Raw genomic sequence first — 52,515 nt, 5'->3', positions numbered from 1 at the left:
AGCGGGTGGAGGTGGCCAAGGTGGCCGAGGCGAGGGGGGAGAACCTCGAGGCCCTGGCCCGGGAGATCCGCTACGCCTTTTTGCACCGGGTGGCCAAGGAGCGGGGGGCCAAGGCCATCCTCACCGCCCACACCCTGGACGACCAGGCGGAGACCGTTCTCCTCAAGCTCCTCCAGGGCACGGCCCGGGGCCTCGGCGTCCGGGAAAAGGAGGGGCTCGTGGTCCGCCCCCTCCTTCCCTTCCCCCGGGAGGCGCTGAGGGACTACCTCCTGACCCTGGGGGAGGCCTGGCGGGAGGACCCCACGAACCAGGACCTCTCCCTGGACCGGAACTACCTGCGCCTCATGGTTTTTCCCCTCCTCCTTAGGCGCTTTCCCCGGGCCCGGGAGGCCTTTTACCGCTTCGCCCGGGCGCGGGAGGCCGAGGAGGGCTTTCTGGAGCGGGAGGCCCAAGCCCGCCTCCTCCCCGACCCTCGCTTCTTCGTCCCCGCCTACCGGGTGGCCCCTCTCCTCCACGCTCCCGAGGCCCTGCGCCGGAGGGCCTTGCGCCGGGTGCTGGAGGCCTTGGACCTCCGCCCCGAGGAGCGGCTTGTCCTCCTTCTGGAGGAGGCCTTGCGGGGGAAGGCGGGCACCCTTCCCGGGGGGCACACCGCCCGCAGGCAGGGGGGGGCCCTTTTCCTCATCCCCCCCGCCCCCAAGGTGCCCCTGCCCCCAGGCTTCCGCCGGGCGAGGCCCGGGGACTACCTGGAGAGGCCCTTTGGCCGCAAGCGCCTGGTGGAGTTCCTGGCGGAGAAGGGGGTGCCCAAGGAGCTCAGGCCCCTCTGGCCCGTGCGGGGGGAGGGCCAAAGGGTAGAGGAGGTCTACGGCCTCTACCCCCCGCCTCCCGAAGAGCGCTGGATGGGCCTCGCCCTGGAGGAGGCGAGGAAGGCCTTCGGGGAGGGGGAGGTGCCCGTGGGGGCGGTCCTTGTGGTGGGGGAGCGGGTCTACACCGCCCACAACCGGGTGGAGGCCTCGGGGGACCCCACGGCCCACGCGGAGGCCCTCCTCCTGCGCCAGGCGGGCAAGGAGGCCCGGGGGGGGCGGGTCTACGTGACCCTCGAGCCCTGCCGCATGTGCCACCATGCCCTCCTCGAGGCCGGGGTGGAGGTGGTCTACGGGACGGAGAACCTCAAGGAAGGGGCCCTCACCCGCTTCGGCGACGGCCGGAGGATGAAGGGTGGCGTGCGGGAAGGGGAGTGTGCTAAGCTCTTAAGGGACTTCTTTGCCCGGCGCAGGGAGGGGTGCCGGAGCGGTTGAACGGGCCGGTCTCGAAAACCGGTAGGCCCCGCAAGGGGCCTCGCGGGTTCGAATCCCGCCCCCTCCGCCAGAAGGCGGCCCTTGGGCCGCCCCTTTTACACCACCTGGAACCCCCACCGCCCCCCCAGGACGCCGAGGTCTTCCAGGAGGGCCTCCACCGCCTCCCGCCCCTCGGGAAGCCCCCGCAGGAGGAGGTAGAGGAGGCCCGCAAGCTCCCCGAGGAGAAGAAAGCCGTAACGGGCTCGCTCCTCCTCCCATAGGGCCTCCATCCTGAGGCGGGCCATGCGCCAGGGCACGGGGAGGAAGTGGCCTTGGGGGGGCTTGGCCTCGGGGGCGCAAAAGGCGGGGTCCCCTTCCGTGAGAAGCCCCCGGCAGGCGAGGGGCCTATGGGGGTAGACCCCGCAAAGCCCCCCTTCCAGGAGGGGGCAGGGGGTGCGGCTTCGGAAGAAGCGGCTCGGGAAGTCCTTCTGGTCCTTGCCCCAGGCCAGGAGGGCGAGGCGCCTTGGGCCTTCCTCCAGGAGGCGGGCCTTCTGCGCCTCGGTGAGGTGGGGGAGGAGGGCCTCTCCCTCGAGGCGGCTTAGGGTAACCCAGCCGAAGCAGCAGGCGAAGCACCCCGCCTTGCAGGAGGGTCGCACGCCCTTCCCCTCCAGGTAGTCCGCGAGGTCTTGGTCCAAGGCCTGGTGGGCTTCCTCCACCCTCATCGCCGCTGGCGGTAAAGCCCCCGCCTGGGGTCAAAGGGGCAGGCGCGGAAGGCCACGTGGAGGCAGAAGCGCCGGTGGCGGAGGACCTCCAGGGCCAAGGCCCTGGGCAGGCCGCACCGGGGGCAACCCCGGGGGGCCCGCCCCCGCCAGAGGAGGTACGCCGCCCCCGCCAGGAGGATCAAGCCCAGCGCCTCCACGGGGGCCAGTCTACAGGGTGTAGCATGGGGGTATGCCTGCGCCCTTTCTGGAACCCCTGGTGCCGGGGGTCCCCCCGGCGGTCTCGGCCTGGGTCCGGGGCCTAGAGGAAGTGGCCCTCCACCTAAAGAGGTGGGCCTTTGACCTTCCCGAGGAAGGCTTCTGGTGGCGGCCCAAGGAGGGGGTGAACCCCATCGGGGGCCTGGTGCGCCACATCACGGGAAGCTCCTTGCGCCTCGCCCACTACGCCCTGGGCCTGGACCTCCCCGAGTGGGCAAGACGGGGCAGGGAGTGGGAGCTTCTGGGGGAACCTGAGCCCAAGGAGGCGGTGGTGGCCCGCTTCCGGGAGGCCTGGGAAGGGCTCCTTTCCGCCTTTTTGGGCGTGGGGGAGGAGGATTTAGGGAAGCCCGTCCCCGTGGGAGGCCAGGGGGTGGAAGCCCCCCGGGCCCACGTCCTCCATCACCTGGTGGAGCACGCCCAGCACCACGCCGGGCAGGTGATCTACGCCCGCAAGCTCCTGGGGAGCTTTGCCCCTCCCGGGGAGGGGTAAGATGGGGGCATGGAACGCGTGGGCATGCGCGCCGCGCCTAGGGCGAGCCTCGAGGCCCTGAAGGCGGCCTTGGGCGGCCAGAAGCTTTCCGAGGCCAAGGTCTACCTCATCACCGACTGGCAGGACCGAAGGGACCGGGCCCGCTACGCCCTCCTCCTCCACGGGGGCAAGAAGGACCTCCTCGTCCCCGACGCCTTCGGCCCCGCCTTCCCCGGGGGGGAGGAGGCCCTTTCCGAGCTGGTGGGCCTTCTCCTGGAGCGGGGCGCTAGGAGGTTCTACGAGGCCGTGGTCTCCCCGGGGGAGCTCACCGCCCTCCTCGGCTACCCCTCGGAGGAGATCGTCAAGCGGGTGAACGCCATCGCCAACCCCACGGACCCCGGGATCTACCTCAAGCAGGCGGCTTAGGAACCTTCTTCACAAAGGGGGGCTCAGCCCCCCTTTAAGGTTTTTTTCGGGAGGCTAGCCTATGCGCGCGGTGGTGCTCAAGGACTTCGGCGGGCTAGAGATGCTGGAGGAGCGGGACCTCCCCGTGCCCGAGCCTGGGCCCGGGGAGGTCTTGGTGAGGAACCTGGCCGTGGCCGTGAACCCCGTGGACGCCAAGATCCGGGCCGCTGGCCGTTGGGCGGGGGTGGAACCCCCCTTCGTTCTGGGGTACGACGCCGCTGGGGTGGTGGCCAAGGTGGGCCCTGGGGTGAGGGACCTCCGGGAGGGGGACGAGGTCTACTACACCCCGGAGATCTTCGGCAACCCCCACGGGACGTACGCGGAGTACACCCCGGTGCCCGCCAACCTCGTGGCCCGGAAGCCCAAGAACCTCTCCTTCGCTGAAGCGGCGGCCATTCCCCTGGCGGGGGGAACCGCCTGGGAAGCGGTGGTGCGCCGCTTGGCGGTGCGCCCTGGGGAAGTGGTCCTCGTCATGGGGGGCGTGGGCGGCGTGGGTTCCTTTGCCGTGCAGTTTGCCAAGGCGGCCGGGGCCTTCGTCGTCGCCACGGCCAGCCGGGAGAACCTTCCCGTGCTCACCGAACTGGGGGCGGACCTCGCCCTGGACTACCGGGGCCCTTGGCAGGAGGAGGTGCTCCGGGCCACGGAGGGCCAGGGGGTGGACGCCGCCTTTGAGACGGCGGGGGAGAACCTGGTGGAGCGGGTGATCCCCGTGGTGCGTCCCTTTGGCCGCATCGCCACCATCCTGCCTCCCCAGGGGAACCTTTCCGGGCTCTACACCAAGAACCAGACCCTCTACGGGGTTTTCCTCACCCGGGAGCGGAAGCGGCTGGAGGAGATGCGCCCCCTCTTTGAGCGGGGCCAGGCGAAGCCCCTCCTCGCCGAGGTCCTGCCCTTCGGCTTGGAAAACCTGCGCAAGGCCCACGCCCGCATGGATTCGGGCCACGGGCGGGGGAAGGTCGTCCTGACTTTTTAGGCGTACCGGAGCTTAAGCCGCGCCGCCTCCTCCGCCAAATGGGGGAGGCGGCTTAGGTCCACCCCCGTGGCGAGTCCCCTGGCCTCCAGGAAGGGGAGGACCCTTTCCGTGGGCAGGTTGCCCACCAGTTCGTCCCCGGCGAAGGGGCACCCCCCCACCCCCGCCAGGGCCCCTTCCAACCAGAAGACCCCGGCCTCCAAGACGGCCTCCGCCTTGGCCAAGGCCTCTTCGGGCCGGGCGTGGAGGTGGGCCCCGAGGCCCCCTGGGCCGAAGCGGGCCACCGCCTTCTCCAGCACCTCGCGGATGCGCTGGGCCTCCGCCACCCCGTAGGTGTCCGCCAGGGCGATCTCCCGCACCCCCAGCTCCCTTAGCCGCCCGATGGCCTCCAGCACCGCTTCCACGCCCCAGGGGTCCCCGTAGGGGTTGCCGAAGGCCATGGAGAGGTAGACCACGAGGCCAAGCCGCCCCCGCGTCCTCTCCACCATCTCCGCCACCAGGGGCCAGGAGGCCTCTATGGAGCGGTTCGTGTTCCTCCGCTGGAAGGTCTCGGAGAGGGAGAAGGGGTAGCCCACGTGGGTGAGGTTGGGGGTGGCGAGGGCCCTTTCCAGGCCCTTCTCGTTGGCCACGATGGCGAGGTAGGTGCGCCCCCCTGGGGGCGGGAGGGCGCTTAACACCGCTTCGGCGTCCGCCATCTGCGGCACCCACTTGGGGGAGACGAAGCTCGTGAGGTCCAGGTGGCGGAAGCCCGCCGCGAGAAGCCCCTTCAGGAAGGCCACCTTCTCCTCGGTGGGGATGAAGCGGGAAAACCCCTGCCAGGCGTCCCTGGGGCACTCCACCCACTTGGCCTCCATGCCTTCCCCCCCTACACCTGGAAGACCCCGATGCGGAAGGGCTCCCGCTCGGGGTTCAGGGCGCAGGCCTCGAGGGCCCGGATGAGCCACTTCCGGGTCTCGTGGGGGAAGATGACGGCGTCCACCCAAAGCCTCGCGGCGGCGTACCGGGGGTCCAGGGTCTCCTCGTAGCGGCCCTTGATGCGCTCGTAAAGCTCCTTGAGCTCCTCGTCCGAGGGCTCCTTCCCTTCCCGCCTGAGCTTCTCCACCTCAAGCTCCAGAAGGGTCTTCGCCGCCTGGGCCCCGCCCATCACGGCGTACTTGGCGCTGGGCCAGGCGAAGAGGAACCGGGGGGCGTAGGCCTTGCCCGCGAGGGCGTAGTTCCCCGCCCCGAAGGACCCCCCGAGGATCAGGGTGATCTTGGGCACCACGGAGTTGCTGACGGCGTTCACCAGCTTGGCCCCCCGCCTTATGATCCCCGCCTGCTCCGACTCCTTGCCCACCATGAAGCCCGTCACGTCCTGGAGGAAGAGGAGGGGGATGTTCATCTGGTTGACCTCGAGGATGAACCGGGCCGCCTTGTCCGCCGCCTCGGCGTAGATGACCCCCCCCACCTCAATCCGCCCCTTCTTCTTCAGGACGAGGCGCTGGTTCCCCACGATGCCCACCGGAAAGCCCCCGATCCGGGCGAAGCCCGTGACCAGGGTCTCCCCGTACCCCCCCTTGTACTCCAGAAACTCCGAGCCGTCCACGATCCGGGCGATCACCTCCTTGAGGTCGTAGGGCCGGGAGCCGTCGGGGGAGACGAGGCCGTAGAGGTCCTCTATGGGGTAGAGGGGCTCCCTTGGCGCCTTCCGCCCTTCCGCCCAGGGGGCGAGGCGGGGGGGCGGGTAGAGGGCGGCGAGCTCCCGTATGCGCGCCAAAGCCGCCTCGTCCGTGGGCTCGTAGAAGTCCACCGTCCCCGAGACCTCGAGGTGCATCCTCGCCCCCCCGAGCTCCTCGGAAGAGACCTCCTGGCCGATGGCCGCCTTCACCAGGGCGGGGCCCGCGAGGTAGAGGCCGCTCCCCTCCGTCATGATGAGGACGTCCGTCATCACCGGGAGGTAGGCCCCCCCGGCCACGCAGTTCCCCATGATGGCCGAGATCTGGGGGATCCCCAGGGCCGACATGCGGGCGTTCAGGTAGAAGATGCGGCCAAAGTCGTCCTGGTCGGGGAAGACCTCGTCCTGGAGGGGCAGGAAGACCCCGGCGGAGTCCACCAGGTAGACCGTGGGGATGCGGTTTTCCAGGGCGATGGTCTGGGCCCGGATCACCTTCTTCGCGGTGATGGGGAAGAAGGCCCCGGCCTTCACCGTGGCGTCGTTGGCGATGATCATCCAGTCCCGGCCCGCGATCTGCCCGATCCCCGTGATGACCCCCCCCGCCGGGGCCCCGCTCCACTCCTCGTACATGCCCAAGCCGGCGAAGGCCATGAGCTCGTAGAACTCCGTGCCGGGGTCAATGAGCTTTTGAATGCGCTCCCTGGCGGTGAGGCGGCCCTTTTTGTGCTGGCGCTCTATGGCCTTGGGGCCGCCGCCTTGGCGCACCCTTTCCAGGCTTTCCCTGAAGTCCCGCACCAGGGCCACCCAGGCGTCCTTGTTGGCCTTGAAGGCGGGGCTTTCCCGGTCCTCCGGGCGCAGGGCGGTTTCCAGCATGGCCCGATTATAACGCTTTTATGCCTCTTCGTGGAAAAGCGTGGGGACCTGGGGCGGGCAGGGCGTCTTGGCCTGGGCTTGGGCCTGGCGCCTCGCCTCCCGGTCCACCCGCTCGTTCTCCGGGTGGCCCGTGTGCCCCTTCACGAAGTGGAAGCGCACCCGGTGGGGGGCCAGGGCGAGGAGGAGGGCCTCCCAGAGGTCGCGGTTTTTCACGGGCTTGCCCTCCGCCGTCCTCCAGCCACTTTTTTGCCATCTTTCTAGCCAGCCTTCCGTGAAGGCCTTCTTGAGGTAGTGGCTGTCGGTGTGGAGGTCCACCTCGCAGGGCTCCTTCAAGGCCTTCAGGCCCTCTATGGCCGCCTTGAGCTCCATGCGGTTGTTGGTGGTGCAAGGCTCTCCCCCGGAGAGGAGCCTCTCGTGGGCGTTAAAGCGGAGGAGGGCCGCCCACCCCCCGGGGCCGGGGTTTCCCAGGCAGGCCCCGTCGGTGAAAAGCGCCACCCGCTTCATCCCCTACCGCGGGCTTCCCGGGAAAGGAGGGCCATGCTGAAGGCGATGAGGAGGAAGGCGATGAGGGCTTGCAGGGGGATGGGAAACTGGGGGATGTACTCCACGCTGCAGGGCACGGGGGGTTTGCAGGCCAGGGGGAAGAGCCCCGGGAACCACTCCTGGGTGAGGTGGAGGGCGCTCACGCTTCCGCCGAGGAGGGAGAGGGCCAGGCTGTAGGGCCAGATCCCGAAGTCCTGCCGCCAAAGGGCAAGGCCCAGGATCACCGCCTGGGGGTACATGAAGATCCGCTGGTACCAGCAGAGCTCGCAGGGCAGGAAGAGCCGCACCTCGGAGTAGTAGAGGCTTCCCAGGGTGGCCACCAGGGCCACCACCCAGGCGAAGGCGAGGAGAAGGGGAGCGCGCTTCACAGGGGGTAGCATACTCCCAAACTGGGGCCATGGAGGAGGCTTCCCTGGAGCTTAAGGAGGGGGAGGACTTCTATTGGGAAGAGGGGCGGAGGGTTTTCACATGCTGGCGCAAGCCAGCACGGGGGCCCCGGCAAAGGGTTCTCAAGGGGCCTTGGGAAGGCGGGCGCTTAGGCCTCGAGGAGGGCCTCCACGAAGGCCTCGGGGTCAAAGGGCTGGAGGTCGTCCGGGCCTTCCCCCACGCCGACGAAGCGGATGGGCACCTTGAGGGTGCGGACGATGGGGACCAGGACCCCGCCCTTCGCCGTCCCGTCCAGCTTGGTGACGATGACCCCGGTGAGGCCCAAGGCCTCGTGGAAGCGCTTGGCCTGCTCCAGGCCGTTTTGCCCGGTGACGGCGTCCAGCACGAGCCACACCTCCCCAGGCTCCCCGGGGTCGGCCTTGGCGATGGCCCGCTTCACCTTCTTGAGTTCCTCCATGAGGCCCTGCTTGGTGTGGAGGCGGCCCGCGGTGTCCACGAAGAGGAGGTCCAGGCCCCGGGCCTTCCTGGCCTGGGCGGCGTCAAAGGCGAGGGCGGCGGGGTCGGCGCCCTCCGCCCCTTGGATCACCGGGATCCCGAGGCGCTTCCCCCACTCAGCGAGCTGGGTGCCCCCCGCGGCGCGGAAGGTGTCCCCGGCGCAGAGGAGCACCTTTTTGCCCAGGCCTTGGTAGTAGCGGCCCAGCTTGGCGACGGTGGTGGTCTTGCCCACCCCGTTCACCCCCACCACCAGGACCACGCGCCCCTTGGGCTCCACGGCCTTGGGCTTTTGCGGGTTGAAGCCGAGCTTGCGCAGGGTGGCCCGCCGCTCGTCCGGCTCCAGCATCTGGACGAGCTTCTCCTTCACCGCCTCCTTCAGGTCCTTGCGCCCCGAGGCCCGAACCTCCTTCAGGAGTTCTTCCGTGGCCTCGAGGCCCACGTCGGCGGCGAGGAGGGCCATCTCCAGCTCCTCCAGGACCTCCTCGGGGTCGCCGCCCCAGGGGATGGCCTTGAGGAGCCTCTCTCGGGTCTTGGCGAGGCCCGCCTTTAGGCGCTCAAAGAAACCGGCCATCTAGCGGAAGTTCGCCCCCAGGGCCAGGCGCCAGACCTTGGGAAACTCCGCGAACCCGTAGACGTAGGTGCCCTCGGCGAAAAGGCCCGTGTAAGGGTCTAAAAGCCCTTCCAGCCCCAGGGTGAAGCTCACCCCCAGGGTGGGCGCGGGCCCCACGAGGCCGCTTAGGCCCCCGCCGAAGTAGGGGAGGAGGCCCTGGAGGCTGGGGTCGTACTGGCCCAGGTCCGGCTTGAAGAGGAGGCTCGCTTCCAGGGCAAGCCCCGGGGCCGCCGGGGCAAGCTCCGCGAGGAGCCGACCCGAAAGGTTTTGCCGCAGGCGGTTTTCCACCCCGGCCCCGAAGGTGAGGCCGAGGCCTTCCCCGTAGCCGAAGCGCATCCCGATGGCCCCCTGGGCGTGGGCGAGGCCCAGGAGGAGGCCGAGGGCGAGAAGAAGCCGCTTCATCCCCCTGAGTATACCCGGGTTTGCGGTTTTCTTCACGAGAGGACCCGCGCCAGGCGGGAAAGCGCCCGCCCCTTCCCAAGGAGGGCCAGGATCTCAAAGAGGCCCGGGGTCTCCAGGCTCCCCGTGAGGGCCGCCCGGAGGGGCTGGGCCACCTGGCCGAGCTTGACCCCCTTCTCCGCGGCGAAGCCCCGGAGGAGGGCCTCGAGGGCGGCCTCGCTCCACTCCTCCTGGGCCTCTAGGCGGGGGTAAAGCTCCCTGAGGAGGGGAAGCCCCTCCTCCAGCGCCCTCTTGGCCTTCTCCGAAACGGGGTAGTCCTCGGTGAAGAGGTAGCGGGCCTTCTCCGGGAACTCCTTCAGGGTGTCAAACCGGGGGCGCATGAGCTCCACCGCCCGCCTCAGGTAGGCCTCGCTCTCCCAGGAAAGCCCCGCCTCCCGGAGGAAGGGCTTGACCCTCTCGGCCACCTCCTCCAGGGAGAGCACCTCCCGGAGGTACTTCCCGTTCATCCAGCGGAGCTTCTCCAGGTCAAAGACGGGCCCCCCCAGGGAGACCCTTTCCCAGGTGAAGGCCTGGATGAACTCCTCGAGGGTGAAGATCTCCCGCCCGTCGGGCATGGAAAACCCCATGAGGCCGAGGTAGTTCCTCAGGGCCTCGGGCAGAAACCCCTCCGCCTTGTACCAGTCCAAGGAGGTGTGGCTCTTGCGCTTGGAGATCTTGGTCTTGTCGGGGTTGCGGAGGAGGGGCATGTGGTAAAACCTAGGCGCCTCCCAGCCGAAGGCCCGGTAGAGGAGGACGTGGATGGGGGTGGAGACGAGCCACTCCTCCGCCCGGATCACGTCCGTGACCCCCATGAGGTGGTCGTCCACCACGTTGGCCAGGTGGTAGGTGGGGTAGCCGTCGGACTTGAGGAGGACCACGTCGGGGATCTCCTGGTTGTCGTAGACCACCACCCCCCGTAGCTCGTCCTTGACCTCCGTGGTCCCGGGGCGGGGCACCTTGAGGCGGATCACGTGGGGCTCGCCCCGCCTCGCCCGCTCCTCGGCCTCCTCGGGGGGGATGTTCCGGGCCCTCCCGTCGTAGCCCCCCTTTTCCTTGCGGATTTGCTCTAGCTCCTCCGGGGTCTCAAAGGCCCGGTAGGCCCACCCCCGCTTGAGGAGCTCCTCGGCGTGCCCCTTGTAAAGGGGAAGCCGTTCCGACTGGCGGTAGGGCCCGTGGGGGCCGCCCACGTCGGGGCCCTCGTCGTAGGTGAGGCCAAGCCACCTCAAGGCGGCGAGGATCCTCTCCTCGGCCCCGGGGACGTAGCGGGTGCGGTCCGTGTCCTCAATGCGCACGATGAAGCGCCCCCCGTTCTTCCGGGCCCAGGCGTAGTTGAAGAGGGCGATGTAGGCCGTGCCCACGTGGGGGTCCCCCGTGGGGCTTGGGGCGATGCGGGTCACCACCATACCTCGCCCATTATCTCATCCGGGGTTAAAGGCCGAGCCTTACGCTGAGGGGCAATGGACGGCGAGCTCATGGCCCAAGGACTCAGGAAGCGCTACGGCCCGAAGGAGGTGGTGAAGGGGGTGGACCTCCACCTCAGGCGGGGCGAGATCGTGGCCCTCTTCGGCCCCAACGGGGCGGGGAAGACCACCACCTTCTACATGGTGGTGGGGTTCATCCGGCCCACCGCGGGGCGGATCTTCCTCAAGGGGCAGGAGATCGGCCGCCTGCCCATGTACCAAAGGGCCCGGCTCGGCCTCGGCTACCTCCCCCAGGAGCCCAGCGCCTTCCGGCGCATGACGGTCTTGGAGAACCTCCTGGCCATCCTGGAGTTCCAGCCGCTTTCCAAAAAGGAGCGGCTGGAGAAGGCCAAGGCCCTCCTGGAGGAGCTCGCCATCCACCACCTCAGGGACCGGATGGCCTACGCCCTCTCCGGTGGGGAAAGGCGCAGGCTGGAGATCGCCCGCGCCCTCGCCACCGACCCCGACTTCATCCTCCTGGACGAGCCCTTCACCGGGGTGGACCCCAAGAACGTCAAGGAGATCCAGAAGGTCATCGCCGAGCTCCGGGAGAGGCGCGGCGTGGGGGTCTTCATCACGGACCACGCCGTGCGGGAGACTTTGGCCATCACCGACCGGGTCTACGTGATGTACGACGGGGAGATCCTCTTCCACGGCGACCCCAAGACCTTCGCCCAGGACCAGGGGGTGAGGCGGCACTACCTGGGAGAGGACTACGAGCTTTAGATGACCTTCTGGGCGCTTCTTTTCCTCATCCTCTTCCTCTCGGCCTTCGTGGCCTACCTGGGGGACAAGGTGGCCAAGTGGGCCGGGAAGCGCCACTACCGCCTCTTCGGCCTGAGGCCCCGGCAGACGGCCACCCTGGTGGCGGTGTTCACCGGGGTGGGGATCGCCCTTTTCAGCTACCTGGGCTTTCTCCTGGTTTTCCGGGAGGCCCGGGTGACCATCCTCGAGGCGGAGGCTGTCCGCAAGGAGCGGGACGGGCTTAAGGCGGAGCGGGACGCCCTCCTTCGCGCCAAGGAGGCCCTGGAGGCCGAGGCCTCCCGGGCCCTGGCCGAGCTCAACGCCCTCCGCTCCGAGGCCAAGGAGCTCTCCCGGGCCCTAGAGGAGGCGGCCGCCTTAAGGAAGCGCCTTCAGGCCGAGGCCAGCGCCCTGGAGGCCCGGGTGAGGGCTTTGGAGGCGGAAAAGAAGCGGCTCACCGCCCTCCTGGAGGAGCGGGAAAGGGCCCTCCGGGAGAAGGAGGGCCTTCTCGCCCAGAGGGCGGAGGCCCTCAAGGCCCTGGAGGAGGCGGTGCGCCGGGCGGAGGCGGAAAGGAAACGCCTGGAAAGGGAAAAGGCCCGCCTCGAGGCCGACTTGACCCTCCTGGAGGCCAGGCTGGGGGAGGCCCAGAAGGAGCGCCAGGCCCTCAAGGCGGAGGCCGAGGCCTTAAGGGCCCGCCTGGAGGAGGCCCGGAAGGAGCTCCGCCGGGCCGAGGAGCGGGTGCGGGACCTGGTGCAACAGGCGGAGGTCTTGCAAGGGGAGCGGGGCCAGCTTTCCGCCCGCCTGGCCCGCCTCAGCCAGGGGCTTTCCCTGGGGGAGGTCCGCCTGGGGGCGGAGGAGGGGCGGGTGGTCCTGGAGCGGGTGGCGGAGCGCCGGGCCCTTTCCCAGGGCTTCCGGGGGGTGGAGCTCCTCCTGGAGGAGGAGGTGCGGGGCCCCGGGGTGGCGGTCCTCGAGGGGGCGGGCTACCAGGAGGGGCGGCTTCTGGTTCGGGTGCGGTTTTACCCCGAAAGGCGGGTGGCCGAGAAAGGAAAGGTCCTGGCCAGCGCCACCTTTCGGCTTTCCACCCCGGCCAAGAACCAAGAGGTCCTGGAGCGCCTGGGGAAGGAGGCCCGGGAGCGGCTCCTGGAGGCGGGCTTTCCCCCCGAGTACGCTACCTTCCCCTCCCCCGAGGAACTGGCCCGGGGCCTGGCCCTCCTGGAGGGAAAGAGGGGGGTGGTGCGGGTGGGGGTGGTGGCCGTGCAGGAGCTACGGACCAGCGAGCGGCCCCTCCTCGCCTTCGGGCTTCTCGGGGGGCCTCCGGGCCCGGAGGTACCGGTCCCGACCCGCGAGGTCCCTTAGCACCTCCACCCCCTCCCAGCCCCTTTCCCGAAGCTCCTGGGCGAGGAGGTGGACGTTTTCCGGGGCGAGCTCCAGGAGGAGGAAGCCCCCCGCCCGAAGGGCCTCCCAGGCCTCCTGGGCCAGGGGGCGGGCCACCGAGAGGCCTTCCGGCCCGGCGTAGAGGGCCAGGGGGTTTTCAAAGGCGAGCTCCTTGGGGGCGCTCTCCCGGTAGGCCTCGGGGAGGTAAGGGGGGTTGGCCACCACCAGGTCCAGGCCCCTGAGCCCCCCGGTCAAGGAGGCGGGGAGAAAGGCCACGGGAAGCCCCAGGCGCCTGGCGTTCTCCTCCGCCAGGGCCAGGGCCTTGGGGTCCACCTCGGTGGCGTAGACCTCCGCCTCGGGCAGGTGCCGCTTCAGGGCCAAGGCGATGGCCCCCGTGCCCGCGCCCACGTCCAGGATGCGCGGCCTTGGGGGGAGGGGAAGCCCCAGGGCCAGGGCCACCAGCCCCTCCGTCTCGGGCCTGGGGATGAGCACCCCTTCCTCCACCCGGAGGGGCAGGCCGAAGAACTCCACCTCCCCCAGGAGGTACTGGAGGGGGTAGCCCGAAAGCCGCTTTTCCAGCAAGGCCATGGCCCGGGCCTCGCTTCCCGGGGGCGGGGGCTCCCGAAGCTTTAGGAAAAGGGCCTTCCGGGGAAGGCCCGTGGCCAGGCCCAAAAGGTCCCAGGCTTCGCCCCTGGGGAGGCCCGCGGCCTCAAGCCTCCTTTCCAGTTCCCGGAGGAGCCTTATCACGGGGGTAGACCACCACGTGCCGTTCCTCCCCCTCCCCTTGGCTTTCCGTGGTCACCTTGGGGTGGTTTTTGAGGAGCATGTGCACGATGCGCCTTTCCGAGGGGCGCATGGGGGGGAGGGGCAGGGGCTCGCCCGTGAGCTCCACGGTGAGGGCGGCCTCCTCGGCCAGCTTGCGGATCCTCTCCTCCCGGCGCCTGCGGTAGCCCGCGGCGTCCAGGACCACGCGGTACTCCCCCCCGAAGTGCTTGGCCAGGACCACCCCCGCCAGGTACTCCACCGCCTTCAGGGTCCGGCCTTCCTTGCCGATGAAGCGGCCCAGGTCTCCCCCTTTGACCTCGGCCTTGAGGAGGTTCCCCTCCTGGCGCACCTCCACGTGGTACCCCGGGTCCAGGCGCAGGAGAAGCCCCACCAGAAAGCCCTCCAGCACCTCCTTGGGGCTTTTGGGCCTTTCCTCCTTTCCCGCCTCCTTGAGCCCCACCTCCACGGGGGCCTCCTCCAGCACCCCGAGGTCGGCGAGGAGGTCGTCAATGTTCTTTTTCTTCTCGTCCATAAGCCCAGTTTACGCCGTCACCGGCTTCAGGCTCTTGTTGATGAGCCACTGCTGGAGGAGGCCGATGAGGTTGGAAAGCACCCAGTAGAGGGTGACCCCCGAGGGGAACTGCAAGACGAGGAAGATGAAGATGAGGTTCATGAAGAGGCTCTGGCGGATGAGGTCCTTGTTCCCGTGGGCGGAAACCCAGGTGGAGAGGAAGGTGCTGGCCACGTAGAGGGCGGGGAGGATGTAGAAGGGGTCGGGGAGGGCCAGGTCGGGGATCCAGAGGAAGCCCTGCCCGAACTCGTAGTTGGCGATCACCTTCCAGAGGATGAAGAGGATGGGCATCTGGACCAAAAGGGGCAGGCAGCCCGCGGCGGGGTTCACCTTGTGCTCCTGGTAGAGCTTCATGGTGGCCTCCGCCCGCTTGTTGGGGTCGTCCTTGTACTTCTCGTTGATCTTCTGGATGAGGGGCTGGAGGCGTTGCATCTCCGCCATGCTCTTGAACTGCTGGTGCATGAGGGGCCAGAGGAGAAGCCGCACCACCAGGGTGAGGAAGAGGATGGCCAGGCCCCAGCTCCCCGTGTAGCGGAAGGCGGTCTCCATGAGCCAGAGAAGGCCTAGGGAGAGCTGGCCCCAAATGTTGGGGGCGAAGAGGCCGGGGAGAGGAAGGAGGCCTTCCACGTGGAAGCGGACGAGCTCGTTCTGGCCCCCGTAGACCTTCAGGGCCTCCCCGGGGCGGAGGTCCACTTCCCCCCCCTTTCCGAGAAGCTTGGCCGCAAAGGGCCTCTCGGCGAAGGCCACCAGGGCGTAGCCCGCCTTGGGCCGGGTCTGCCAGGCCAGGTAGCGGGCCTGGCCCTCCCCGCTGGGCAGGGGCTCCTTCTGGCCTTCCAGGAGGATTTTGGAGGCGCCCTGGGCGGAAAGCCGCAGGGTGAGGGGGAAGTCCGCCTCCACGCTCACCGTGTAGCGCCCCTTCTCTATGCGGTAGGTGAGGGTACCCTCCTGGCCTTGAAAGCGGGCGAGAAGGCGGCCATTCTCCACGGCGAACTCCGCCTTCTTTGGGGTGAAGCCCTCGGGGGCCACCACCGGGCCGTTTGGGCTCAGGTTGGGGGCGCGGGTGTAGTCGTTGAAGGCCGTTCCTTTGTAGGTCTTCACGTACCAGCCCACCACCTGGCCTGCCTCGTTGAAGGCCAGGTCCATGAGGTTGGTGACGGCCACCTTCTCCGGCACGCCGTCCCCGTTCACATCCACGTCCTTGAAGGTGGCCTCCAGGGCCAAGGCGGGGACCAGGAGGAGGGCCAAAGCCAGGCTTCTCATCGGGCCTCCTCCTTGGCCCGCCGGGGCGGGAAGACGAGGGGCACGGGGTCCAGCCCTCCGGGGTTTAGGGGGTGGCACCGGAGGAGGCGCCTTGCCGCCAGGTAGCTGCCCCAGAAGGCCCCGTGGCGCTCCAGGGCCTCGAGGGCGTAGGCGGAGCAGGTGGGGTGAAAGCGGCAGGTCTTGGGCTTGAGGGGGGAGAGGAAGCGCCGGTAGGCCTTCACCAGAAGGATCAGCAAGCCGCGCACGCCGCCTATTGTACCAGCCCGCTTTTCCTCAAGGCCCGCACCACGTCCTGGAAGAGGGCGGCGAAGTCCGCCTCCCGGGCCTCGGGGCTCGCCACCAGGAGGAGGTGGGCCTTGGGAAGGTGGAGGCGGCGGAGGACCTCCCTAAGCCGCCGCTTGATGCGGTTGCGCACCACCGCCTTGCCCACCTTCTTGGAGACCACGATGCCCACGCGAAGCTCGGAGGCGGGAAGCCACTTCACGCTCACGTAGCGGCCCCTTCCCGCCTTTCCCTTGCGGAGGCGCTGGAAGGCCCGGTCGCCCTTCAGCGAAAGGAGCTTGCCCCCCGGGGTGGGGGGCTTGGGGCTTAGGGCTTCCGCACCGCGGGCGTGAGGCGCCAGCGGCCCTTCTGCCGCCTGCGCTTCAGCACCTTCCTGCCGCCTGGGGTCCTCATGCGGGCCCGGAAGCCGTGGGTCTTGGCCCGCTTCCTCCGGTTGGGCTGCCAGGTCCTTTTCATCCATTTCCCTCCCTGGGGCCTTGGGCCCCCGACACCCTAACGAGTGTAGCATAAGGGAGGCGGAGTCTGGCCTAACGGATTTTTGCAGGCAAGCCCCCACGGCGTTGACAACCTCGCTGGCCTCCCCTATACTCCCCGGTAAACGGTCGTTAGGGAGGAGCCCGTGGCCCAGCTTTCCGTGGAGCGCATCACCTTAACCTTTGGCGGCGTGGCGGCCCTCGCCGGGGTCTCCCTGCGGGTGGAAAGGGGGGAGCTCGTCTCGGTGATCGGGCCCAACGGGGCGGGGAAGACGAGCCTTTTGAACTGCATCTCCGGCTTCTACCATCCCCAGCGAGGACGCATCCTCTTTGAGGGGCAGGAGATCACCCGGGCGAGCCCTCACGCCATCACCAAGCTGGGGGTCGCCCGCGCCTTTCAAAACATAGAGCTCTTCTCAGGCCTCACCGTGCTGGAAAACCTCATGCTGGCCCGGCACACCCACCTGAGCTACGGCCTCCTCGCCGCCGGGGTCTTCTACGGGAAGGCCCTGAAAAAGGAGGTGGAAAACCGCCGGGCCGTGGAGGAGGTCATTGACTTCATGGAGCTGGAGCCTTACCGCAAGGCCCTGGTGGGGAACCTCCCCTACGGGGTGAGGAAGCGGGTGGAGGTGGCCCGGGCCCTGGCCCTTTCCCCCAAGCTCCTCCTCCTGGACGAGCCCATGGCCGGGATGACCCTCGAGGAAAAGGAGGACATGGTGCGTTTCGTCCTGGAGATCCGGGCCCGGGGCACCACGGTGATCCTCATTGAGCACGACCTGGGGGTGGTCATGGACATCTCCGACCGGGTCTACGTCCTGGACTTCGGCCAGGTCATCGCCGAGGGGAGGCCCGAGGAGGTGGCGAAGAACCCCAGGGTGCAGGAGGCCTATCTGGGGGTGGAAGCGTGAAGGCCTTGAGGCCCTCCTACGAGATGAAGCGCTACACCCTGCCCCAGCTCCTGAGGCTAAGGGCGGAGCAGGAAGGGGACCGGGTGGCCCTCCGGGAGAAGGACTACGGCATCTGGAACGAGATCACCTACGCCCAGTACTACGAGAACGTCCTCCTCTTCGCCCACGGCCTCCTCTCCCTGGGGTTTGGGCCGGGGGAGCGGCTCGCCGTCATCGCCGACAACATCCCCGAATGGCTCTACGCCGAGCTCGGGGCCCAGGCGGTGCGGGGGATCAGCGTGGGGGTTTACCAGAGCAGCCTCCCCCCCGAGATCGCCTACATGCTCCAGTACACGGGGGCGAGCGTGGTCCTCGCCGAGGACCAGGAGCAGGTGGACAAGCTCTACGAGATCCGAAGCGAGATCCCCCACGTTCGCTACGTGATCTACGAGGACGAGAAGGGGATGCGGGGCTACAAGGACCCCTGGCTCCTCTCCTTCGCCGAGGTGCTGGAGCGGGGGCGGGAGCACCGGAGGAAGCACCCGGACGCGGTGGAGAAGCTCCTCCTGGAAGCGAACCCCGAGGAGGTCTGCCACCTCTCCTCCACCTCCGGCACCACGGGGCGCCCCAAGGCGGCCATGCTCCGCCACCGCAACCTCATCCACATGGGGGTGGCCCTGCAGGAGGTGGACCCCCTCCTCCCCACGGACGACTACCTCTCCTTCCTCCCCCTGGCCTGGATCGGGGAGCAGATGATGTCCGTGGCCATGGCCCTCACCGGGGGGTTCGCCGTGAACTTCCCCGAGGCCGTGGAGACCGCCATGCAGGACCTCAAGGAGATCGGCCCCCACGTGATGTTCAGCCCGCCCAGGGTCTGGGAGGGGATCCAGAGCCAGATCTGGGTGCGGATCTCGGAAAGCTACGCCTTCAACCGCTTTGTCTACGAGCGGCTTTTGCGCCTCGGCTACTGGGCGGCGGACTACCGCATGCGGGGGAAGCCCATGCCCCTAGGGCTTCGCCTCGCCTACTGGTTCGCCGACCAGGTCCTCTTCAAGCCCTTGCGGGACCAGCTGGGCTTCCTCCGCCTCCGCCGGGCCTACACCGGGGGGGCCGCTTTGGGCCCCGACGTCTTCCGTTTCTTCCACGCCATCGGGGTCAACCTCAAGCAGATCTACGGCCAGACGGAGATCATCGGCATCGCCTTCGTCCACCGGGATGGGGACGTGCGCCACGAGACCGTGGGCCTCCCCATCCCCGGGACGGAGGTGCGGATCAGCGAGGAGGGGGAGATCCTCTGCCGCTCCGACGCCGTTTGCGCCGGGTACTGGGAGAGGCCCGAGGCCACCCAGGAGACCTTCGGGGACGGGTGGCTCCACACCGGGGACGCGGGCTACCTCACGGAGGACGGCCACCTGGTGGTCATTGACCGCCTCTCCGACGTGATGCGCACGGAGAAGGGCACGGTCTTCAGCCCCCAGTTCGTGGAGAACAAGCTCAAGTTCTCCCCCTACATCAAGGAGGCGGTGGTCTTCGGGGACCGGAAGCCCTATCTGGCGGCCTTCCTCAACATAGACCCCCAGACCGTGGGCAAGTGGGCCGAGGACCGGGGCCTGGCCTACACCACCTACCTGGACCTCTCCTTGAAGCCCGAGGTGGCCGAGCTCATCCGCAAGGAGGTGGAGAAGGTGAACCAGGGGCTTCCGGAGGAGCTTAGGGTCCGCCGCTTTGTCCTCCTCTACAAGCTCCTTGACGCCGACGACGAGGAGCTTACCCGCACGGGCAAGGTGCGCCGGGGCCTCATCGCCAAGAAGTACGCCCCCCTGGTGGAGGCCCTCTACTCCGGCGCCCAGGAGGTGGAGGTGGAGGCGGAGTACCGCTACCAAGACGGGAGCGTCCAGCGGCTTCGGGCCCGGGTGCCCGTGTGGGACCTGAGGGAGGAGGTGCCCGCGTGAGCTTCTTCCTGCAGCTTCTCTTCTCGGGGGTGGTGCTGGGGCTCGTCTACGCCCTCGCCGCCTTGGGCTTCGTCCTCATCTACAAGGCGAGCCGGGTGGTGAACTTCGCCCAGGGGCAGTTCATCGCCATCGGGGCCTTCCTGGCCTACTGGGCCATGGCCTCCTTGGGCGCCCCCTTCTTGCTGGCGGCGGCCTTGGCCTTGGCCCTCACCGCCCTGTTGGGCTTCGGGGTGGAGCGGGTCTTCCTGAAGCGCATGGTGGGCCAGCCCATCATCTCGGTCATCATGGCCACCATCGGCCTCGCCTCCCTCCTTGACGGCTTGATCCACCTCACCCCCTTCGGGGCGGGCAACTTCAGCTACCCCGCCTTCCTGCCCCCTGGGGGGGTGAGCGTCCTTGGGGTGCAGGTTTCCTACGCCCAGCTTCTCGCCGTGGCCTTTACCCTGGGCTTCCTCGTCCTCTTCACCTGGTTCTTCCAGCGCTCCACCTTAGGGATCGCCATGCGGAGCGTGGCCGACGACCAGATGGCGGCCTTAAGCCTCGGGGTTTCCGTGGAGAAGGTCTTCGCCCTGGCCTGGGCGGCGGCAGGGCTCACCGCGGCGGCGGCGGGGATCGTGGTGGGCACCATCTCCGGCCTGAACCTGGACGGGCTGGTGCACATTGGCCTTAAGGTCTTCCCCGTGGTCATCCTGGGGGGGCTGGACTCCATCCCCGGGGCGGTGGTGGCGGGGATCATCATCGGCGTCTTGGAGAACCTGGCGGCGGGCTACCTGGACCCCTTTGTCCCCGGCGGGGGAACCCGGGACGTCTTCCCCTTCCTGGTCCTCCTTCTCGTCCTTTGGTTCAAGCCCCACGGGCTTTTCGGCACGGAGGAGATTGAGCGCGTATGAAGAACCCCTGGGCCCAGACCGGAAACTACCGCACCCGGTACGAGGAGGACGCGAGCCTCTTCGCCACTCACCGGGAGCTGGTCTCTCTGCTCCTCTTCCTGGCCTTTCTCCTGGTGCTCCCCCAGTTTCTTTCCCGCACTCAGGTCTTCATCCTGGACCTGATCCTGGTCTACAGCCTCGCCGTCTTGGGGCTCAACGTCACCACGGGGTATGCGGGGCTCATCAACATCGGCCAGGCGGCCTTCATGGGGGTGGGGGCGTACACCGCGGCCCTTCTCGCCCCCCAGGGCCTGCCCTTCTGGCTGGTTCTTCCCTTGGGGGGCCTGGTGGCGGCCTTCTTCGGTTTTCTTGTGGGCATCCCGAGCCTTAGGGTGAAGCACCTCTATTTGGCCATGGCCACCCTGGCCTTCCAGATGGTCTTTGAATGGACCGTGGGGCATATGCCCCTTTTACGGCAGGGGGGGGCCATGGACCTGCCCCGGGTGAGCTTTCTGGGGTACGAGGTGGGTTTCCGCAACCACTACCACTTCTGGTACTACGTGAGCCTCGCCGTGCTGGTCCTTCTGGCCCTTTTCTGGCGCAACCTTCTGCGCACCAGGTACGGGAGGGCCCTGGTGGCCGTGCGGGACAACGACCGGGCGGCGGACGCCATGGGCATGGACCCGGGGCGCACCAAGCTCTTCGCCTTCGCCCTGGGGGCCTTCTACGCCGGGGTGGCCGGGGTGCTTTACGCCTACCTCTCCCGGGCGGTGGTCATAGAGGACTACACCTTCGCCGTCTCCATCAAGCTCCTGGCCATGGCCATCGTGGGGGGGCTCGGGACCCTGGTGGGAAGCTTCCTGGGGCCCGCCTTTTTGGAGCTTCTGGACGTGAACATGGAGGCCCTTTCCAACCTCATCAAGGCCCTGGGCTTCAGCGTGGCTGGGGTGGACGTGGCGAGCGCCCTCCGTCCCTTCGCCTTCGGCCTCGTCATCGTCCTCTTCCTGGTGTTTGAGCCTAGGGGGCTTTACAACTGGTGGCGCCTGGTGCGAAGCTACTTCCGCACCTGGCCCTTTAGGTACTAGGCAACCCCCCTCATGGGGTTGGTGAAGGGAGGGAACGTATGCGGAGGACACTGGCAGGCATCGCGGCGGTTTTAGGGTTGGCCTTGGGCCAGCAGCAGGTGACCCTCTTCTGGTCGGGGGCCATCACCGGGCCCACCTCGGACGCTGGGGCCCCTTACGGGGCGGCGGTGGAGGACTACTGCAAGTGGGCCAACGAGCGGAAGCTCGTGCCCGGGGTGGTCTTCAACTGCGTGGTGCGGGACGACCAGTACAACAACGCCAACACCCAGCGCTTCTTTGAGGAGGCGGTGGACCGCTTCAAGATCCCCGTCTTCCTCTCCTACTCCACCGGGGCGAACCTGCAGCTCAAGGCCCTGATCCAGGAGCTCAAGATCCCCACCATCCCCGCCTCCATGCACGTGGAGCTTGTGGACCCCCCCAACAACGACTACTTCTTCATCCCCACCTCCACCTACTCGGAGCAGGTGGTGGCCCTCCTGGAGTACATCGCCAAGCAGAAGAAGGGGGCCAAGGTGGCCCTGGTGGTGAACCCCTCCCCCTTCGGCCGGGCCCCGGTGGAGGACGCGAGGAAGGCCGCCCGGGAGCTCGGGCTTCAGATCGTGGACGTCCAGGAGGTGGGGAGCGGCAACCTGGACAACACCGCCCTCCTCAAGCGCTTTGAGCAGGCGGGGGTGGAGTACGTGGTCCACCAGAACGTGGCCGGTCCCGTGGCCAACATCCTCAAGGACGCCAAGCGTCTGGGCCTGAAGATGCGCCACCTGGGGGCCCACTACACGGGAGGCCCCGACCTCATCAAGCTGGCGGGGGACGCGGCGGAGGGCTTCCTCTGGGCCACGAGCTTCTACATGTACCACGAGGACGCGCCGGGCATCCGCCTGCAGAAGGAGATCGCCCAGAAGTACGGCCGGCCCCAGGCCATCGCCGAGAGCACCAACTACACCAATGGGATGCTCGCCGCGGCCATTGCCGTGGAGGCCATCCGCAGGGCCCAGGAGCGGTTCAAGCGGGTCACCAACGAGACCGTGTACCAGGCCATCGTCGGCATGAACGGGCCCAACGCCTTTAAGCCGGGTTTCGCCGTTTCCACCAAGCAGGGTATTGAGATTGACTTCACCAAGAGCGAGCACACCGGGGCGGAGGGCCTCCGGATCCTCGAGGCCAAGGGGGGCCGCTTCGTCCCCGTCTCCGAGCCCTTCACCTCGGCCCTCTTCCGCAAGGTGCACTACGGCAAGTAAACCCCAGGGGCCCGGGGCGCCCCGGGCCCCTTCCCTGAAAGGCCATGGACACCCTTAACCCCACCCGCCCTGAGGACCTCGGCCCCATCCTCCTCCTCGTCAACAACATTGAGGTGGTCTACCACGACATCATCCAGGTGCTCCGCGGGGTCTCCCTGAAGGTGCCCGAGGGGAGGATCACCGCCCTCCTGGGCCCCAATGGCGCGGGGAAGACCACCACCCTTAGGGCCATCTCCGGCCTCCTCATCCCCGAGGACGGGGAGGTGGTGCGGGGGGAGATCCTCTACCGGGGAACGCCCATCCAGGGCCGCCCTCCCGAGGAGATCGTCAAGCTGGGCATCGTGCAGGTCCTGGAGGGGCGCCGCGTCTTCAAGCACCTCACGGTGGAGGAGAACCTCAAGGTGGGCACCCTCACCCGAAGGGGCGTGAACCTCAAGGAGGAGCTGGACCGGATCTACCACTACTTCCCCCGCCTGGCCGACCTCAGGCACCGGCTCGCGGGGTACTGCTCGGGAGGGGAGCAGCAGATGCTGGCCATCGGCCGGGCCCTCCTCGCCAGGCCCCGCCTTCTCCTTCTGGACGAGCCTTCCTTGGGCCTTGCCCCCCTCCTCGTGCGGGAGATCTTCGGGATCGTGGCCCGGGTGAACGCCGAGGAGGGGGTCACGGTCCTGGTGGTGGAGCAAAACGCCCGGATGGCCCTTTCCGTGGCCCACTACGGCTACATCATGGAGACGGGGCGCATCGTCCTGGAAGGGGACCAGAAGAGCCTCCTGGAGAACCCCGATGTGCAGGAGTTCTACCTGGGGGTGGCCAAGGGCGGGGGGCGGAAGAGCTTCAAGGAGGTCAAGGCCTACAAGCGCAGGAAGCGCTTCATGTAGGGGTTTTCTCCCCTTATCATGGGGAGCGTGGTGCGCTTCCGCAGGGAAGGCCTTCGCCTGGACCAGGCCGTGGCCGAGGCCCTGGGGGTGAGCCGGGCCCGGGCCCAGGCCTGGATCGCCCAGGGGCGGGTGCGGGTAGGGGAAAAGGTGGTCTCCAAGCCCGCCTACCGCCTAAAGGGGGAGGAGGTGGTGGTGGACCCCCCCGAGGAGAAGCCCTGGGTGGCGCCGGAGGACCTTTTCCTCCCCGTTCTCTACGAGGACGAGGACATGCTGGTCCTCAACAAGCCCCCGGGCCTCCTCACCCATCCCGCCCCCGGGGTCTACACGGGCACGGTGGTGAACGCCCTTCTCGGCCGCTACTTCCCCCTGGAGGAGGCTAAGCGGCCCGAGCTGGTGCGCCCGGGCATCGTCCACCGCCTGGACAAGGACACGAGCGGGGTCCTGGTGGTGGCCAAGCACGGGGGGGCCCTCGAGGCCCTCTCCCGGGCCTTCCGCGACCGCCTGGTGATGAAGCGCTACCTGGCCCTCACCGAGGGCCACCCCAAGGAGGGCACCCTCGTCGCCCCCATCGGCCGCCACCCGGTGGAGCGGCACCGGATGCACGTGGGGGGCGTCGCCCCCCGCTACGCGGAGACGGACTTCCGGGTTCTGGCCACCGCGGGCCCCTACGCCCTGGTGGAGGCGAGGCCCCACACGGGCCGCACCCACCAGATCCGGGTCCACCTGAAGCACCTGGGGGCGCCCATCTTGGGGGACGAGCTCTACGGGAGAAAGAGCCCCCATATCGGGCGCCAGGCCCTCCACGCCTACGAGCTCCGCCTTCCCCACCCCCGCACGGGCCGGATTCTGGAGTTTCTCGCCCCCGTGCCCCAGGACATGGCCCGAGCCTGGGAGGCCCTGGGGGGGAAGTGGCCGGAAGAGGTGGTGCGGGAAGGGTATACTGGGGCGCAATGAGCTCCCTCGCGAGGCCCGAAGAGCTGCTTTTAGAAGGGGAGGGCACCCCTTCCGGGGTTCACCGCCTCCACGTGGGGGACGCTCGGGAGGTGCTGGCCTCCCTCCCCGAGGCCTCGGTCCACCTGGTGGTGACCTCCCCGCCCTACTGGACCCTGAAGCGTTACGAGGACGTCCCGGGGCAACTCGGCCACGTGGAGGACTACGAGGCCTTCCTGGACGAGCTGGACCGGGTGTGGCGGGAGGTCCACCGGGTGCTCGTCCCCGGGGGGAGGCTCGTCGTCGTGGTGGGGGACGTGGCCGTGGCGAGGCGCCGCTATGGGCGGCACCTCGTCTTCCCCCTCCACGCCGACATCCAGGTGCGCTGCCGCAAGATGGGCTTTGACAACCTGAACCCCATCATCTGGCACAAGCACACCAACGCCAGCCTCGAGGTGGAGGGGCGGGGCGTTTTCCTGGGCAAGCCCTACGAGCCCGGGGCCATCATCAAGACGGAGATTGAGTACGTCCTCATGCAAAGGAAGCCCGGGGGGTACCGCAGGCCCACGCCGGAGCAGCGGGAGAAGAGCCGCCTTCCCAAGGAGGACTTTCACCGCTTCTTCCGGCAGATCTGGGACGACATCCCCGGGGAGAGCACCAAGGACCACCCCGCCCCCTTCCCTTTGGAGCTCGCCGAGCGTTTGGTGCGGATGTTCAGCTTCGTGGGGGACGTGGTGTTGGACCCCTTCGCGGGCACCGGGACCACCCTCATCGCCGCGGCGAGGTGGGGGAGGAGGGCTTTGGGCGTGGAGCTCGTGCCGCGGTACGCTCAGCTGGCCAAAGAGCGCTTTGCCAAGGAAGTCCCCGGGTTCTCCCTGGAGGTCTTGGATGGAGCCCCCCATCCTCGCCGTTAGATTGAAAAGGCTTTTAGAAAACATGATACGGACCTCCTCCCAGGATAGCGGGCGCCAGGGGGTTTTGGCGGGGTATTTGGAGGAGCGCTTGCGGGAGCGCTTACCCCCACATCTTTGGCCCTACTTGGAGCAGGAGGTTTCCGTACCCGGTTTGGCCCGGGAGAAAAAATGGGACCTGGGGTTGGTGTACCCAGCGGGTTCCTCCTTACCCAAGAAACCGCGGCTTCTCATTTCCCTGAAGTCCATCCTGAAAAATCCCTCGGGGTCCTGGCCTAACCGCCTGGACGATCTGGTGGGAGAGGTCTCCTCCGTCCAACTCCTTTTTCCCGAGGTGGTGGTAGGGTATGTTGTGGTTCTGGACTACGGGGCGCCTACCAAGCGAAAGGGAGGCGTTTACCAACCTCCCCGGGAAAATGAGCTTGCCCCTATCTACGCCCGCTTCAAGCAGGGACTCGCCGCCCTTGCGCAAAGACGCCCTCCCCTCTGGGCCCAAGGCCTCGTGGAGGGTTGCTGGGTTTTGGAGATAGACACCCGCCGAGGGCCTTTTTTGCTGAGGCCCGAGGAGGCGGTGGCGGGGGGAGAAGCCTTTTTAGACGCCCTGGTGGAGGAGCTGAGAAGAAGAGAGCCCCTCCTCTTCCTAGACCAACGCCAAGAGCCCCTTTAAGGCCCGCCCGAGCCGCCGCACGCCCTCCATGATCCTCTCCGGGTCCAGGGTGGCGTAGGAGAGCCTCAGGGTGTTCTCCCCGCCCCCGTTGGCGAAGAAGGGGCCTCCCGGCACGAAGGCCACGTTCTCCTCGAGGGCCTTTTGGAAGAGGCCCTCGGCGGAAAGGCCCTTGGGGAGCTCCATCCAGACGAACATCCCGCCCTTGGGCCTCGTGTAGCGCACCTCCTTGGGCACCTCCCGGTCCAGGGCCTCCAGCATGGCCTGGGCCTTTTCCCGGTAGACCCTGCGGACCCGCTCCAAGCGCTCGGAGAAGCCCTCCTTTAGGAGCTCGTGGACCAGCATCTGGTTGAGCATGGGGGTGTGGAGGTCGGCCCCCTGCTTGGCCTGGACGAGCTTCTGCAGGGCCTCCGGGTGGGCCACGGCGAAGGCCACGCGAAGCCCGGGGGAGAGGACCTTGGAGAAGCTTCCCAGGTAGATGACCCCGGGGTAGCCCGCTTCCCGGGCGAGCTCAAAGAGGCTTGGGAGGCGCGCCTCCCCGAAGTAGAGCTCCCGGTAGGCGTCGTCCTCCACCACCACGAGGCCCCGCTCCATGACCCTCTCCAAAAGCCGCTTCCGGGCGGGAAGGGGCATGAGGCCCCCCGTGGGGTTCTGGAAGGAGGGGATGAGGTAGAGGAAGCGGGGGCGCTCCCTCTTGAGGACCTCTTCCAGGGCGTCCAGGTCCGGGCCCTCCTCCCCGGTGGGCACCGTGAGGAAGCGGGGGCCATGGAGGCGGAAGGCCTGGATGGCCCCCAGGTAGCTTGGGGCCTCCAGCAGCACGGGGCTTCCCTCGTCCAGGAAGACCTTGCCCACGAGGTCCAGGGCCTGCTGGCTTCCCGTGGTGATGAGGACCTCCTCGGGGGCCACCCCAAGCCACGCCGCCACGAAGGCCCGCAAGGGGAAGTAGCCCTCCGTGGGCCCGTACTGAAGGGCCACCTCGCCCTTCTCCCTTAGGATCGCCGCCGTCTTTTGCGCCGCCTCCTCCTTGGGGAAGAGCTCCGGGGCGGGGAGCCCCCCGGCGAAGCTCAGGACGCCGGGGCGCTGGGTGAGCTTGAGCAGCTCCCGGATGGTGGAGGCCTGGATCCTTCCCGCGCCTTTACCGAACGCCTCGGACCAGCTTAGGGGTTTCACCCCCATAGTCTACCCCGCCTCCCTTCGTCCCGCCGGAACGTGCCGCCCTCAGGGGGAGAGCCTGCGGTAGGCCTCGAGGGCGTAGCGGTCCGTCATCCCGGCGATGTAGTCGCACACTATCCGCTCTAGCCCCTCCTCGGGGATTTTGGCCTGCACCTCCCGGGGAAGGAGCTCGGGGTAGCGGGTGTAGGCGGCGAAGAGGCCTTCCAGCACCGCCTCCGCCTTGCGCCTTTCCCTGAGGACCTCGGGGTGGCGGTAGAAACGCTCCATGAGGAAGGCCTTGAGCGCCTTGAGGGCCTTTTCCGCCTCCTCCCCCAAGGCGGCGAGGCGGCTTGGGTGGCGGCGCACGGCCTCGGCGCTTTGGACCCCGGCGGCCTCCACCTTTTCGTGGGTGGCCAGGGTGGCCTGGGTGATGAGGTAGCCCAGAAGCTGGCGCACCAAAACCCTCCGCCCGAGCTCCGTGAGCCTTTCCAGGTCCAGCCCCTCCTCCCGGGCCAGGGCCTGGAGAAAGGCCACCTCGGAAAGCTCCCCCGGGGCCAAAAGGCCGCTTCGTAGCCCGTCGTCCAGGTCGTGGGCGGCGTAGGCGATGGCGTCGGAGAGGTCCACCACCTGGGCCTCGAGGGTCCCCTGCCCCTCGTAGAGGGGCTTGAAGCCCGGGCTGTAGGCGGCCTCGTGGGTGGCGATCCCCTCCAGGACCTCGTAGGTGAGGTTGAGGCCGCGGAAGCCGGGGTAGCGCACTTCCAGGTGGGTGAGGATCCTTAGGGCCTGGGCGTTGTGCTCAAACCCCCCGTGGTCCTGCATGAGGGTGTTCAGGACGTGCTCCCCCGTGTGGCCGAAGGGAGGGTGGCCCAAGTCGTGGGAGAGGGCGATGGCCTCGGTGAGGTCCTCGTTGAGGCCGAGGGCGCGGGCGATGGACCGGGAGACCTGGGCCACCTCCAGGGTGTGGGTGAGGCGGGTGCGGTAGTAGTCCCCCGCCCAGTTGGGAAAGACCTGGGTCTTGTACTCCAAGCGGCGGAAGGCGGTGGTGTGGAGGATCCGGTCCCGGTCCTTCTGGTAGGGGGTGCGGTAGGGGGACTCGGGCTCGGGGTAGTGGCGCCCCCAGGTGTCCAGGCCCTTTTGCGCGTAGGGGGCGAGGCGCTCGGCCTCCAGCGCCAAAAGCCTTTCCCGGGGGAAAAGCATCTAGACCCTCTTGAAGAGGAGGACGGCGTTTTGCCCGCCGAAGGCGAAGGAGTTGGAGAGGGCGTAGTCCACCCTGGCCTCCCGGGGCTCGGGGACGAAGTCCAGGTCCAGCTCGGGGTCGGGGTCCTCGAGGTTGATGGTGGGGGGGATGACCCCGTGGTAGAGGGCCTGGACCGTGGCGATGGCCTCAATGCCCCCCGCCGCCCCCAGGAGGTGGCCGGTCATGCTCTTGGTGCTGGAGACCATGAGCCTTTTGGCGTGCTCCCCGAAAACCTGCTTGATGGCCAGGACCTCCGCCCGGTCCCCCACGGGGGTGGAGGTGCCGTGGGCGTTGATGTAGCCCACCTGCTCCGGGGCCACCTTGGCGTCCTCCAGGGCCCGGCGCATGGCCAAGGCGGCACCCTTCCCCTCGGGGTGGGGCTCGGTGATGTGGTGGGCATCGGCGCTCCGGCCAAAGCCCGCAAGTTCGGCGTAGATGCGGGCCCCCCGCTTCTTCGCGTGCTCGTACGCCTCCAGGACCAAGACCCCGGCCCCCTCCCCCATGACGAACCCGTCCCGGCTTAGGGTGAAGGGGCGGCTCGCCTTCTCGGGCTCCTCGTTCCTGGTGGAAAGGGCCCGCATCACCGCGAAGGCCCCGATGGCCATGGGGGTGATGGCGGCCTCCGTTCCCCCGGCGAGGACGACGTCCGCCTCGCCGAGCTGGATCATGCGCAGGGCCTGCCCCAGGGCGTCCGAGCCGGTGGCGCAGGCGGTGACGGCGGTGGAGGAAGGCCCCATGAAGCCGTAGCGCATGGCGATGTGGGCCGAGGCCATGTTGGCGATCATCATGGGGATGAAGAAGGGGCTGATGCGGTTTGGGCCCCTCTCCAAGAAGACCTTGCTCTGGGCCTCCCAGGTCTCCATGCCCCCGATCCCCGTGCCCACCAGGGTGCCCACCCGTTCCGGGTCCAGCTCCTCCGGGGAAAGCCCCGCGTCCTCCAGAGCCAGGTGGGCGGCGATGAGGGCGTACTGGACGAAGCGGTCCAGGCGCCTAAGCTCCCTTTTGTCAATGTAGGCCTCGGGGTCCACGTCCACCTCGGCGGCGATGCGCACGGGGAGGGCCGAGGCGTCAAAGCGGGTGATGGGCCTGACCCCGCTTTTGCCCGCAAGCTGGGCCTTGTGGAAGGCCTCCTGCCCCACGCCGATGGGGGTGAGGGCGCCCAGGCCGGTGACCACCACGCGTCGCATGGGGGTAGTATACCCGGGAAAAGGGAAAGGCGGGGCGCCCTTCGCGCCCCATCCGCGTCGCAAGCCCCTTGTACCCTTGCCGGGGCCCCCTAGCCCAGCTTGGCCTTGATGTACTCCACCGCGTCCTTGACGGTGCGGATCTTCTCGGCCTCCTCGTCGGAGATCTCCAGGCCGAACTCGTCCTCCAGGCCCATGATGAGCTCCACGGTGTCCAGGCTGTCGGCCCCGAGGTCCTCAACGAAGCGGGCCTCGAGGCTCACCTTCTCCGGCTCCACCTGGAGCTTGTCCGCGATCACCGCCTTCACCTTCTCAAAGATCTCCTGCTCCGTCATGGAAAACCTCCCGGGGGGATTTTAGCACGACCTCAGTGGGGGGTAAGCCCCCCGTCCACGCAGAGGGTCTGGCCGGTGATGTAGCCCGCCCTCTCCGAAACCAGGAAGGCCACGGCCTCGGCCACCTCCTCAGGGCGGCCGAAGCGCCCGGCGGGGATCTCCCTCAGGTAGGCCTCCTTCACCGCCTGGGGGAGCCTTTCCGTCATCTCCGTCTCAATGAAGCCCGGGGCCACGGCGTTCACCGTGATCCCCCGCTGGGCGTACTCCTTGGCCACCGCCCGGGTGAAGCCGATGAGCCCCGCCTTGGAGGCCACGTAGTTGGCCTGGCCGGGGTTGCCCAGGATCCCCACCACGCTGCTGATGTTCACGATGCGGCCGAAGCGGGCCTTCATCATGAGCTTCACCGCCTCCCGGGTGGTGCGGAAGGCGGCGGAGAGGTTGGCCTCGAGGACCGCCTCCCAGTCCTCGTCCTTCATGCGCACGAGGAGGGTGTCCCGGGTGATGCCGGCGTTGTTCACCAGGGTGTCCAAGCCCCCTAAGGCCTCCGCCGCCTGGTGGACGAGGGCCGTGGCCGCCTCGGCCTCCAGGAGGTTCGCCCCGAGGACCGCCACCAGGGGGCTTCCCCGGCGCCTCGCCTCTTCCGCCACCTCCTCCGCCTGCTCCCGGTTCTTCCCGTAGTGGATGGCCAGGGCGAAGCCGTCCTCCGCGAGCCTCAGGGCGATGGCCCGCCCGATGCCGCGGCTTGCTCCGGTGACGAGGGCCTTACGCATCTTCCACCTCCAGGGCTTTCCTCAGGCTTTCCGGGTCCTGGACGCTTAGGGCCTGGGCCTCCTTCAGGGTGCGGAGGACGAGGCCCTTAAGCACCTCCCCGCTTCCGAACTCCAAAAAGCGCTTGACGCCCCTCGCCTCCATGTCCCTTAGGACCTCCACCCAGCGCACCGGGGCGGTGATCTGCTCCAGGAGAAGCGCCCGGATCCGCTCCGGGTCCTCCTCGGGCCTCGCGGTGACGTTGGAGTAGACGGGGAAGCGGGGCCTTTTCAGGGGAACCTGGGCCAGGTCCTCGGCCAGCCGCTTTCGCGCGGGGGCCATGAGGGAGGAGTGGAAGGGGGCGGAGACGGGGAGGAAGACCACCCGGGCCCGCCTCTCCTTGAGCCTTTCCGCCGCCTCCTCCACCGCCTCCTTCCTCCCGGAGATCACCGTCTGCTCCGGGGCGTTGAGGTTGGCGACCTCCACCCCCTTAAGGCCCTCCAAAGCCTTTTGGACCTCCTCCAGGGGAAGCTTCAAGACGGCGGCCATGGCCCCCTCCCCCACGGGGACGGCCTCCTGCATGTACCTGCCCCTGAGGCGCACGAGCCTTAGGGCGTCTTCCAGCTCCAGGGTGCCCGCGGCCACGTGGGCCGTCCACTCCCCTAAGGAGTGCCCGGCGGCGAGGGCGGGGGGCTTTCCCCCCGCCTCCAAAAAGGCCCGGTAGGCGGCGTAGCCTGCGGCGAGGAGGGCGGGCTGCTGGTTCTCCGTGAGGGTCAGGGCCTCCTCGGGGCCCTCCCACATGAGCTTGAGGAGGCCGGGTAGGGCGGCCTCGGCCCGGTCCAGGACCTCCTTGGCGGCGGGGGAGGCCTCGTAGAGGGCCCTGCCCATCCCCACCCGGTGGGAGCCCTGCCCGGGGAAGAGGGCGGCGTACATCAGGCCCCCCCCCAGGTGAGGACGGCGGCGGCCCAGGTGAGCCCCGCCCCGAAGGAGACCAGAAGGACGTGGTCCCCCTCCCGGATCCGGCCCGCGTCCACCGCCTCCTTGAGGGCCAAGGGGATGGAGGCCGTGGAGGTGTTGCCGTAGCGGTCCACGTTCACCGCCACCCTTTCCCAGGGAAGGCCCAGGCGCTCCCGGGCGGCGTCAATGATCCTGAGGTTCGCCTGGTGGGGGACGAAGAGGCGGATCTTCTCGGGGGTGAGGCCCGCCTTCTCTATGGCCTCGAGGGTGGCGGTGTTCATCACCCGCACGGCGAACTTGAAGACCTCCCGCCCGTTCATGTAGAGGCGCCTTTCCATGGAGGTGCCGTCGGGCAAGCGAGGGGCCACGCAGGCGTGGTAGAGCTCCTTGCCCCCCGTGCCGTCCGCCCCTAGGACGAAGGACTTAAAGCCAAACCCCTCCCTGACCCTTCCCACCACGGCCGCCCCGCCCCCGTCCCCGAAGAGGACGGCGGTGGCCCGGTCGTTCCAGTCCAGGATCTTGGAAAGGGCCTCCGCCCCCACCACCAGCACCTTGCGGGCAAGCCCCGCCTCCACCAGGGCGTGGGCCTGGGCCAGGGCGTAGATCCACCCGGGGCAGCCCGCGAGGAGGTCGTAGGCGAAGGCCTGGAGGCCGAAGCGGGCCTGCACCAGGGCGGCGGTGTCGGGGAAGAGGGCGTCCGGGGTGTTGGTGGCCACGATGACCCCGTCCACCCCCTCGAGGGCCCCGGGGTGCCTCCTTAGGAGGTCCTCCACCGCTCTAAAGGCCAGGTCCGAGGTGTACTCGTCCTCCGCGGCGATGCGCCGTTCCCGGATCCCGGTGCGGGTGACGATCCACTCGTCGGAGGTGTCCAGGTAGGCCTCAAACTCCTCGTTTTTCATGACCCTTTGGGGCACGTAGGCCCCAAGGGCCAGGATGCCGCTCATGGCCGACCTCCCGTCATGGCCTTCACTATATCCTTCAGGAGTGAAAAAAGCTGAGGCCCCGGGGTGCGGGGCCCCGGAGTCTTGACCCGGTCTAGACTTCCAGCACCTTGCGCCCGTCGTAGTAGCCGCACTCCGGGCAGACGGTGTGGGGGGGGCGCATCGCCTTGCACTCGGGGCAGGGGACCAGGGTGGGGGGGGTGAGGGCGTGGTGGCTCCTGCGGGCGTCGCGCCGCGCCTTAGAGGTCTTTTTCTTCGGTACAGGGTGCTTGGCCATCTCCCATCCTCCGCGCGGGGGGCTTGCCCCGCTAAACCCCTGGTAGTATAGCAGAAGCCCTAGAGTTCCGGAAGGAGGTCCTTAAGGGCCTGGAAGGGGTGTGGGGTTTCCGCCTCGTGGCCGCAGTCCACCAGGTTGCGGTCCGCGCCGCACACCGGGCAAAGCCCCTTGCACCCCTCCTCGCAGAGCACGGTGTAGGGCATCTCCGTCACGAAGGCCTCGGTGAGGAAGGGGAGGAGGTCCAAGTCGGGCTCCCCGAAGGCGTAGTACTCGTCCTCGTCCTCCTCGTGGAAGACCACCCCCTCGAGGCCCTGCTCGTACCGGAGCATGTGCTGGAAGTGGGCGTGCACGGGGGTGGGGGTGGGCTTCAGGCAGCGGCGGCACTCCATGTACACCACCCCCTCCACCTCCCCGGAAAGCCAGTACTCGTTCCCCCCCACGGAGGAGACGGCCACCTTCCAGGAGGCCTCCCCTTCTAGGGGAAACCGCTCCTCCCCCACCCAGAAGGCCTCCTCCACCACCCCGGAGGCGCGGGCGGTTCCCCCCTCCTTTAGAAGCCGGGCCAGGTTGATCCTCGTCACCTTGGCGTAGTCCATCCTTATGAGTATAGCGCGGAAGGCCCGCCCTTCCTAGGGCATAAACTTCCCGAGCAACGCATAGGGCTTTCTGGTACCCTCTGGGCCATGGAGCGCGTGGCCGTCTTGGGCTTGCCCATGGACCTTGGGGCGGGAAGGCGGGGCGTGGACATGGGGCCCTCCGCCCTCCGCTACGCCCGGCTTCTGGAGGAGCTCGAGGCCTTGGGCCTGGCCGTGGAGGACCTGGGAGACGTGCGGGTGCCCCTGGCCGAGACCCTGAGGAAGCGGAAGGGCCCCTACCTGGAGGAGATCCGCCAGGCGGCCCTGGAACTCCGGGACCGGCTTAGGGGGCTTGAGGGGGTCTTCCCCATCGTCCTCGGGGGGGACCACTCCCTTTCCATGGGCTCGGTTTCCGGGGTGGCCCGGGGGCGGATCGGGGTCATCTGGGTGGACGCCCACGCGGACTTCAACACCCCCGAGACGAGCCCCTCCGGCAACATCCACGGCATGCCCCTGGCGGTGCTTTGCGGCCTGGGCCACCCGCGGCTCACCGAGGCCTTCCAGGCGGTGGACCCCAAGGACGTGGTCCTCATCGGGGTGCGGAGCCTGGACCCCGGGGAAAAGCGCCTCCTCAAGGAGATGGGGGTCCGGGTGTACACCATGCACGAGGTGGACCGCCTGGGGATGGCCCGCATCGCCGAGGAGACCCTGGCCTACCTGGAGGGGCTTCCCCTCCACGTCTCCCTGGACGCGGACGTCCTGGACCCCGCCCTGGCCCCCGGGGTGGGCACCCCGGTGCCCGGGGGGCTCACCTACCGGGAGGCCCACCTCCTCATGGAGGTTCTGGCCCATTCGGGGAGGGTGCAAAGCCTGGACCTGGTGGAGGTGAACCCCATCCTGGACGAGAAGAACCGCACGGCGGAGATGATGGTGGGCCTGGCCTTAAGCCTTCTTGGCAAGCGGATCCTCTAGGGGAGCCCCCCGCGGACCCGCCTTCCCAGGGCGAGGCCCCGCGCGAAGGCCCCGCGCAAGGAGGGGTAGGGGGGGAGGCGCTTGCGGTGGAGGAGGGGCTCCAGGGCCTCCCGGGCCCACTCGCTCACCAGGAGGGGAAAGTCCAGGCCCGTCTCCCAAAAGTAGGCCTCCGCCTCCTGCCAGGCGCCCTCCATGCGGCGGAAGAGGGCCTCCGGGTCCTTGGGGGGCGGGGCCTCGGGCCAAAGGAAGCCGCTCGCCACACCCAAGAGCCAGCTTCCCCGAAGCTCCCGGCGCCAAGCCTCGGCCCCGAGGCGCACGTAGGCCAGGGGGTCCTTGTGCAAAAGGGCCTTGGGGAGGCGGGCCAGAGGGTCTTCCATGGGTCCTGTCCCCACTTTAGGCCTCCCGGCCTCCGGAGGACAAGGGGGGCGGGGAACTCCCCCGCCCCCGAGCGGAAGCCTTTTGGGTTAGCCCCCCTGGGCCAAGGCGGGGAGGACGCTTCCCGGCAGGAGGCCGAGGAGGAGAAGGAGGAGGGCCGCCAGGAGGGCCACACCCCGGGCCAGGGGGCGGGGCCTGGCCTCGGCCTCTCCCCGCCCGAAGACGGCAAGCCCCAGGGCCAGGTAGTAGTAGGCGCTCACCGCGCTGGTGACCAGGGCCAGGACCAATAGCCCCCACTGCCCCGCCTTGGCGGCCTCGGCGAAGACCAGGTACTTCCCCCAAAACCCCGCCAAAGGCGGCAGGCCCAGGAGGGAAAGGGCGGCCACGAAGAGGGCGAGGCCCAGGAGGGGGTCCCGGTGGAAGAGGCCCTTGAGGCGCTCCAGGGGCACCCGGTCGGGGGAGATCTCCGAGAGGACGGCGAAGGCGAGCCCCGTGGCCAGGACGTAGGTGAGGAGGTAGAAGCCCAGGGCCTGGGCGTTCCCGGTGTAGAGGGCGAGGGCCATGTACCCGGCGTGGGCGATGGAGGAGTAGGCGAGAAGCCGCTTGGCCTCCTTCTGCGCCAGGGCCGCGAGGTTCCCCACCACCACGGAGAGGGCCACGAGAAGGGCGAGGGCCTCGGGGGGTGCGGCCACCCGGAGGAGGGCGGCGAAGGCCGCGGCCTTCACCCCCGTGGCCATGAAGAGGACCACGGGGGTGGGGCTTCCCTGGTAGACGTCGGGGGTCCAGAAGTGGAAGGGCGCCAGGGCCGCCTTGAAGCCCAGGCCCACCAGGAGGAGGCCCAGGGCCAGGGCGTAGAGGGGGCCTTGCCCGGGGGCGCCGAGGACGAGGCTCCCCGTGGCCCCGTAGTGGAGGGCGGTCCCGTAGAGGAAGAAGGCGGCGGCCAAAGCCCCCAGGAGGAAGTACTTGAGGGCGGCCTCCAGCCCCTCCCCCCGCCGCCAGGTGGCGAGGGCGTAGAGGGGGAGGGAGAGGGCCTCGAGGGCCACCAGCATCAGGACGAGGTTCTGGGTGGAGGCGAGGAGGTGCATCCCCAAGGCGGCGTAGAGCACCAGGAGGTGGAACTCAAACCGCCTGGAGCGCACCAGCCCCACCGTCCAAAGCGCCCCCAGGAGGGCGAAGAGGGTGAAGGCCTGGGAGACGCCGTCCACCCTGTAGGGCCCCAGGGCGAAGGGCTTGCCCCAGGTGAGGAGGAGGGAAAGCAGGGCGAGGCTCAGCCCCAGGATGGTGAGCCTCTTAAACACGGAAACGGATACGAAAAAGCCCAGGAGGGTCAGGGCCACGGAGAAGAGGGTGAGGACCAAGAGGGTCATGCGCCACCTCCGAGGAGCTTGGCGAAGGCCTCCGCCAGGGGCCTAAGCCCTTGGAGGAAGTACCCGGGGAAGACCCCCATGAGGACCAGGGCCGCCCCCGAGAGGAGGGCGAAGCCCCACTCGCTTCCCTTGAGGTCCTCCACGGCCCTCGCCCCCTCCTCCCAGAAGGTTTTCTGGAAGGCGGTGAGGGCGTAGGCCGCGGAGCCGATCACCGAGAGGAAGGCCAAGGCGGCAAGCCAGGGGCTCGCCTTGTAGGCCCCGAGGAGGGTCAGAAACTCCCCGGGGAAGCCGGAAAGCCCGGGGAGGCCCACCATGGCGAGGAAGAGGAAGAGGGCCAAGGCGGCCATGCCCGGGGCGCTCTGGGCCAGGCCCCGGTAGGGCCCGATCTCCAGGGTGCCCACCCGCTCGTAAAGCCTTCCCGCGAGGAGGAAAAGCCCCCCGGTGTAGACCCCGCTGGCCGCCAGGAGGTATAGCCCCCCCATGGCCCCTTCCGGGGTTCCCGAGAAGACCCCCAAGGCCGCCACCCCCATGTGGGAGACCCCGGCGTAGGCCAGAAGGGTCTTGAAGTCCTTGGCGGCGAAGGCCACCCAGGCCCCGTAGAGGGCGGAAAGGGCGGCGAGGAAGAGGAGGAGGCCCTGAGTTTGCGCGAAGCCCTCGGGGGCCAGGGGGATGGCGAAGCGGAAGAAGGCGAAGACCCCCACCTTGTAGAGGGTGCCCAGGGCGTCGGCGAGGCCCGAGGGGTGGTTCTCCTGGTGGAAGGGGGGAAGCCAGGCGTGGAGGGGGAAGAGGGGCGTTTTAATGGCGAAGGCCAGGGCGAAGCCCAGGAAGACCCAGAAGGCCGCGCTCCCTCCCACCGGGTGGGCCAGGAGGTCCTCCAGGAGGAAGGAGGGGCTTCCCCCCAGGGCCCGCGCCGCGAGGACGGCGGCGAGCATGGGCAAGGAGCCCGCCAGGGTGAAGAGGAGGAAGGTGTAGAGGGCCTTCACCCGGTTCTGGCCCCCGTAGAAGAGGAGCATGAGGAGGGCGGGGATGAGGGGGGCCTCAAAGAAGAGGTAGAAGACGAGGAGGTCCCGGGCGGCGAAGAGGCCGAGGAGAAGCCCCTCCATGAGGAGGGCGAGGCCCAAAAAGCGCCCCTCCACCCTCGCCACCAGGGCCCCCAGGAAGACGGTGAGGGCGATGGTGAGGAAGAAAAGCGCGGAAAGCCCGTCCAGAGCGAAGGCCCAGTACACCCCCGCCCCGGGGAGGAGGGGGGCTTGGAAGGCGTGGGCCACCCCGCCGGGGTGGGTGAGGAAGAGGTAAAGGTTCCAAAGGAGGCTCAGGCCCGCCCCCAGGACCCCCAGAGCCCGGGGGAGGCCCAAGAGGAGGAGGGCCCCGAAGAGAAGGGGCAGAAGGATCGCCAGGACTACCACCGCATCACCCCCAGAAGCAGAAGCGCCCCCAGCACGAAAAGCAGGGCGTAAAGCCTAAGGTAGCCGGTCTGCAGGCGGGCCAGGGCCTGGCCCAGGTTCCTTACCCCCCCGCCCAGGCCGAAGTAACCCCCCAGGAGGCCCCGGTCCCCGTAGAAGAGGGCCTCCGCCAGGGCCTTCAAGGGGTTCACCACGAGGGCGTTGTACATCTGGTCCACGTAGAAGGCCTCCCGGCTCGCCGCCTCAAAGGCCAGGTACCAAGCGGGGAGGGCCTTGCGCTGGAAGAAGACGTAGCCCCCCCAAAGCCCCAGAAGGGCCACCGCCCCGGAGAGGGCGATGAGGGCCCACTCCGCCCCTAAGGAGAGGTGGTGGGCCTCCACCTCCGCCAGGGCGGGCTTCAGGAAGGGTTCCAGGAGGTTAGGCAGGGGGTGGGGCAGGGCCAGGTACCCCGCGAGGACCGAACCCAGGGCCAGGAGGTGGTTGGGCCAGAGCATCACCGGCGGGGCCTCGTGGGGGTGGTGGTGGCCCCTTTCCTCCCCCAAAAAGACCAGGACGAACCAGCGCATGGCGTACATGGCGGTGAGGACCGCCACGAGGAGCGCCCCCACGTAGAAGCCCACCCCCCCGAAGGGGTAGGTGAGGGTGGCGGTGAGGATGGCGTCCTTGGACCAGAAGCCGGAAAGCAGGGGAAGGCCGCCCAGGGCCAAGGCCCCGATGAGGGCGTGCCAGCGGGTCTTGGGGAGGTGTTTCCAGAGGCCTCCCATCTTGCGCACGTCCTGCTCGCCCCCCAGGGCGTGGATCACGCTGCCCGAGGCCAAGAAGAGGAGGGCCTTGAAGAAGGCGTGGGTGAAGACGTGGAAGAGGGCCACCCAGTAGGCCCCCACCCCGGCCGCCAGGAACATGTACCCGAGCTGGCTGATGGTGGAGTAGGCGACGATTTTCTTGATGTCCGTCTGGCCGAAGGCGGAAAGCGCCCCATAAGCCGCGGTGAGGAGGCCGACCACGGCGATGGTGTAGGAGACGTCGGGGAGAACGCTATAGAGGAAGGAGCTCCGGGCGATGAGGTAGACCCCGGCCGTCACCATGGTGGCCGCGTGGATCAGGGCGGAGACGGGGGTGGGGCCGGCCATGGCGTCGGGAAGCCAGACCATGAGGGGAATCTGGGCGCTTTTGCCCACGGCCCCGAGGAAGAGGAGGAGGCCCGCCAGGGCGAGGAGGCTGGGGTTCCTCAGGGGGCCCTCCATGGCCTCCTTGAGCTCGCTGATGGAGAGGGTCCCGAAGAGGGCCCAGAGGATGGCCATCCCCAGCATGAAGCCCAGGTCGCCGATGCGGTTCACGATGAAGGCCTTGCGGGCGCTGTCGGCGTACTGGGGGGTTTTGTACCAGAAGCCGATGAGGAGGAAGCTCGCCAGGCCCACCCCTTCCCAGCCGATGAACATCACCGGGTAGCTGTCGGCGAGGACCAGGGTGAGCATCATGGCGATGAAGAGGTTGAAGTAGGCGAAGAAGCGGCTGTAGCCCGGGTCCCCCGCCATGTAGCCGATGGCGTAGACGTGGATGAGGAGGCCCACGCCGGTGACGATGAGGAGCATGAAGCCGGAGAGAGAGTCCAGAAGGAGGCTGAAGGGGATGCCGGGAAGCCACTCCGCCTGGAACCGGGCCCCGCCCGAGAGGAGAAGCCCCGCCCCCAGGAGGAAGGAGGCCAAAACGAGCCCCGAGGCCAGGACCCCGGGGAGGGGCTCGTTCATCCGTTTGCCCAATAGCCCTAGAAGGGCGAAGCCGAAGAGGGGCAGGAGAATCGTCCCGAGAAGCGCCATGCTTACCCCCGAAGCTCGGAAAGGTCGTCCACCGCGGTGCTTTCCCGGTGGCGGAAGATGGCCACGATGAGGCCGAGGCCCACGGCCACCTCGGCGGCGGCGATGGCGATGACCATGAGGGCCGCCACCTGGCCCTCGAGCCCGTAGGCCCGGGCGAAGCCCACCAGGGAGAGGTTGGCCGCGTTCAGCATGAGCTCAATGGAGAGGAAGACCAGGATGGCGGTCCTCCGGGTGAGGACCCCGTAGACCCCGAGGGCGAAGAGGAGGGCGGAGGCGAGGAGGTAGCTCACCGCACCACCTCCCTCTCCCGCTCTTCCCGGGGCAGGGCGTCCAGGGGACGGGCGGGCTGCACCAGGGCCACGGCCACCACCGTGGCGGCCATGAGGAGGAAGCCCACCGCGAGAAGGACGAGGAGCCAGTCCCCGTAGAGGAGGGGCCCCAGGGCCTGGGGAAGGCCGCCTTTAAGGTCCTGGGTGAAGGCGGGCCTCAGCCCCCAAAGCCCCGAGAGGAGGGCCCCCGCCACCCCTAAGGCCAAGAGGGCGGCGAGGGGCTTGGAGCGCACCAGGGGGTCAAAGCCCACCTCTCCCTGGGCGGCGAAGAGGAGCATGATGACGAAGAGGAAGAGGACCACGATGGCCCCGGCGTAGACGATGATCTGGATAAAGCCCAAAAAGCGGGCGTCCAGGGCCACGTAGACCCCGGCCAGCACAAGAAAGTTCAGAATCAGGGCCAAGGCGGCGTGGATGGCGTTTCTTAGGGTCACCACCAGGACCCCGCTCAGGAGGAGGAGGAAGAGGGCCAGGCCTTCCAAGGGGCTCACGGCTTCCTCCTTTCCGTGGGGGCCTTAAAGCCCTCCAGCTCGGGCCGCACGTAGGGCACCACGTAGCCCACCTTCACCGGCTTGCCCGTCATCTTGGCCTCCCGGCGCTGGGGCTTGGTGCCCACCACGTCCACCAGCATGTCCTCCTTGCCGTAGATGAGGTCGGAGTACTGGTAGTCGGCCATCTCAAAGTCGTAGCCCAAGACGATGGCCCCCGTGGGGCAGGCCTCCTCGCAGAGGCCGCAGAAGATGCACCGGAGCATGTTGATCTCGTAGACCTTGGCGTAGCGCTCCCCCGCGGAGACCGGGTTTTCCGGGTCGTTCTCCGCGGGCTCCACGTAGATGGCGTAGGCGGGGCAGGCGGCGGCGCAGAGGGAGCAGCCGATGCACTTCTCCAGGCCGTTCGGGTGGCGGGTGAGGACGTGCCGCCCGTGGAAGCGGGGCTTCAGGGCCACGGGGGCGTCGGGGTAGGGGACGGTCACGGGCTTGGAGAAGAGGTACTTGAGGGTGATGCCGAGGCTTTGGGCGAGGGCCTTCAGGGTCATGCGCCACCTCCTTTGCGCACGGGCTTGGGGGTGTAAAGGACCGCCCCCATGAGGGCGAGGAAGCTCAGGGCGGAGAGGTAGAGGAGGTAGGTCCTGGGGAGGTCCAGGGCCACCACAAAGGCGGTGACGAGGAACCAGAGGAGGGCCACCGGGAAGAGGAAGCCCCAGCCGAAGCGGAGGAGCTGGTCGTAGCGCAGGCGGAACCAGGTGGCCCGGATCCAGATGAAGAGGAAGAGGAAGAAGGCGATCTTGAGGAACATCCAGAGGTAGGGAACCTCGAGGACAGGCATGGTCCAGCCGCCCAGGAAGAGGGTGGGGATGAGGGCGCTGGCGGTGATGAAGTGGATGTACTCCGTCATCTGGAAGAGGGCCCACTTGATGGAGCTGTACTCCGTGTGGTACCCCCCCACCAGCTCCTGCTCCGCCTCGGGGAGGTCAAAGGGGGTGCGGGCGGCCTCGGCCAGGGCGGCGATGGCGTAGACCAAGAAGGCGGGGAAGGCGTAGAGGAGGAGCCAGCCGTTTTCCTTCTGCCAGTTCACGAGGTCGTTCAGGTTGAGGCTCCCCACGAGGAGGACGGGGGCAAGGAGGGCGAGGCCTAAGCCGAGCTCGTAGGAGATCAGGCTCGCCGAGGAGCGAAGGGAGCCAAGGAGGCTATACTTGCTCCCCGAGGCCCAGCCCGCCAGGAAGATGCCGTAGATGGCCATCTCGCTCACGGCGAAGAGGTAGAGGAGGCCCAGGTCCAGGTTCACCACCCAAGGGCTATAGCCGAAGAAGCTCCCCGGGGGGCCGAAGGGGATGGCCCCGAAGGCCAAAAGGGCGAAGACCACCCCCAGAAGGGGGGCGAGGACGAAGAGGACCTTGTCGGCCCGCTCCACCACCAGGTCTTCCTTGAAGATGCTCTTGATGGCGTCGGCGATGGGCTGGAAGAGGCCGAAAGGCCCCACCCGGTTGGGCCCCATGCGCACCTGGAAGCGGGCGAGGAGCCTCCTCTCAATGAGGGTCATGAAGGCGAAGGCGGTGAGGAGGCCCACCACCACCAAGAGGGCCTTCAGGGCCACCATCCAATAGGGGTCTACGGGGTAGGACCAGGTCACGCTTCACCTCCTGCGGGGACCAGCACCCGGCCTTCCACGAGGCGCCCGGCGGCCGCGCCCAGACCCGAGAGGTAGAGGAACCCCTTGGGGAGGTCCTCCCGGTGGACCACCCGGGCCTCCACCCGGCCCAAGGGGGTCTCCACCGCCACCCGCGCCCCTTCGGGGAGGACCTCGGCCCGGGCGGTCTCGGGGTGGGCCCAAAGCTCGGGCGCCGCCGCCTCCGCCGCCTTGCCCACGGCCTGGTGGGCCTTCCACATGCCGGGGCGGAGGTAGAGGGCGCCCCCTTGGGCCCTCGGCCTCAAGGCGCGGGTGCGGAAGGCCAGGAGGCCCATGGGCCCGGGCACCTTGCGGGCCTTGAGCTCCCGCTCGGCCTCGAGGTGGAGCCGGAAGGGGGGCCTCACCCCCAGGGCCTCGGCGAGGAGGGCGAGGACCTGGAGGGCGCCCTCCGCCTCCCCGTTCTCTATGGGGGCGGGGCTTAGGGGGAGGACCCGGCCCTCCAGGTTCACCAGGTGCCCCCGCTTCTCGTAGAAGGTGGGGGCGGGGAGGACCACGTGGGCGTAGCGCTCCGCCAGGGGGTGGAGGTGGCTTAGGTGCATCACCACGAAGCGCTTGCCCTTAAGGGCCTCTTCCGGGGGCACGAAGCCGTAGTAGGCGTAGAGGGCCCCGGGCTCGTCCCAGGAGGCCCCCTTCGCCCCGGGGAGGACCCCCATGGCCTCGAGGCCCCGGGCGTTCGCCGCCGGGGTCATGGCGAGGACCTTGGCCCCCTTGCGCTCGGCGAGAAGGCGGGCCCTTTCCGCGGCCACGGCGTCCTGGAGGACACCGGCCCCGAGGAGGAGCACCGGGGCCTTCGCCTTCTCCCAGGCCTCCTTCGCCTTCGCCACCATTTCGCTCCCCTCCTTCTCCCCGAGGAGGGCGAGGAGGATTTCCCGCTCCTCCCCGGGCCTGTGGACCTCGTGGAGGGCGGCCCACCGCATGAGGGGGGCGCGGTAGGGGGCGAAGAGGGCCATCTTGTCCGTGCGGCGGGGCATCCTTTCCTTGATCTGCAGGTCGGCGAAGGGGGTGCCGTGGGCGAAGCGGTAGGGGGGCTTGAGGCCCCGCACGAACTCGGAGAGGCGGAGGTGGAGGATGGGGGCTTCCTCCGTGGGGTCGCCGAGGACCAGGGCGAAGTCCGCCCGGAGGAGGTCCTCCAGGGTGGCCGCCGGGAAGAGGCTCGCCGGGGCGGCGGTGCGGCCCTGGAAGTCCAGGTGGGGGGTCTTCAGGGCCTTGGCGAGCTCGGCGGCGAGGAGGCCTTCCTCGAGGGTGGCGTCGTGGGCCAGGTAAAGCCCCACCTCCTCGCCCCTCGCCCCCTTCAGGCCCTCCTTGAGGGCGAGGAAAGCCTCCTCCCAGGTGGCCTCCACGAGCCTTCCCTCTTTCCGCACCAGGGGGGTCTTGAGGCGGTTTTGGTCCGCCCACTCGTGCCCGAAGCGGCCCGCGTCGCAGATCCAGATCTCGTTGACCTCGGGGACCTCCCGGGCCCGGATCCTGAGGAGCTCGCCGCTACGGGTGTCGGCGGTGATCCCGCACCCCACGGGGCAGAGGGCGCAGGTGGTGGGGGTCTCCTCCATCTCCCAGTTGCGGGCGCGGAAGCGGGCGGTGAGGTCCAGAAGGGCCCCCACGGGGCAGATGTCCGTGATGTTCCCGGAGAAGCCCGAGGGGAGGCCGAAGTCCATGCTGCCGATGAAGGTGTGCACCCCCCGCTCAATGAAGTCCAGGACCTCGTCCCCGGGCACCTCCTCAAAGTAGCGCACGCACCGCTTGCAGTGGATGCACCGCTCCCGGTCCAGGATGACGAAGGGGGAGAGGGGGTGGTGCTTGTCCACGTGGCGGCGGGTGAACTCAAAGCGGGTGTAGACGGGGAGGGAGAGGGGGTCCTTCTGGTAGTACTTCTCGTAAAGCCCGTACTCCACGGTGCGGTCCTGGAGCTCGCAGGCCCCGCCCTTGTCGCAGGTGGGGCAGTCTAAGGGGTGGTTTAAGAGGGTGAACTCCACCATCCCCGCCTGGGCCTCCCGCACCACGTCCGAGAGGGTGTCCACCACCATCCCGTCCGCCACCGCCGTCACGCAGCTCGCCGCAAGCTTGGGCTGCCACTGGATCTCGGGCTCGCCCTTCTCGTTGAGGAGGGGCTTTCCGTCGGGGCCCTTTTTGGGAAGGCCCACCCGCACCAGGCACATGCGGCAGGCCCCGATGGGGGAGAGGTGCTTCTCCGAGCAGAAGAGGGGCACGTCGTACCCCGCGTGGAAGACGGCGTCCATGACGCTCGTCCCCGGAGGCACCTCCACCACGCGGTCGTTCACCTTAACCCTTACCATGTCACCTCCAGAGGGAAGGCCTGGGCACCGGGCGCTTCGTTTGCGCCAGGGCCAGGTACTGGTCCTTGAAGTGCCTTAGCGAGCCCTTCACCGGCCACACCGCCGCGTCCGCCAGGGGGCAGAAGCTCCGCCCTTCAATGAGCGGCAGGAGGGCTTCCAGGTTCTCCACGTCCTTCTCCTCCCCCTCGCCCCGGCCGAGCTTGGCGAAGAGGTTCACCATGAACCCCGCCACCCCTTCCCGGCAGGGGGTGCACTTGCCGCAGGACTCGTGGGCGTAGAAGCGGGTGAGGTTCCACATGGCGTCCACTATGCTCACCCGCTCGGGGATGAGGATGACCCCCCCGGTCCCCAGCATGGAGCCCTTGGCCTGGAGGTGCTCGTAGCTCATGGGGGTGTCCAGGACCTCGTCCGTGAAGGGCAGAGGCGGGGTGGAGGACCCCCCGGGGATGAGGGCCTGGATGGGCTCCAGGGGCCCGCCCGCCCACTCGTAGATGAGCTCGCGGAAGGTGGTGCCCATGGGGAGCTCGTAGACCCCAGGCCGCCTGACGGGCCCCGAGACCTGGTAGAGCTTCATCCCCTTGGACTGCTCCGTGCCCATCTGGGCGAACCAGTCCGCCCCCCGCTCCAGGATGGGCACCACGGAGGCCAGGGTCTCCACGTTGTTGATGGTGGTGGGCTTGCCCCAAAGCCCCGCCTGGGCGGGGAAGGGGGGCTTCAAGCGGGGGTTTGCCCTGAGGCCCTCCAGGGAGTTCATGAGGGCCGTCTCCTCGCCGCAGATGTAGGCCCCGGCCCCCCGGTGGACGTGGAGGTCAAAGGAGAAGTCCGTGCCGAAGAGGTTCTTCCCCAGGTAGCCCCGGGCCCGGGCCTCCTTGATGGCTTGTTCTAGCCGGTCCGCCGCCCGGCGGTACTCCCCGCGGACGTAGATGTAGCCCACCGTGGCCCGGATGGCGTACCCGGCGAGGATCATCCCCTCAATGAGGAGGTGGGGGACGTCCTCGAGGATGTAGCGGTCCTTGAAGCTCCCGGGCTCGGACTCGTCGGCGTTGCAGATGAGGTAGTGCTGCTTCCCGTCGTCCTTGGGCATGAAGCTCCACTTGAGCCCCGTGGGGAAGCCCGCCCCGCCCCGGCCCCGTAGCCCCGAGCGCTTCACCTCCTCTATGACCTCGTCCGGGGTCTTCTCCTTAAGGACGCGCTTTGCCGTCTCGTACCCCCCGTGCCGGAGGTAGTAGTCCAGGGTCCAGGACCCCTCCTTCCCCACGTGGGCGTAGAGGGTCCGTTCAAACCTAGGGTCTAGTCCGGAAACGATGGGGCCCGTCATACCTCCACCTCGTGCACGTGGTGGCCGCACTTGCCGGGAAGCTCAATCTCCTCAAGCCGCTTCCCCGCCCTGAGGCCCGCGAGAAGGGCCTCAAGCCTCGCCCGGGTCACGCACTCCACGTAGGGCTCGTCGTTCACCTGGATTACGGGGGCGGTGTGGCAGCTTCCCAGGCACTCCACCTTCTGCACGCTGAAAAGCCCGTCCGGGGTCACCTCCCCCGGGCCGATGCCCAGGGTCTCGGTGAGGTAGTCCCAAAGCTCCTCGGCCCCGGCGAGCTTGCAGCTTAGGGTGGCGCAGACCTGGAGGTGGTACTTCCCCGTGGGCACGAACTGGTAGTAGGAGTAAAAGCTCGCCACCCCCATGACCTCCGTGGGGGTGGTGCCCACGAGGCGGGCGATCTCCTCTATGCGCTCGGGCCGGATCCAGCCTTCCTCCTGCTGCACCCGCCTGAGGAGGGGCATGATGGCGGCGCGGCGCCCTTCCGGCGGGTACTTGGCGAAGGTCTCCTCTAGGAAGTCCTGCTTGTCGTCAAAGAACCCCATCTTCCCTCCCTTAGCGGTCCACGTCCCCCATCACGGGGTCAAGGCTGGCGATGATGGCCACCATGTCGGGGACCTGCTCCCCCTTGCAGGCGTAGGGGAGGCTTTGCAGGTTGACGAAGCTCGGCGCCCGCACCTTGACCCGGTAGGGCATGGAGCCGCCGTCGGAGACGACGTAGTAGCCGAGTTCCCCCCGGGCCGACTCCGTGGGCACGTAGACCTCCCCCTTGGGGGGGTGGAAGCCCTCGGTGTAGTGCTTGAAGTGGTAGATCACCGCCTCCATGGAGGTCTCCAGGAGGGGGCGGGGGGGCGGGGTGATCTGGGGGTTGGGGTCGCGGACGGGGCCCGGTTCCAGCCGTTCCAGGGCCTGCCGGATGATCTTCACCGACTCCCGCATCTCCCGGATGCGGATGAGCATCCGGTCAAACACGTCCCCCCTCTCCCCCAGGGGCACGTCAAAGGTGTAGGTCTCGTAGCCCGAGTAGGGGTAGGCCTTGCGCACGTCGTAGTTCACCCCGCTCGCCCTTAGGGACCCCCCGGTAAGGCCGAGGTTAATGGCCACCTCAGGAGGGATCACCCCCACGCCCCGGGCCCTCTCGTAGAAGATGGGGCTTTCGGCGAAGAGGGCCTCGTACTCGTCAATGCGGTGGGGCATGACCTCCAGGAACTTCCTGAGCTCGGGGACGAACTCCTCGGGGAGGTCTTCCTTCACCCCGCCGATGCGGATGTAGTTGTGGTGGAAGCGCTGGCCCGTGACCCACTCAAAGAGGTCCAGGATGGTCTCGCGCTCGCGGAAGGCGTAGAAGAAGGGGGTGAGGGCCCCGAGGTCCAAAAGCCCCGTCCCCAGGAAGACCAGGTGGCTCGCCAGGCGGGAAAGCTCGTTCAGGATGACCCGTATGGTCTCCGCCCGGGGGGGCACCACCGCCCCCACCAGCTTCTCCACCGCCAGGGCGTAGGCCAGGTCGTGGGCGAAGGAGTGGAGGTAGTCCATCCGGGGCGTATACGTGATCACCTGCGTATACGTCCGGTTCTCCATGTTTTTCTCAAAGCCCGTGTGGAGGTAGCCGATGTGGGGGACGAGGTCCAAGACCTCCTCGCCGGAGAGGGTGACCACGAGGCGGAGCACCCCGTGGGTGGAGGGGTGCTGGGGCCCCACGTTCAGGGTCATCACCTCGGTGCGGAGCTCCTTGGGCTCCTCCACCCCCTGGGGATCCAGGTCCAGGTACTCCTTCATTTGGCCTCCTTGGCCTTGACGAGGTCGGCCCAAAGCGCCTTGTACCCCTTGCGGGCCCCGCCCCGGTAGTGGGTGAGGCCGGGGTCTTTGCCGGTGATGGCCGCCCGGAACTCGCTGGGGATGATGTACCGCCCCTCGCGGAAGAGGGTGGGGGTCTCCCCCAAGGGGAAGTCCTTGCGCAGGGGGTGGCCCTCGAGGTCCTCCGGGGTGAGGATCTTGCGGAGGTCGGGGTGGCCCTCAAAGACGATGCCGAAGAGGTCGTAGACCTCCCGTTCCAGGAAGTTGGCACTCCCCCAGAGGTCGGTGACCGTGGGGAGCCTGGGGTCCTTCTCGGGCACGTAGACCCGGGCGAAGAAGCGGCTCCCGTCCCCGTCCTTCCAGCCCGGGAGGGAGACGAGCTCGTAGACCACGGCGAAGCGCTCGGGACGGGGGTCGGGGTAGGTCAGGTAGTCCAGGCCCACGATGTCCGCCAGGTAGTTGAAGCCCATCTCCTTGTACCGGGCCATCTCCTCCCTGAAGCGCTCCCTCGGCAGGACCACCCAGAGGTTGCCGAGGCCGTTGTCCTCTATGGGGTAGCCCTGGGCCCGGGCCTCTTCCAGGACGCGTTCAAGCCGCATGCCTCACCCCCTCGCCCGCTTCCAGGCGGCCACGGGCGGAAGCTTCCTGCCGCTTTCGTCGTAGGCCTGGCCCCGCACCTTCTTCTGGAGTTGCATCACCGCGTAGATCAGGGCCTCGGGCCTGGGGGGGCAGCCGGGCACGTAGACGTCCACGGGCACCACGGAGTCCACGTTCTGCACGATGGCGTAGTTGTTAAACATCCCCCCCGAGCTCGCGCAGGCCCCCATGGAGATCACCCACTTGGGGTCGGGCATCTGCTCCCAGACCCGGCGCATCACCGGGGCCATCTTCTTGGAAAGCCTCCCGGCCACGATCATCACGTCCGCCTGGCGGGGGCTTGCCCGGAAGACCTCGCTCCCGAAGCGGGAGAGGTCGTTGCGGGCGTCCGTGGAGGCCATCATCTCAATGGCGCAGCAGGCGAGGCCGAAGGTGGCGGGCCACAAGGAGTTGCTCCGCCCCCAGGCCACGAGCTTCTCTAAGGTGGTGAAGAGGATCCCCTCCCTCTCCAGCTCCTGGACGTCCCGCTCAAAGAGGTCCTTCAGTGCCACCGCATCACCCCCTTCCACCACTCGTAGAGGAAGCCCACGAAGAGGAGCAGGGTGAAGCCCAAGACCCCGAGGAACCCGTAGAGGCCAAGCCCCCCTGCGCTCACGGCGTAGGGCCAGAGGAAGGCCACCTCCACGTCAAAGAGGATGAAGAGCATGGCCACCACGTAGAAGTGGACGGGAAAGCGCTTCACCTCCCCGGCGGGGTCGTTCCCCGACTCGTAGGGCATGAGCTTGGCCCGCCCCGGCTTCTTGGGGCCGAGGAGGGCCCCCACCAAAAGGGCCGCCACCCCGATGAAGAGGGCCACCCCCAGGTAGATTAGGACGTTCACGTACTCCGCGATGGGCGCCAAGGTTCCCCTCCTTTCGTGCCTCTCTTCACGAGCGGGGCTCCCAACACCCCAAAAGCCCCGCCCGAGTTCCTGCCCATCTTACTACCCCAGGCCCGGGACAAGAGGGTAAGGCTACACCGTGCCGGGGGCTATCGGTGTAGTCCCGCTCTTTATGGGATAGATGGCGCTACACTCCGGTGTAAAGCCTTTCCCGCAGGCGGCGGAAGGCCTCGAGGCCAAGCTCCTCGGCCCGCACCCCCAGGGGGAGGCCCAGGGCCTTCAGGGCCTCCTCCACCTTGCCCCTGGGGTAGCCCGCGGCGGCCAGGGCGTTGAGGAGGGTCTTGCGCCGCTTGGAGAAGGCGGCCTCCACCAGGGCGAAAAGCCCGGGGTCGTCGGGGGCCCCCGTGGGGGTGAGGCGCACCAGGCTGCTCCACACCTTGGGCGGAGGGAAGAAGGCCCCCGGGGGAAGGTCAAAGAGCCTCTCCGCCACGGCGTGGTGGGCCACCCGGAGGGAGAGGAGCCCGTAGGCCGGGGTCTTGGGCCTGGCGGTCATGCGCTCCGCCACCTCCTTCTGCACCAGGAAGACGAGGCGGGCGAAGCGGCCCGTCTTGAGAAGCCTCGTGACCAGGGGGGTGGCGATGTGGTAGGGGAGGTTGGCCACGAGGAGGCTCCCCTGGGGCACCTCCTCCCAGGGGTAGAGGAGGGCGTCCTGGAAGACGAGGCGCACCGGGAGGCCGGAAAGGGTCTCCTCCAGGAGGGGCTTTAGGCGCAGGTCCTTCTCTATGGCCGTGACCTCCGCCCCGGCCTCGAGGAGGGCCCGGGTCAGGACCCCAAGCCCCGGCCCCACCTCAAAGACGGGCCCGGTGAAGGGCCTGGCCGCCTCCACGATGCGCCGGAGGTGGGCTTCGGACACCAGGAAGTTCTGCCCGAAGCGCTTGTCGGCGAAGAGGCCGTGGCGGGCGAGGAGCTCCCGCACCGCCTTGGGGGAGGTTAGGGGGTTAGCCATGGGCCAAGCGCTTCACCCTCGGGCAGAGGGGGTCTTCCTCGGGGAAAAGCTCCAGGTACTCCCCGAGGTCCAGGGCATCTATTAGGGCGAACCGCTCCTTGAGGAGCACGCCCTCCTTCATGGGCACGTGCCCGTAGACCCCGAAGCGGTAGCCCATGCGCTCCACGTAGTCCGGGGTGCGGAACCACCAGGTCTTGGGCTCGCTTTGGGCGTAGAAGAGGGCGTCGTACTCCTGGAGCCAGGGCACGGGGCCCACGTGGGCGAAGTGGACGCCCTTTAGGACGAGCTCCCGGGGAAAGGAGGCCATCCAGGCCCTTAGGGCCTCAGGCAGGGGCTTTCCCCCGTGCTCGGGGTGGAACTCCAGGTGCTCGAGGTGGCGGTTGCCCAGGATGGGGTCGCCTTTGAGGGCGGCCTCGTCGTGGTTGCCTAGGAGGATGGTCACGTGGCCTTCCGCCTCTTCCTGGAACCTTTTCAGGCGGAAGAGCTCCCGGATCTGGGCCCCCGCGGCCAGGCGGAGGTGGGTGGGGTCCTTGGGGTCGTAGGGGGAAAGCCCCGTGAGCCCCTCGTAGTCCTTGGGGGTCTTGGGGTGGACCAGGTCCCCGAGGAGCACGAGGCGCGTCCGCCCCGAGCGCAGGGCCTCCGTGGGGCGGAAGCCCTCGTCGGCGAGCCCCTCCTGGCGTAGGATCCGCCAGAGCAGGGGGAACTTGCCGTGGAGGTCCCCGAGGGCGACGACCCTCATCCCTTGAGCAAGTTGCGGAGCTCCCCGTAGAGCCTGCGGGTCTCCTCGGGGGTCTTGCCGTAGCCCCCGTACTTGGTGATGATCCGGGCCGCCTCCTTGCCCAGGCCCTTCTCCTTCAGCCTTTCCAGGAGCTGGTCAATGAGGCGGTAGGCCTCGGGCTTCTCCTCTTCCTCGGGGGCTTCCCCCTCCCCTTCGGGGAGGCTTGGGGGGGTGAAGCGGCCCTTCTCGGGGTCGTAGTCCACCCACTGCTTCTCCAGGCGGTAGAGGTAGCGCCCCACCCCGAACTTCACCGCCGCCCGCTTGAGGGCGTCGGAGAAGGCGGCCTTCAGGGAGTCCCCCTCGCCCACATCTTCCTTGGTCACCCCGAGGACGGTGAGGCGGCACTTCACCTCCACCACCCGCTCCTGGCGCTCCCCGCGCTCGTCCTTCACCGCCCTTTCCGCATCGGCCAGCACCTCGTAAGCGTCGTGCCAGCCCTCAGGGCCCACCACCTTGTCCAGGCGGTCCAAGACGGTGCGGGCGTCCACGTAGGGGACCACGAGGGCCCGCTTCTTGTCCCGGGAGAGGGCCTCTATGCGCCACTGCACCTCCCCTTTGGGGAAGGGCTCGGCCAGCTTGCGCCAGACTTCGTCCATAACCCCAAGTGTACTTTAGCGTTCTCTCATCCTAAAGACCCCCTTAGGGCGGGAGACTGGGGGCATGAAGCGCTGGCCCATCCTTCTGCCCTTTTTGGCCCTGGCGTGGGCCCTGGAGGTGCGCCTCACCGCCACCTTGGCCTTTGACCTTTTCCCCCAGGCGGTGGTGGTGGAGCGGGTGGCCGAGCCCCAGGGCATTGTGGTGGTCTACGGCTACTCCCGGCCCGAGGCCATCTTCCGCTACCACGACGAGGACCTCCGCCGCCGGGGCTGGGTGCGGGTGAAGTACGAGGTCAAGAAGGACGAGTGGAAGGCGGAGTACCGCAAGGGCAAGGCCAAGGCCAAGCTCTCCGTGAAGGACAAGAAGGGCCGGGTGGAGGTGCGGCTCAAGGAGGGGGACTAGACAAGGCCCAAGCCCCTCGGTACCATATAGGGCGCGCGGGGCCGTGGCGCAGTCGGGAGCGCGCCTGAATCGCACTCAGGAGGTCAGGGGTTCGAATCCCCTCGGCTCCACCAGAAAACCTCCCGCCTCGAGGCGGGAGGTTTTGTTTTTGCGCTCAGTAGCCCGTGGAGGATCGGGGGTTCAGGAGGGGAGCGAGGCCCTGGGGGGCCACCTGGACCTGCTGGGGCGCCACGTGGTTGAGGGGTAAGGGCGTGGGGTCAATGGTGGCCACCGCCGAGAGGACCTTGGAGTTGGTGGAGTCGTAGTAGAGGGGGTAGTCGTTCGGCCCAGGCACCAGCACCGAGGAGCAGGCCATGGTTACGTTGGTCATGCCCTGAGTGATCTGGTGAGGACGCAAGGAGGCCTGGGGCAAGGTGTTGTAACCGCAGTCCACCGCCTGGCCGGTGTTGGTCATCACCGCCCCCATCTTGCCCAGGAAGTCGTTCTCCAGGGTGATGGCGTCGTAATATCCCTGCCACTCGCCGATGAAGACCACGCGCCCCCCTTCGTCGGCAAACTGTTTGAGCACGTTGATCTCCCCGTTGGTGAAGGTCTCGCGGGGGTTCCAGAGGAAGATGACCTTGACCTCGAGGGGCAAGGCGGTGATGGATCCCTGGGTGGAGTTGAGCTCCTCAATGGTAAAGCCCTCGCCTTGGATCACGCTCCGGAACGTGGCCAGGCCCGCATCGCTGCACTCCCCCATGCCCCCGCACACGGAGTTGCGGCCCCGGTCAAAGAGCACCTTGGTGCCTGCGCCCCGGGGGCCTGCGGTGGTGTAGTTCACCAGGTTGCGGGCCATGAGCTGGTTGTTGGGGTTGGCCATGGCGGTGTTGTCAAAGGGGTTGATGTCGTTAAACACCACGATGTCCTTGCCGGGCGGGGGTGGGGTGTTCTGGCAGGCCTGTACCGTGTACTCCAAATGGCCCTGGCCCTCGGCGAAGCTGTAGCTTGGGCTCAGGAGAAAGGCGTAGCCGGCCACGTGGAGGCTGTCCCCGGGGTTGGCGCCCAGGTCCGCCAGGGGGAAGGCGTAGGTGAAGGTGTCCACGTAGGGGTCGTGCACCGCTTGGGCGGGGTAGCTCCACCAGTTTCCCGGGGCCGCGGTGCCCGCGTAGGCGTGGCTTTCCGTGAGTTGGTAAGGGGAGACCCCGGAAAGCTGCACGAAGAGGGTGTCCGCGGTGTTCCAGACCAGGATGCCCCCCTTCGGGCCCATGGCGGCCTTGGCCACCTCGCCGCAGGCCTGGGCGGGGTCGCCCCCGGCATCGTCCCGGGGGCCCGGGACCACCATGTTGGGAACCACGCCTTGAGGGCCGGAACAAGCCCCCAGGGCTGCCAGCAATGCCAAAGCACCCAGACGCCAATACACGGGAATGCCCATTTGATACCCTTTTATGCTAATTCCTTCGTCCTAGGCCACCAGTGGAACAGGGTGTGCCGCCTGAGGGTCTCGGGGTCCTGGGCAAGGACCCGGC

The 52,515-nt window shown here is 68.4% G+C and carries 60 protein-coding genes and 2 tRNA genes (1 of these 62 only partly in view); 18 read left to right on the top strand and 44 right to left on the bottom strand.

Going from position 1 to position 52,515, the window contains the following annotated elements:
- Together tilS and BLP62_RS03720 are read left to right on the top strand one after the other, a co-directional pair.
- On the top strand, positions 1-1,295 hold the 3' portion of the coding sequence (gene tilS, locus BLP62_RS03725; protein WP_093005990.1) for a tRNA lysidine(34) synthetase TilS. Its footprint begins 235 nt before the window's first position; only the last 1,295 of its 1,530 coding nucleotides appear in the window; its start codon lies beyond the left edge, outside the window; its stop codon occupies positions 1,293-1,295.
- Positions 1,274-1,365: transfer RNA gene (locus BLP62_RS03720), tRNA-Ser, on the top strand. Before tilS ends, BLP62_RS03720 begins: the two co-directional genes overlap by 22 nt.
- 25 nt (positions 1,366-1,390) lie before the next feature.
- Here BLP62_RS03720 and BLP62_RS03715 read toward each other — a convergent pair.
- Positions 1,391-1,996 carry a YkgJ family cysteine cluster protein gene (locus BLP62_RS03715; protein ID WP_093005988.1) on the bottom strand — a complete coding sequence of 202 codons (606 nt, stop codon included), beginning with the start codon at positions 1,994-1,996 and terminating at the stop codon, positions 1,391-1,393.
- Positions 1,993-2,184 (bottom strand): hypothetical protein, encoded by a 192-nt coding sequence (locus BLP62_RS03710; RefSeq protein WP_420918349.1) that lies wholly within the window; start codon positions 2,182-2,184, stop codon positions 1,993-1,995. Before BLP62_RS03710 ends, BLP62_RS03715 begins: the two co-directional genes overlap by 4 nt.
- Before the next feature lie 41 nt (positions 2,185-2,225).
- On the opposite strand from BLP62_RS03710, the gene BLP62_RS03705 reads away from it, so the two are divergent.
- The 3 genes from BLP62_RS03705 to BLP62_RS03695 all read left to right on the top strand — a co-directional run bounded on the left by BLP62_RS03705 (position 2,226) and on the right by BLP62_RS03695 (position 4,158).
- Positions 2,226-2,741, top strand: a complete 516-nt coding sequence (locus BLP62_RS03705; RefSeq protein ID WP_093005984.1) for a DinB family protein — start codon at positions 2,226-2,228, stop codon at positions 2,739-2,741.
- Between the two features lie 9 nt (positions 2,742-2,750).
- The gene (locus tag BLP62_RS03700) at positions 2,751-3,146 is read left to right on the top strand and encodes a DUF3197 domain-containing protein (RefSeq protein WP_093005982.1); all 396 of its coding nucleotides are present in this window, start codon (positions 2,751-2,753) and stop codon (positions 3,144-3,146) included.
- A gap of 61 nt (positions 3,147-3,207) precedes the next feature.
- Positions 3,208-4,158 (top strand): zinc-binding dehydrogenase, encoded by a 951-nt coding sequence (locus BLP62_RS03695; RefSeq protein WP_093005980.1) that lies wholly within the window; start codon positions 3,208-3,210, stop codon positions 4,156-4,158.
- Here the strand turns inward: BLP62_RS03695 and BLP62_RS03690 are convergent.
- The 7 genes from BLP62_RS03690 to gltX form a co-directional block, all read right to left on the bottom strand.
- Positions 4,155-5,009 (bottom strand): hydroxymethylglutaryl-CoA lyase, encoded by an 855-nt coding sequence (locus tag BLP62_RS03690; RefSeq protein ID WP_093005978.1) that lies wholly within the window; start codon positions 5,007-5,009, stop codon positions 4,155-4,157. The two genes, BLP62_RS03695 and BLP62_RS03690, sit on opposite strands and share 4 nt — an antisense overlap.
- An 11-nt stretch (positions 5,010-5,020) precedes the next feature.
- Positions 5,021-6,682, bottom strand: a complete 1,662-nt coding sequence (locus BLP62_RS03685; RefSeq protein ID WP_093005976.1) for an acyl-CoA carboxylase subunit beta — start codon at positions 6,680-6,682, stop codon at positions 5,021-5,023.
- Between the two features lie 18 nt (positions 6,683-6,700).
- Positions 6,701-7,186, bottom strand: a complete 486-nt coding sequence (gene rnhA / locus BLP62_RS03680) for a ribonuclease HI (RefSeq protein WP_093005974.1) — start codon at positions 7,184-7,186, stop codon at positions 6,701-6,703.
- Positions 7,183-7,605 carry a disulfide bond formation protein B gene (locus BLP62_RS03675; RefSeq protein WP_093005972.1) on the bottom strand — a complete coding sequence of 141 codons (423 nt, stop codon included), beginning with the start codon at positions 7,603-7,605 and terminating at the stop codon, positions 7,183-7,185. Before BLP62_RS03675 ends, rnhA begins: the two co-directional genes overlap by 4 nt.
- Before the next feature lie 155 nt (positions 7,606-7,760).
- Entirely contained in the window at positions 7,761-8,678 is a 918-nt protein-coding gene (gene ftsY, locus BLP62_RS03670; RefSeq protein WP_093005970.1) for a signal recognition particle-docking protein FtsY, read from the bottom strand.
- Positions 8,679-9,119 carry a hypothetical protein gene (locus BLP62_RS03665; RefSeq protein WP_093005968.1) on the bottom strand — a complete coding sequence of 147 codons (441 nt, stop codon included), beginning with the start codon at positions 9,117-9,119 and terminating at the stop codon, positions 8,679-8,681.
- A 32-nt stretch (positions 9,120-9,151) separates the two neighbouring features.
- Positions 9,152-10,558: a glutamate--tRNA ligase gene (gltX, locus tag BLP62_RS03660; protein ID WP_093005966.1), complete on the bottom strand. Its 1,407-nt coding sequence runs from the start codon at positions 10,556-10,558 to the stop codon at positions 9,152-9,154.
- A gap of 54 nt (positions 10,559-10,612) precedes the next feature.
- Here gltX and lptB point away from each other — a divergent pair, with 54 nt between their 5' ends.
- Together lptB and BLP62_RS03650 are read left to right on the top strand one after the other, a co-directional pair.
- Entirely contained in the window at positions 10,613-11,341 is a 729-nt protein-coding gene (lptB, locus tag BLP62_RS03655) for an LPS export ABC transporter ATP-binding protein (protein WP_093005964.1), read from the top strand.
- Positions 11,342-12,712, top strand: coding sequence for a DUF3084 domain-containing protein (locus BLP62_RS03650; protein WP_093005962.1), 1,371 nt, complete (start codon positions 11,342-11,344; stop codon positions 12,710-12,712).
- Here the strand turns inward: BLP62_RS03650 and prmC are convergent.
- From prmC to rpmH, 6 genes are read right to left on the bottom strand one after another with little or no spacing between them, the layout of a single operon-like run.
- Entirely contained in the window at positions 12,620-13,477 is an 858-nt protein-coding gene (prmC, locus tag BLP62_RS03645; protein ID WP_093005960.1) for a peptide chain release factor N(5)-glutamine methyltransferase, read from the bottom strand. The two genes, BLP62_RS03650 and prmC, sit on opposite strands and share 93 nt — an antisense overlap.
- Positions 13,440-14,027, bottom strand: a complete 588-nt coding sequence (locus tag BLP62_RS03640; protein ID WP_093005958.1) for a Jag family protein — start codon at positions 14,025-14,027, stop codon at positions 13,440-13,442. Before BLP62_RS03640 ends, prmC begins: the two co-directional genes overlap by 38 nt.
- A gap of 9 nt (positions 14,028-14,036) precedes the next feature.
- Positions 14,037-15,326, bottom strand: coding sequence for a membrane protein insertase YidC (locus BLP62_RS03635; RefSeq protein ID WP_093005956.1), 1,290 nt, complete (start codon positions 15,324-15,326; stop codon positions 14,037-14,039).
- Positions 15,323-15,571, bottom strand: coding sequence for a membrane protein insertion efficiency factor YidD (gene yidD, locus BLP62_RS03630; protein WP_093005954.1), 249 nt, complete (start codon positions 15,569-15,571; stop codon positions 15,323-15,325). Before yidD ends, BLP62_RS03635 begins: the two co-directional genes overlap by 4 nt.
- 5 nt (positions 15,572-15,576) lie before the next feature.
- On the bottom strand, positions 15,577-15,876 hold the full coding sequence (gene rnpA / locus BLP62_RS03625) for a ribonuclease P protein component (RefSeq protein WP_093006068.1): 300 nt from the start codon (positions 15,874-15,876) through the stop codon (positions 15,577-15,579).
- A 38-nt stretch (positions 15,877-15,914) separates the two neighbouring features.
- A complete protein-coding gene (gene rpmH / locus BLP62_RS03620) occupies positions 15,915-16,064 on the bottom strand; it encodes a 50S ribosomal protein L34 (protein ID WP_093006066.1) in 150 nt (49 codons plus the stop codon).
- Between the two features lie 163 nt (positions 16,065-16,227).
- Between rpmH and BLP62_RS03615 the strand changes: the two genes are divergently transcribed.
- From BLP62_RS03615 to BLP62_RS03580, 8 genes are read left to right on the top strand one after another with little or no spacing between them, the layout of a single operon-like run.
- Entirely contained in the window at positions 16,228-16,989 is a 762-nt protein-coding gene (locus BLP62_RS03615; RefSeq protein ID WP_093005952.1) for an ABC transporter ATP-binding protein, read from the top strand.
- Entirely contained in the window at positions 16,986-18,920 is a 1,935-nt protein-coding gene (locus BLP62_RS03610) for a long-chain fatty acid--CoA ligase (protein WP_093005950.1), read from the top strand. Before BLP62_RS03615 ends, BLP62_RS03610 begins: the two co-directional genes overlap by 4 nt.
- Positions 18,917-19,810 carry a branched-chain amino acid ABC transporter permease gene (locus tag BLP62_RS03605; protein ID WP_093005949.1) on the top strand — a complete coding sequence of 298 codons (894 nt, stop codon included), beginning with the start codon at positions 18,917-18,919 and terminating at the stop codon, positions 19,808-19,810. Before BLP62_RS03610 ends, BLP62_RS03605 begins: the two co-directional genes overlap by 4 nt.
- Positions 19,807-20,874: a branched-chain amino acid ABC transporter permease gene (locus tag BLP62_RS03600; protein WP_093005947.1), complete on the top strand. Its 1,068-nt coding sequence runs from the start codon at positions 19,807-19,809 to the stop codon at positions 20,872-20,874. Before BLP62_RS03605 ends, BLP62_RS03600 begins: the two co-directional genes overlap by 4 nt.
- 38 nt (positions 20,875-20,912) lie before the next feature.
- Positions 20,913-22,109: an ABC transporter substrate-binding protein gene (locus tag BLP62_RS03595; protein ID WP_093005946.1), complete on the top strand. Its 1,197-nt coding sequence runs from the start codon at positions 20,913-20,915 to the stop codon at positions 22,107-22,109.
- A 44-nt stretch (positions 22,110-22,153) separates the two neighbouring features.
- Complete coding sequence (locus tag BLP62_RS03590; RefSeq protein WP_093005944.1) at positions 22,154-22,987, top strand: ABC transporter ATP-binding protein; 834 nt, start codon at positions 22,154-22,156, stop codon at positions 22,985-22,987.
- A gap of 27 nt (positions 22,988-23,014) precedes the next feature.
- Positions 23,015-23,941: an RluA family pseudouridine synthase gene (locus BLP62_RS03585; protein WP_093006062.1), complete on the top strand. Its 927-nt coding sequence runs from the start codon at positions 23,015-23,017 to the stop codon at positions 23,939-23,941.
- A complete protein-coding gene (locus BLP62_RS03580; RefSeq protein ID WP_093005942.1) occupies positions 23,938-24,831 on the top strand; it encodes a DNA-methyltransferase in 894 nt (297 codons plus the stop codon). The genes BLP62_RS03585 and BLP62_RS03580 overlap by 4 nt, the downstream gene beginning before the upstream one ends.
- A 205-nt stretch (positions 24,832-25,036) precedes the next feature.
- Here BLP62_RS03580 and BLP62_RS13695 read toward each other — a convergent pair whose 3' ends face one another.
- The 10 genes from BLP62_RS13695 to BLP62_RS03530 form a co-directional block, all read right to left on the bottom strand.
- Complete coding sequence (locus tag BLP62_RS13695) at positions 25,037-25,300, bottom strand: hypothetical protein (protein ID WP_176758130.1); 264 nt, start codon at positions 25,298-25,300, stop codon at positions 25,037-25,039.
- 168 nt (positions 25,301-25,468) lie between these two features.
- Entirely contained in the window at positions 25,469-26,662 is a 1,194-nt protein-coding gene (lysN, locus tag BLP62_RS03570) for a 2-aminoadipate transaminase (protein ID WP_093006060.1), read from the bottom strand.
- 48 nt (positions 26,663-26,710) lie between these two features.
- A complete protein-coding gene (locus BLP62_RS03565) occupies positions 26,711-27,841 on the bottom strand; it encodes a deoxyguanosinetriphosphate triphosphohydrolase (RefSeq protein WP_093005940.1) in 1,131 nt (376 codons plus the stop codon).
- Positions 27,842-29,068: a beta-ketoacyl-ACP synthase II gene (fabF, locus tag BLP62_RS03560; RefSeq protein WP_093005938.1), complete on the bottom strand. Its 1,227-nt coding sequence runs from the start codon at positions 29,066-29,068 to the stop codon at positions 27,842-27,844.
- Positions 29,069-29,157: 89 nt separating this feature from the next.
- On the bottom strand, positions 29,158-29,400 hold the full coding sequence (gene acpP / locus BLP62_RS03555) for an acyl carrier protein (RefSeq protein ID WP_093005936.1): 243 nt from the start codon (positions 29,398-29,400) through the stop codon (positions 29,158-29,160).
- 32 nt (positions 29,401-29,432) lie between these two features.
- Entirely contained in the window at positions 29,433-30,170 is a 738-nt protein-coding gene (gene fabG / locus BLP62_RS03550; RefSeq protein WP_093005934.1) for a 3-oxoacyl-[acyl-carrier-protein] reductase, read from the bottom strand.
- Positions 30,163-31,080, bottom strand: coding sequence for an ACP S-malonyltransferase (gene fabD, locus BLP62_RS03545; RefSeq protein ID WP_093005932.1), 918 nt, complete (start codon positions 31,078-31,080; stop codon positions 30,163-30,165). The genes fabG and fabD overlap by 8 nt, the downstream gene beginning before the upstream one ends.
- Positions 31,080-32,048 (bottom strand): beta-ketoacyl-ACP synthase III, encoded by a 969-nt coding sequence (locus BLP62_RS03540; RefSeq protein WP_093005930.1) that lies wholly within the window; start codon positions 32,046-32,048, stop codon positions 31,080-31,082. The genes fabD and BLP62_RS03540 overlap by 1 nt, the downstream gene beginning before the upstream one ends.
- Positions 32,049-32,139: 91 nt before the next feature.
- Positions 32,140-32,322, bottom strand: coding sequence for a 50S ribosomal protein L32 (gene rpmF / locus BLP62_RS03535; protein WP_014515146.1), 183 nt, complete (start codon positions 32,320-32,322; stop codon positions 32,140-32,142).
- Positions 32,323-32,381: 59 nt separating this feature from the next.
- On the bottom strand, positions 32,382-32,918 hold the full coding sequence (locus BLP62_RS03530; protein ID WP_093005928.1) for a YceD family protein: 537 nt from the start codon (positions 32,916-32,918) through the stop codon (positions 32,382-32,384).
- Positions 32,919-33,005: 87 nt separating this feature from the next.
- Between BLP62_RS03530 and rocF the strand changes: the two genes are divergently transcribed.
- The gene (rocF, locus tag BLP62_RS03525; RefSeq protein WP_093005926.1) at positions 33,006-33,869 is read left to right on the top strand and encodes an arginase; all 864 of its coding nucleotides are present in this window, start codon (positions 33,006-33,008) and stop codon (positions 33,867-33,869) included.
- On the opposite strand, the gene BLP62_RS03520 is transcribed toward rocF, so the two are convergent.
- The 18 genes from BLP62_RS03520 to BLP62_RS03435 form a co-directional block, all read right to left on the bottom strand.
- Positions 33,866-34,246 carry a hypothetical protein gene (locus tag BLP62_RS03520; protein WP_093005924.1) on the bottom strand — a complete coding sequence of 127 codons (381 nt, stop codon included), beginning with the start codon at positions 34,244-34,246 and terminating at the stop codon, positions 33,866-33,868. The two genes, rocF and BLP62_RS03520, sit on opposite strands and share 4 nt — an antisense overlap.
- An 87-nt stretch (positions 34,247-34,333) precedes the next feature.
- Positions 34,334-35,611, bottom strand: a complete 1,278-nt coding sequence (locus BLP62_RS03515) for an NADH-quinone oxidoreductase subunit N (protein ID WP_093005922.1) — start codon at positions 35,609-35,611, stop codon at positions 34,334-34,336.
- Positions 35,608-37,017: a complex I subunit 4 family protein gene (locus BLP62_RS03510; RefSeq protein WP_093005920.1), complete on the bottom strand. Its 1,410-nt coding sequence runs from the start codon at positions 37,015-37,017 to the stop codon at positions 35,608-35,610. Before BLP62_RS03510 ends, BLP62_RS03515 begins: the two co-directional genes overlap by 4 nt.
- Complete coding sequence (gene nuoL / locus BLP62_RS03505) at positions 37,011-38,831, bottom strand: NADH-quinone oxidoreductase subunit L (protein ID WP_093005918.1); 1,821 nt, start codon at positions 38,829-38,831, stop codon at positions 37,011-37,013. Before nuoL ends, BLP62_RS03510 begins: the two co-directional genes overlap by 7 nt.
- A 2-nt stretch (positions 38,832-38,833) precedes the next feature.
- On the bottom strand, positions 38,834-39,121 hold the full coding sequence (gene nuoK / locus BLP62_RS03500; RefSeq protein WP_018111772.1) for an NADH-quinone oxidoreductase subunit NuoK: 288 nt from the start codon (positions 39,119-39,121) through the stop codon (positions 38,834-38,836).
- Positions 39,118-39,651, bottom strand: coding sequence for an NADH-quinone oxidoreductase subunit J family protein (locus tag BLP62_RS03495; protein ID WP_093005916.1), 534 nt, complete (start codon positions 39,649-39,651; stop codon positions 39,118-39,120). Before BLP62_RS03495 ends, nuoK begins: the two co-directional genes overlap by 4 nt.
- On the bottom strand, positions 39,648-40,196 hold the full coding sequence (gene nuoI, locus BLP62_RS03490) for an NADH-quinone oxidoreductase subunit NuoI (RefSeq protein WP_093005914.1): 549 nt from the start codon (positions 40,194-40,196) through the stop codon (positions 39,648-39,650). The genes BLP62_RS03495 and nuoI overlap by 4 nt, the downstream gene beginning before the upstream one ends.
- A complete protein-coding gene (gene nuoH, locus BLP62_RS03485; RefSeq protein ID WP_093005912.1) occupies positions 40,193-41,290 on the bottom strand; it encodes an NADH-quinone oxidoreductase subunit NuoH in 1,098 nt (365 codons plus the stop codon). The genes nuoI and nuoH overlap by 4 nt, the downstream gene beginning before the upstream one ends.
- Positions 41,287-43,638: an NADH-quinone oxidoreductase subunit NuoG gene (nuoG, locus tag BLP62_RS03480; protein WP_093005910.1), complete on the bottom strand. Its 2,352-nt coding sequence runs from the start codon at positions 43,636-43,638 to the stop codon at positions 41,287-41,289. Before nuoG ends, nuoH begins: the two co-directional genes overlap by 4 nt.
- 1 nt (position 43,639) lies before the next feature.
- Positions 43,640-44,956, bottom strand: coding sequence for an NADH-quinone oxidoreductase subunit NuoF (nuoF, locus tag BLP62_RS03475; RefSeq protein WP_093005908.1), 1,317 nt, complete (start codon positions 44,954-44,956; stop codon positions 43,640-43,642).
- Positions 44,953-45,498, bottom strand: a complete 546-nt coding sequence (gene nuoE / locus BLP62_RS03470) for an NADH-quinone oxidoreductase subunit NuoE (RefSeq protein WP_011174268.1) — start codon at positions 45,496-45,498, stop codon at positions 44,953-44,955. Before nuoE ends, nuoF begins: the two co-directional genes overlap by 4 nt.
- 10 nt (positions 45,499-45,508) lie before the next feature.
- Positions 45,509-46,729: an NADH dehydrogenase (quinone) subunit D gene (gene nuoD / locus BLP62_RS03465; protein WP_093005906.1), complete on the bottom strand. Its 1,221-nt coding sequence runs from the start codon at positions 46,727-46,729 to the stop codon at positions 45,509-45,511.
- The gene (locus BLP62_RS03460; RefSeq protein ID WP_093005904.1) at positions 46,726-47,346 is read right to left on the bottom strand and encodes an NADH-quinone oxidoreductase subunit C; all 621 of its coding nucleotides are present in this window, start codon (positions 47,344-47,346) and stop codon (positions 46,726-46,728) included. The genes nuoD and BLP62_RS03460 overlap by 4 nt, the downstream gene beginning before the upstream one ends.
- A gap of 3 nt (positions 47,347-47,349) precedes the next feature.
- Positions 47,350-47,895: a NuoB/complex I 20 kDa subunit family protein gene (locus BLP62_RS03455; protein ID WP_093005902.1), complete on the bottom strand. Its 546-nt coding sequence runs from the start codon at positions 47,893-47,895 to the stop codon at positions 47,350-47,352.
- A complete protein-coding gene (locus tag BLP62_RS03450; protein ID WP_093005900.1) occupies positions 47,886-48,245 on the bottom strand; it encodes an NADH-quinone oxidoreductase subunit A in 360 nt (119 codons plus the stop codon). Before BLP62_RS03450 ends, BLP62_RS03455 begins: the two co-directional genes overlap by 10 nt.
- Positions 48,246-48,411: 166 nt before the next feature.
- Positions 48,412-49,230: a 16S rRNA (adenine(1518)-N(6)/adenine(1519)-N(6))-dimethyltransferase RsmA gene (gene rsmA, locus BLP62_RS03445; RefSeq protein ID WP_093005898.1), complete on the bottom strand. Its 819-nt coding sequence runs from the start codon at positions 49,228-49,230 to the stop codon at positions 48,412-48,414.
- Positions 49,223-49,969 (bottom strand): metallophosphoesterase, encoded by a 747-nt coding sequence (locus BLP62_RS03440; protein ID WP_093005896.1) that lies wholly within the window; start codon positions 49,967-49,969, stop codon positions 49,223-49,225. The genes rsmA and BLP62_RS03440 overlap by 8 nt, the downstream gene beginning before the upstream one ends.
- Positions 49,966-50,604, bottom strand: a complete 639-nt coding sequence (locus BLP62_RS03435) for a Rad52/Rad22 family DNA repair protein (protein ID WP_093005894.1) — start codon at positions 50,602-50,604, stop codon at positions 49,966-49,968. Before BLP62_RS03435 ends, BLP62_RS03440 begins: the two co-directional genes overlap by 4 nt.
- A gap of 64 nt (positions 50,605-50,668) precedes the next feature.
- On the opposite strand from BLP62_RS03435, the gene BLP62_RS03430 reads away from it, so the two are divergent.
- Together BLP62_RS03430 and BLP62_RS03425 are read left to right on the top strand one after the other, a co-directional pair.
- Positions 50,669-51,007, top strand: a complete 339-nt coding sequence (locus tag BLP62_RS03430; RefSeq protein WP_093005892.1) for a hypothetical protein — start codon at positions 50,669-50,671, stop codon at positions 51,005-51,007.
- 37 nt (positions 51,008-51,044) lie between these two features.
- A tRNA-Ala gene (locus tag BLP62_RS03425) sits at positions 51,045-51,120 on the top strand.
- 41 nt (positions 51,121-51,161) lie between these two features.
- Here the strand turns inward: BLP62_RS03425 and BLP62_RS13965 are convergent.
- Positions 51,162-52,331 (bottom strand): motility-associated ABC transporter substrate-binding family protein, encoded by a 1,170-nt coding sequence (locus tag BLP62_RS13965; protein WP_241374133.1) that lies wholly within the window; start codon positions 52,329-52,331, stop codon positions 51,162-51,164.
- Positions 52,332-52,515: the final 184 nt, after the last annotated feature.

Source organism: Thermus arciformis, assembly GCF_900102145.1.
Classification (GTDB): Bacteria; Deinococcota; Deinococci; order Deinococcales; family Thermaceae; genus Thermus; species Thermus arciformis.
This window is presented reverse-complemented; position numbering and strand designations above follow the sequence as displayed.

Coding starts and splice junctions, on each gene's coding strand:
- BLP62_RS03715 (WP_093005988.1), bottom strand. CDS start 1,996: ATGAGGGTGGAGGAAGCCCACCAGGCCTTGGACCAAGACCTCGCGGAC.
- BLP62_RS03705 (WP_093005984.1), top strand. CDS start 2,226: ATGCCTGCGCCCTTTCTGGAACCCCTGGTGCCGGGGGTCCCCCCGGCG.
- BLP62_RS03700 (WP_093005982.1), top strand. CDS start 2,751: ATGGAACGCGTGGGCATGCGCGCCGCGCCTAGGGCGAGCCTCGAGGCC.
- BLP62_RS03695 (WP_093005980.1), top strand. CDS start 3,208: ATGCGCGCGGTGGTGCTCAAGGACTTCGGCGGGCTAGAGATGCTGGAG.
- BLP62_RS03690 (WP_093005978.1), bottom strand. CDS start 5,009: ATGGAGGCCAAGTGGGTGGAGTGCCCCAGGGACGCCTGGCAGGGGTTT.
- BLP62_RS03685 (WP_093005976.1), bottom strand. CDS start 6,682: ATGCTGGAAACCGCCCTGCGCCCGGAGGACCGGGAAAGCCCCGCCTTC.
- rnhA (WP_093005974.1), bottom strand. CDS start 7,186: ATGAAGCGGGTGGCGCTTTTCACCGACGGGGCCTGCCTGGGAAACCCC.
- BLP62_RS03675 (WP_093005972.1), bottom strand. CDS start 7,605: ATGCTACCCCCTGTGAAGCGCGCTCCCCTTCTCCTCGCCTTCGCCTGG.
- ftsY (WP_093005970.1), bottom strand. CDS start 8,678: ATGGCCGGTTTCTTTGAGCGCCTAAAGGCGGGCCTCGCCAAGACCCGA.
- BLP62_RS03665 (WP_093005968.1), bottom strand. CDS start 9,119: ATGAAGCGGCTTCTTCTCGCCCTCGGCCTCCTCCTGGGCCTCGCCCAC.
- gltX (WP_093005966.1), bottom strand. CDS start 10,558: ATGGTGGTGACCCGCATCGCCCCAAGCCCCACGGGGGACCCCCACGTG.
- lptB (WP_093005964.1), top strand. CDS start 10,613: ATGGACGGCGAGCTCATGGCCCAAGGACTCAGGAAGCGCTACGGCCCG.
- BLP62_RS03650 (WP_093005962.1), top strand. CDS start 11,342: ATGACCTTCTGGGCGCTTCTTTTCCTCATCCTCTTCCTCTCGGCCTTC.
- BLP62_RS03640 (WP_093005958.1), bottom strand. CDS start 14,027: ATGGACGAGAAGAAAAAGAACATTGACGACCTCCTCGCCGACCTCGGG.
- BLP62_RS03635 (WP_093005956.1), bottom strand. CDS start 15,326: ATGAGAAGCCTGGCTTTGGCCCTCCTCCTGGTCCCCGCCTTGGCCCTG.
- rpmH (WP_093006066.1), bottom strand. CDS start 16,064: ATGAAAAGGACCTGGCAGCCCAACCGGAGGAAGCGGGCCAAGACCCAC.
- BLP62_RS03600 (WP_093005947.1), top strand. CDS start 19,807: ATGAAGAACCCCTGGGCCCAGACCGGAAACTACCGCACCCGGTACGAG.
- BLP62_RS03595 (WP_093005946.1), top strand. CDS start 20,913: ATGCGGAGGACACTGGCAGGCATCGCGGCGGTTTTAGGGTTGGCCTTG.
- BLP62_RS03590 (WP_093005944.1), top strand. CDS start 22,154: ATGGACACCCTTAACCCCACCCGCCCTGAGGACCTCGGCCCCATCCTC.
- BLP62_RS03580 (WP_093005942.1), top strand. CDS start 23,938: ATGAGCTCCCTCGCGAGGCCCGAAGAGCTGCTTTTAGAAGGGGAGGGC.
- BLP62_RS03565 (WP_093005940.1), bottom strand. CDS start 27,841: ATGCTTTTCCCCCGGGAAAGGCTTTTGGCGCTGGAGGCCGAGCGCCTC.
- fabF (WP_093005938.1), bottom strand. CDS start 29,068: ATGCGACGCGTGGTGGTCACCGGCCTGGGCGCCCTCACCCCCATCGGC.
- acpP (WP_093005936.1), bottom strand. CDS start 29,400: ATGACGGAGCAGGAGATCTTTGAGAAGGTGAAGGCGGTGATCGCGGAC.
- fabG (WP_093005934.1), bottom strand. CDS start 30,170: ATGCGTAAGGCCCTCGTCACCGGAGCAAGCCGCGGCATCGGGCGGGCC.
- fabD (WP_093005932.1), bottom strand. CDS start 31,080: ATGTACGCCGCCCTCTTCCCCGGGCAGGGCTCCCACCGGGTGGGGATG.
- BLP62_RS03540 (WP_093005930.1), bottom strand. CDS start 32,048: ATGAGCGGCATCCTGGCCCTTGGGGCCTACGTGCCCCAAAGGGTCATG.
- rpmF (WP_014515146.1), bottom strand. CDS start 32,322: ATGGCCAAGCACCCTGTACCGAAGAAAAAGACCTCTAAGGCGCGGCGC.
- BLP62_RS03530 (WP_093005928.1), bottom strand. CDS start 32,918: ATGGACTACGCCAAGGTGACGAGGATCAACCTGGCCCGGCTTCTAAAG.
- rocF (WP_093005926.1), top strand. CDS start 33,006: ATGGAGCGCGTGGCCGTCTTGGGCTTGCCCATGGACCTTGGGGCGGGA.
- BLP62_RS03520 (WP_093005924.1), bottom strand. CDS start 34,246: ATGGAAGACCCTCTGGCCCGCCTCCCCAAGGCCCTTTTGCACAAGGAC.
- BLP62_RS03515 (WP_093005922.1), bottom strand. CDS start 35,611: ATGACCCTCTTGGTCCTCACCCTCTTCTCCGTGGCCCTGACCCTCCTG.
- nuoL (WP_093005918.1), bottom strand. CDS start 38,831: ATGGCGCTTCTCGGGACGATTCTCCTGCCCCTCTTCGGCTTCGCCCTT.
- nuoI (WP_093005914.1), bottom strand. CDS start 40,196: ATGACCCTGAAGGCCCTCGCCCAAAGCCTCGGCATCACCCTCAAGTAC.
- nuoG (WP_093005910.1), bottom strand. CDS start 43,638: ATGGTAAGGGTTAAGGTGAACGACCGCGTGGTGGAGGTGCCTCCGGGG.
- nuoF (WP_093005908.1), bottom strand. CDS start 44,956: ATGACGGGCCCCATCGTTTCCGGACTAGACCCTAGGTTTGAACGGACC.
- nuoE (WP_011174268.1), bottom strand. CDS start 45,498: ATGGGGTTCTTTGACGACAAGCAGGACTTCCTAGAGGAGACCTTCGCC.
- nuoD (WP_093005906.1), bottom strand. CDS start 46,729: ATGAAGGAGTACCTGGACCTGGATCCCCAGGGGGTGGAGGAGCCCAAG.
- BLP62_RS03460 (WP_093005904.1), bottom strand. CDS start 47,346: ATGCGGCTTGAACGCGTCCTGGAAGAGGCCCGGGCCCAGGGCTACCCC.
- rsmA (WP_093005898.1), bottom strand. CDS start 49,230: ATGGCTAACCCCCTAACCTCCCCCAAGGCGGTGCGGGAGCTCCTCGCC.
- BLP62_RS03440 (WP_093005896.1), bottom strand. CDS start 49,969: ATGAGGGTCGTCGCCCTCGGGGACCTCCACGGCAAGTTCCCCCTGCTC.
- BLP62_RS03435 (WP_093005894.1), bottom strand. CDS start 50,604: ATGGACGAAGTCTGGCGCAAGCTGGCCGAGCCCTTCCCCAAAGGGGAG.
- BLP62_RS03430 (WP_093005892.1), top strand. CDS start 50,669: ATGAAGCGCTGGCCCATCCTTCTGCCCTTTTTGGCCCTGGCGTGGGCC.
- BLP62_RS13965 (WP_241374133.1), bottom strand. CDS start 52,331: ATGGTGGTCCCGGGCCCCCGGGACGATGCCGGGGGCGACCCCGCCCAG.